General features: G+C 72.8%; 50 protein-coding genes and 1 riboswitch (1 of these 51 only partly in view). Of the genes, 33 read left to right on the top strand and 17 right to left on the bottom strand.

What is annotated here, in order from left to right:
• The first annotated feature begins 333 nt into the window (after window positions 1–333).
• The 6 genes from ACH4K1_RS07585 (at window position 334) to ACH4K1_RS07610 (ending at window position 6024) form a co-directional block, all read left to right on the top strand.
• Window positions 334–1578 carry an Ig-like domain-containing protein gene (locus ACH4K1_RS07585; RefSeq protein WP_398087547.1) on the top strand — a complete coding sequence of 415 codons (1245 nt, stop codon included), beginning with the start codon at window positions 334–336 and terminating at the stop codon, window positions 1576–1578.
• 91 nt (window positions 1579–1669) lie between these two features.
• Window positions 1670–2437, top strand: coding sequence for an enoyl-CoA hydratase/isomerase family protein (locus ACH4K1_RS07590; RefSeq protein ID WP_398087548.1), 768 nt, complete (start codon window positions 1670–1672; stop codon window positions 2435–2437).
• Window positions 2438–2711: 274 nt separating this feature from the next.
• Entirely contained in the window at window positions 2712–3227 is a 516-nt protein-coding gene (locus ACH4K1_RS07595) for an ATP-binding protein (RefSeq protein ID WP_228990081.1), read from the top strand.
• 466 nt (window positions 3228–3693) lie between these two features.
• A complete protein-coding gene (locus ACH4K1_RS07600) occupies window positions 3694–4596 on the top strand; it encodes a polysaccharide deacetylase family protein (protein WP_398087549.1) in 903 nt (300 codons plus the stop codon).
• A 39-nt stretch (window positions 4597–4635) separates the two neighbouring features.
• Entirely contained in the window at window positions 4636–4851 is a 216-nt protein-coding gene (locus ACH4K1_RS07605) for an EF-hand domain-containing protein (protein WP_398087550.1), read from the top strand.
• A gap of 117 nt (window positions 4852–4968) precedes the next feature.
• Window positions 4969–6024 (top strand): CopD family protein, encoded by a 1056-nt coding sequence (locus tag ACH4K1_RS07610; RefSeq protein WP_398087552.1) that lies wholly within the window; start codon window positions 4969–4971, stop codon window positions 6022–6024.
• A gap of 46 nt (window positions 6025–6070) precedes the next feature.
• Here ACH4K1_RS07610 and ACH4K1_RS07615 read toward each other — a convergent pair whose 3' ends face one another.
• From ACH4K1_RS07615 to ACH4K1_RS07630, 4 genes are all read right to left on the bottom strand, one after another.
• The gene (locus ACH4K1_RS07615) at window positions 6071–7609 is read right to left on the bottom strand and encodes a glycoside hydrolase family 6 protein (RefSeq protein WP_398087553.1); all 1539 of its coding nucleotides are present in this window, start codon (window positions 7607–7609) and stop codon (window positions 6071–6073) included.
• Between the two features lie 86 nt (window positions 7610–7695).
• The gene (locus ACH4K1_RS07620) at window positions 7696–8892 is read right to left on the bottom strand and encodes a glycosyl hydrolase family 28-related protein (protein WP_398087555.1); all 1197 of its coding nucleotides are present in this window, start codon (window positions 8890–8892) and stop codon (window positions 7696–7698) included.
• A gap of 211 nt (window positions 8893–9103) precedes the next feature.
• Window positions 9104–11401: a peptidoglycan recognition protein gene (locus tag ACH4K1_RS07625; RefSeq protein WP_398087557.1), complete on the bottom strand. Its 2298-nt coding sequence runs from the start codon at window positions 11399–11401 to the stop codon at window positions 9104–9106.
• Between the two features lie 224 nt (window positions 11402–11625).
• Window positions 11626–12603: a terpene synthase family protein gene (locus ACH4K1_RS07630; protein WP_398087559.1), complete on the bottom strand. Its 978-nt coding sequence runs from the start codon at window positions 12601–12603 to the stop codon at window positions 11626–11628.
• Between the two features lie 650 nt (window positions 12604–13253).
• Between ACH4K1_RS07630 and ACH4K1_RS07635 the strand changes: the two genes are divergently transcribed.
• A complete protein-coding gene (locus ACH4K1_RS07635; RefSeq protein ID WP_398087561.1) occupies window positions 13254–17066 on the top strand; it encodes a S8 family serine peptidase in 3813 nt (1270 codons plus the stop codon).
• Between the two features lie 51 nt (window positions 17067–17117).
• Here the strand turns inward: ACH4K1_RS07635 and ACH4K1_RS07640 are convergent, their stop codons facing one another.
• Window positions 17118–18128, bottom strand: a complete 1011-nt coding sequence (locus ACH4K1_RS07640) for a helix-turn-helix domain-containing protein (RefSeq protein WP_398087563.1) — start codon at window positions 18126–18128, stop codon at window positions 17118–17120.
• A gap of 611 nt (window positions 18129–18739) precedes the next feature.
• Here ACH4K1_RS07640 and ACH4K1_RS07645 point away from each other — a divergent pair.
• Window positions 18740–20398, top strand: a complete 1659-nt coding sequence (locus tag ACH4K1_RS07645) for a catalase (protein ID WP_398087565.1) — start codon at window positions 18740–18742, stop codon at window positions 20396–20398.
• Window positions 20399–20698: 300 nt separating this feature from the next.
• Here ACH4K1_RS07645 and ACH4K1_RS07650 read toward each other — a convergent pair whose 3' ends face one another.
• Together ACH4K1_RS07650 and ACH4K1_RS07655 are read right to left on the bottom strand one after the other, a co-directional pair.
• A complete protein-coding gene (locus ACH4K1_RS07650) occupies window positions 20699–21526 on the bottom strand; it encodes a cytochrome c oxidase assembly protein (protein WP_398087567.1) in 828 nt (275 codons plus the stop codon).
• Complete coding sequence (locus ACH4K1_RS07655; RefSeq protein ID WP_398087569.1) at window positions 21523–22014, bottom strand: DUF2243 domain-containing protein; 492 nt, start codon at window positions 22012–22014, stop codon at window positions 21523–21525. The genes ACH4K1_RS07650 and ACH4K1_RS07655 overlap by 4 nt, the downstream gene beginning before the upstream one ends.
• Before the next feature lie 164 nt (window positions 22015–22178).
• Here ACH4K1_RS07655 and ACH4K1_RS07660 point away from each other — a divergent pair, with 164 nt between their 5' ends.
• Entirely contained in the window at window positions 22179–22712 is a 534-nt protein-coding gene (locus tag ACH4K1_RS07660; protein ID WP_398087571.1) for a hypothetical protein, read from the top strand.
• A 311-nt stretch (window positions 22713–23023) separates the two neighbouring features.
• Here the strand turns inward: ACH4K1_RS07660 and ACH4K1_RS07665 are convergent, their stop codons facing one another.
• The 4 genes from ACH4K1_RS07665 to gcvT all read right to left on the bottom strand — a co-directional run bounded on the left by ACH4K1_RS07665 (window position 23024) and on the right by gcvT (window position 27473).
• Entirely contained in the window at window positions 23024–24409 is a 1386-nt protein-coding gene (locus ACH4K1_RS07665; protein WP_398087572.1) for an L-serine ammonia-lyase, read from the bottom strand.
• A gap of 161 nt (window positions 24410–24570) precedes the next feature.
• On the bottom strand, window positions 24571–25830 hold the full coding sequence (gene glyA / locus ACH4K1_RS07670; protein ID WP_398087573.1) for a serine hydroxymethyltransferase: 1260 nt from the start codon (window positions 25828–25830) through the stop codon (window positions 24571–24573).
• Window positions 25831–25848: 18 nt separating this feature from the next.
• On the bottom strand, window positions 25849–26226 hold the full coding sequence (gene gcvH, locus ACH4K1_RS07675) for a glycine cleavage system protein GcvH (protein WP_398087574.1): 378 nt from the start codon (window positions 26224–26226) through the stop codon (window positions 25849–25851).
• A gap of 122 nt (window positions 26227–26348) precedes the next feature.
• Window positions 26349–27473: a glycine cleavage system aminomethyltransferase GcvT gene (gcvT, locus tag ACH4K1_RS07680; protein ID WP_398087576.1), complete on the bottom strand. Its 1125-nt coding sequence runs from the start codon at window positions 27471–27473 to the stop codon at window positions 26349–26351.
• A 178-nt stretch (window positions 27474–27651) separates the two neighbouring features.
• A riboswitch (glycine riboswitch) is annotated at window positions 27652–27749 on the bottom strand.
• Window positions 27750–27911: 162 nt separating this feature from the next.
• Between gcvT and ACH4K1_RS07685 the strand changes: the two genes are divergently transcribed.
• From ACH4K1_RS07685 to ACH4K1_RS07735, 11 genes are all read left to right on the top strand, one after another.
• Window positions 27912–28619 (top strand): AAA family ATPase, encoded by a 708-nt coding sequence (locus ACH4K1_RS07685; RefSeq protein WP_398087577.1) that lies wholly within the window; start codon window positions 27912–27914, stop codon window positions 28617–28619.
• Window positions 28620–28689: 70 nt separating this feature from the next.
• Window positions 28690–29460, top strand: a complete 771-nt coding sequence (locus ACH4K1_RS07690; RefSeq protein WP_398087579.1) for an enhanced serine sensitivity protein SseB — start codon at window positions 28690–28692, stop codon at window positions 29458–29460.
• A gap of 169 nt (window positions 29461–29629) precedes the next feature.
• Entirely contained in the window at window positions 29630–30412 is a 783-nt protein-coding gene (locus ACH4K1_RS07695; protein ID WP_398087914.1) for an enhanced serine sensitivity protein SseB C-terminal domain-containing protein, read from the top strand.
• A gap of 331 nt (window positions 30413–30743) precedes the next feature.
• Window positions 30744–32414 (top strand): ABC transporter substrate-binding protein, encoded by a 1671-nt coding sequence (locus ACH4K1_RS07700; protein ID WP_398087580.1) that lies wholly within the window; start codon window positions 30744–30746, stop codon window positions 32412–32414.
• An 85-nt stretch (window positions 32415–32499) separates the two neighbouring features.
• Entirely contained in the window at window positions 32500–33504 is a 1005-nt protein-coding gene (locus ACH4K1_RS07705; RefSeq protein ID WP_398087581.1) for an ABC transporter permease, read from the top strand.
• Between the two features lies 1 nt (window position 33505).
• Window positions 33506–34468 carry an ABC transporter permease gene (locus tag ACH4K1_RS07710; RefSeq protein ID WP_398087583.1) on the top strand — a complete coding sequence of 321 codons (963 nt, stop codon included), beginning with the start codon at window positions 33506–33508 and terminating at the stop codon, window positions 34466–34468.
• Between the two features lie 6 nt (window positions 34469–34474).
• Complete coding sequence (locus ACH4K1_RS07715; RefSeq protein WP_398087585.1) at window positions 34475–35467, top strand: ABC transporter ATP-binding protein; 993 nt, start codon at window positions 34475–34477, stop codon at window positions 35465–35467.
• Window positions 35464–36714 (top strand): ABC transporter ATP-binding protein, encoded by a 1251-nt coding sequence (locus ACH4K1_RS07720; protein WP_398087587.1) that lies wholly within the window; start codon window positions 35464–35466, stop codon window positions 36712–36714. The genes ACH4K1_RS07715 and ACH4K1_RS07720 overlap by 4 nt, the downstream gene beginning before the upstream one ends.
• Before the next feature lie 29 nt (window positions 36715–36743).
• The gene (locus ACH4K1_RS07725) at window positions 36744–37415 is read left to right on the top strand and encodes a trimeric intracellular cation channel family protein (RefSeq protein ID WP_398087588.1); all 672 of its coding nucleotides are present in this window, start codon (window positions 36744–36746) and stop codon (window positions 37413–37415) included.
• A 341-nt stretch (window positions 37416–37756) separates the two neighbouring features.
• Complete coding sequence (locus ACH4K1_RS07730; RefSeq protein WP_398087590.1) at window positions 37757–38605, top strand: universal stress protein; 849 nt, start codon at window positions 37757–37759, stop codon at window positions 38603–38605.
• Window positions 38606–38633: 28 nt separating this feature from the next.
• The gene (locus ACH4K1_RS07735; protein WP_398087592.1) at window positions 38634–39968 is read left to right on the top strand and encodes a PP2C family protein-serine/threonine phosphatase; all 1335 of its coding nucleotides are present in this window, start codon (window positions 38634–38636) and stop codon (window positions 39966–39968) included.
• A gap of 47 nt (window positions 39969–40015) precedes the next feature.
• Here the strand turns inward: ACH4K1_RS07735 and ACH4K1_RS07740 are convergent, their stop codons facing one another.
• Window positions 40016–40864: a universal stress protein gene (locus ACH4K1_RS07740; protein WP_398087594.1), complete on the bottom strand. Its 849-nt coding sequence runs from the start codon at window positions 40862–40864 to the stop codon at window positions 40016–40018.
• A gap of 265 nt (window positions 40865–41129) precedes the next feature.
• On the opposite strand from ACH4K1_RS07740, the gene ACH4K1_RS07745 reads away from it, so the two are divergent.
• From ACH4K1_RS07745 to ACH4K1_RS07760, 4 genes are all read left to right on the top strand, one after another.
• Window positions 41130–42011, top strand: a complete 882-nt coding sequence (locus ACH4K1_RS07745; protein WP_398087595.1) for a thioesterase family protein — start codon at window positions 41130–41132, stop codon at window positions 42009–42011.
• A gap of 66 nt (window positions 42012–42077) precedes the next feature.
• Window positions 42078–43145 (top strand): helix-turn-helix transcriptional regulator, encoded by a 1068-nt coding sequence (locus ACH4K1_RS07750; protein ID WP_398087597.1) that lies wholly within the window; start codon window positions 42078–42080, stop codon window positions 43143–43145.
• Window positions 43146–43340: 195 nt separating this feature from the next.
• Window positions 43341–44423 carry a hypothetical protein gene (locus ACH4K1_RS07755; protein WP_398087599.1) on the top strand — a complete coding sequence of 361 codons (1083 nt, stop codon included), beginning with the start codon at window positions 43341–43343 and terminating at the stop codon, window positions 44421–44423.
• Window positions 44424–44434: 11 nt separating this feature from the next.
• Window positions 44435–46078 (top strand): MFS transporter, encoded by a 1644-nt coding sequence (locus ACH4K1_RS07760; protein ID WP_398087601.1) that lies wholly within the window; start codon window positions 44435–44437, stop codon window positions 46076–46078.
• A 129-nt stretch (window positions 46079–46207) separates the two neighbouring features.
• On the opposite strand, the gene ACH4K1_RS07765 is transcribed toward ACH4K1_RS07760, so the two are convergent.
• Window positions 46208–46486 carry a hypothetical protein gene (locus ACH4K1_RS07765; protein ID WP_398087602.1) on the bottom strand — a complete coding sequence of 93 codons (279 nt, stop codon included), beginning with the start codon at window positions 46484–46486 and terminating at the stop codon, window positions 46208–46210.
• 151 nt (window positions 46487–46637) lie between these two features.
• Entirely contained in the window at window positions 46638–47261 is a 624-nt protein-coding gene (locus tag ACH4K1_RS07770) for a TetR/AcrR family transcriptional regulator (RefSeq protein ID WP_398087915.1), read from the bottom strand.
• A 92-nt stretch (window positions 47262–47353) separates the two neighbouring features.
• On the opposite strand from ACH4K1_RS07770, the gene ACH4K1_RS07775 reads away from it, so the two are divergent.
• Entirely contained in the window at window positions 47354–47752 is a 399-nt protein-coding gene (locus ACH4K1_RS07775) for a hypothetical protein (RefSeq protein WP_398087917.1), read from the top strand.
• 161 nt (window positions 47753–47913) lie between these two features.
• On the opposite strand, the gene ACH4K1_RS07780 is transcribed toward ACH4K1_RS07775, so the two are convergent.
• The gene (locus tag ACH4K1_RS07780) at window positions 47914–48561 is read right to left on the bottom strand and encodes a TetR family transcriptional regulator (RefSeq protein ID WP_398087604.1); all 648 of its coding nucleotides are present in this window, start codon (window positions 48559–48561) and stop codon (window positions 47914–47916) included.
• A gap of 116 nt (window positions 48562–48677) precedes the next feature.
• Here ACH4K1_RS07780 and ACH4K1_RS07785 point away from each other — a divergent pair, with 116 nt between their 5' ends.
• The 3 genes from ACH4K1_RS07785 (at window position 48678) to ACH4K1_RS07795 (ending at window position 50615) form a co-directional block, all read left to right on the top strand.
• Window positions 48678–48833, top strand: coding sequence for a hypothetical protein (locus ACH4K1_RS07785; RefSeq protein ID WP_228990046.1), 156 nt, complete (start codon window positions 48678–48680; stop codon window positions 48831–48833).
• Window positions 48834–49048: 215 nt separating this feature from the next.
• On the top strand, window positions 49049–49360 hold the full coding sequence (locus tag ACH4K1_RS07790) for a hypothetical protein (RefSeq protein WP_398087918.1): 312 nt from the start codon (window positions 49049–49051) through the stop codon (window positions 49358–49360).
• 85 nt (window positions 49361–49445) lie between these two features.
• Entirely contained in the window at window positions 49446–50615 is a 1170-nt protein-coding gene (locus ACH4K1_RS07795; protein ID WP_398087606.1) for a cysteine desulfurase family protein, read from the top strand.
• A gap of 35 nt (window positions 50616–50650) precedes the next feature.
• Here the strand turns inward: ACH4K1_RS07795 and ACH4K1_RS07800 are convergent, their stop codons facing one another.
• Window positions 50651–51391 carry an N-acetylmuramoyl-L-alanine amidase gene (locus ACH4K1_RS07800; RefSeq protein ID WP_398087608.1) on the bottom strand — a complete coding sequence of 247 codons (741 nt, stop codon included), beginning with the start codon at window positions 51389–51391 and terminating at the stop codon, window positions 50651–50653.
• Window positions 51392–51452: 61 nt separating this feature from the next.
• Between ACH4K1_RS07800 and mnmA the strand changes: the two genes are divergently transcribed.
• Window positions 51453–52589, top strand: a complete 1137-nt coding sequence (gene mnmA, locus ACH4K1_RS07805; RefSeq protein WP_398087610.1) for a tRNA 2-thiouridine(34) synthase MnmA — start codon at window positions 51453–51455, stop codon at window positions 52587–52589.
• A gap of 185 nt (window positions 52590–52774) precedes the next feature.
• On the opposite strand, the gene ACH4K1_RS07810 is transcribed toward mnmA, so the two are convergent.
• Window positions 52775–53110, bottom strand: coding sequence for a DUF427 domain-containing protein (locus ACH4K1_RS07810; RefSeq protein ID WP_073771763.1), 336 nt, complete (start codon window positions 53108–53110; stop codon window positions 52775–52777).
• 103 nt (window positions 53111–53213) lie between these two features.
• On the opposite strand from ACH4K1_RS07810, the gene ACH4K1_RS07815 reads away from it, so the two are divergent.
• From ACH4K1_RS07815 to ligA, 4 genes are all read left to right on the top strand, one after another.
• Entirely contained in the window at window positions 53214–53753 is a 540-nt protein-coding gene (locus tag ACH4K1_RS07815; protein ID WP_398087613.1) for a TIGR00730 family Rossman fold protein, read from the top strand.
• A 24-nt stretch (window positions 53754–53777) separates the two neighbouring features.
• A complete protein-coding gene (locus ACH4K1_RS07820) occupies window positions 53778–54467 on the top strand; it encodes an SDR family oxidoreductase (protein ID WP_398087615.1) in 690 nt (229 codons plus the stop codon).
• 80 nt (window positions 54468–54547) lie between these two features.
• A complete protein-coding gene (locus tag ACH4K1_RS07825) occupies window positions 54548–55576 on the top strand; it encodes a methionine synthase (protein WP_398087617.1) in 1029 nt (342 codons plus the stop codon).
• Between the two features lie 32 nt (window positions 55577–55608).
• Window positions 55609–57671, top strand: partial view of an NAD-dependent DNA ligase LigA gene (gene ligA / locus ACH4K1_RS07830; protein ID WP_398087619.1) — the 5' portion only. Its footprint extends 157 nt past the window's final position; 2063 of the gene's 2220 nt are visible here — the first part of the coding sequence; it begins with the start codon at window positions 55609–55611; its stop codon lies off the right edge, out of view.

Consider the following 57671-nt stretch of genomic DNA (forward strand, 5'->3'; position numbering starts at 1 on the left):
CCGGGGACGAGAGGGGCGCCCCGGACACGGGGCGGGGCGGGTGTAACAGGGGCTGGACGATGTGTAGGGGGGGCCCCGCCCGGCGCGGCCCCCGCGGGGGCGGGGCCGGGGGCCCGGGGCCCCCGGGCCCGGCCCCGGAGCCCGTCCCCGGCGCCCCCGCGCCACCTGCACAGCTCCCCGGGAGCCTTCCGGACCAGTTGGGACGGAACGGTGACATCCCGGGGGGAGTTCACCCCGCTCGCGGTGTGATTATCTTGCGATGGGCGTGCAGGTGTAGCGCGCGGGGGTGCGGGCCACGGCGGGAGCCGGGCCGTGCGAGGGGAGACGACCACAGTGAACGGGCAGCCGATATCGGGGGCATCGGCCGGGGCGAGCGGGAAGCGGCGCGGCGGGACGGGGCTTCTGGCCCTGGTCCTGGGAGCGATGCTGTTGCTGGTGACGGCGTGCGGCGGCAGTGCCGACGCGGGGGACAAGAAGGGCGCCGCGGGCGGTGCGAAGAAGGGCGACACGGCCGCCTCGCAGGCGGTGGTGACCATCGCGCCCAAGGACGGGGCGGAGTCGGTGGCGACCAGCGGCGCCCTGAAGATCGGTGCCGAGCGGGGCAAGCTGACCACGGTGAAGGTCGCGGATCCCAAGGGCAACGAGGTGGAGGGCGAGATCTCGTCGGACGGCGCGAGCTGGACGCCCGAGCGGCACCTCGCCGCCGCCACCAAGTACACGGTCCACGCGGTCGCCAAGGACGCCGAGGGCCGTGAGTCGGCGAAGGACACCACCTTCACCACACTCGTCCCGGCCAACACCTTCATCGGGCAGTACACGCCGGAGGACGGCTCCACCGTCGGCGTCGGCATGCCGGTCTCCATCAACTTCACCCGGGGCATCACCGACCCGGACGCGGTGGAGCGGGCGATCAGGGTGACGGCCGAGCCGGCCGTCGAGATCGAGGGCCACTGGTTCGGCAACGACCGCCTCGACTTCCGGCCGGAGAAGTACTGGGCGGCGGGCACCAAGGTGACCGTCGAGCTCAATCTCGACGGCGTCGAGGGCCGGCCGGGCGTCTACGGCAAGCAGTCCAAGACGGTGAAGTTCACCATCGGCCGCAGCCAGGTCTCCACCGTGGACGCGAGCACGAAGCGGATGAAGGTGGTCCGCGACGGCAAGCAGATCAAGGACATTCCGATCTCGGCGGGCGCCCCGGCGACGACGACGTACAACGGTCAGATGGTCATCAGCGAGAAGCTCAAGGTGACCCGCATGAACGGCGACACCGTCGGCTTCGGCGGCGAGTACGACATCAAGGACGTCCCGCACGCCATGCGGCTCTCCACGTCGGGCACCTTCCTGCACGGCAACTACTGGGGCGCGTCCTCGATCTTCGGCAACACCAACACCAGCCACGGCTGCGTCGGCCTGCGCGATGTGCGCGGCGGCTACGACAACCAGACGCCGGCGGCGTGGTTCTACAACAAGTCGCTGATCGGCGACGTGGTCATCGTGAAGAACTCCCACGACAAGGTGATCCAGCCGGACAACGGCCTCAACGGCTGGAACATGGACTGGGAGGAGTGGAAGAAGTAGACCTCTTCCCCTCCTGAGGGATCCGGGCGGGCCCGGTGCTGTGACCAACGGCACCGGGCCCGCCGCCGTTAGCGGTGGTTAACCTTTCGGCATGACTGTGACTCTCGAAGTACGCGACGGCGTCGGCACCATCCGGCTCGACCGGCCGCCCATGAACGCCCTGGACGTCGCGATCCAGGACCGGCTGCGGGAGCTGGCCGAGGAGGCGACCCGGCGCGAGGACGTGCGGGCCGTGATCCTCTACGGCGGCGAGAAGGTGTTCGCGGCCGGCGCGGACATCAAGGAGATGCAGGCGATGGACCACACCGCGATGGTGCTCCGGTCCAAGGGTCTCCAGGACGCCTTCACCGCCGTCGCCCGCATTCCCAAGCCGGTCGTCGCCGCCGTCACCGGCTACGCGCTCGGCGGCGGCTGCGAACTGGCGCTCTGCGCCGACTTCCGGATCGCGGCGGAGAACGCCAAGCTCGGCCAGCCGGAGATCCTCCTCGGACTGATCCCGGGCGCGGGCGGCACGCAGCGGCTGGCCCGCCTCATCGGCCCCTCCCGGGCCAAGGACCTCATCTTCACCGGCCGCATGGTCGCGGCGGAGGAGGCCCTCGCGCTCGGCCTGGTCGACCGGGTGGTCCCGGCCGCCGAGGTCTACGAGCAGGCCCGCGCCTGGGCCGCCAAGCTGGCCAAGGGGCCCGCGCTGGCGCTGCGCGCGGCCAAGGAGTCGATCGACGCCGGGCTGGAGACGGACATCGACACCGGGCTCACGATCGAACGGAACTGGTTCTCCGGCCTGTTCGCCACTGAGGACCGTGAGCGGGGCATGCGCAGCTTCGTCGAGGAGGGCCCGGGCAAGGCCGTGTTCCGCTGACCCGTAGTCGTCACGGGTGCCCCGGTAGTCGGGTCGGACGGTCCCGCGCGGGGAGTTCATCCGTGAGAGCGGATTATCCGGGCCTTAAGGCAACCTTAAGGCCCGGAGCCGTCTCCCGCCGGGGGGTCCTCGGGGGCTGGGGCATCGCCGCAGCTCAGCGGGGCCGTCCAGGGTTGCGTCATGCCGGGGGTATATGCCAAAAGCCTTCCTCGGGGGGCCTGTTCCGGGGGCGCGGATTCCTGCGGATCCACCCCGGGGGGCGAAGCGTGCGGCCATGATGGTGGGCATGGCGGGCCTGGAGGGTGTGGATCAGCCGCGACCGCGCAGCAGCGCGACCGCGGCACGGTGGACGTCGACGATGGACGACGAACAGGCGTTCAAGGCGCTGGAGTTGTTCGGAAATCCGACCGAGGAGGAGGTCCGGCTGCCGTCGCGCCCGGAGTCGGCGGCGACGGCCCGGCGGCTCACCTCCTGCGTCGTGCTCCGCGAGTGGTCCCTCTCGCCGCAGACCGCCGAGTACGCGGTGCTCCTCGTCTCGGAGCTGGTCGGCAACGCCGTGCGCCACACCGGGGCCCGGGTCTTCGGTTTACGCATGGTGCGCCGCCGGGGCTGGATCCGCATCGAGGTGCGCGACCCCTCGCGCGGGCTGCCCTGTCTGATGCCGGTGCGCGAGATGGACGTCAGCGGCCGGGGCCTCTTCCTGGTGGACAAGCTCTCCGACCGCTGGGGGGTGGACCTGCTGCCGCGCGGCAAGACCACCTGGTTCGAGATGCGCATCGCCGACCGCTGACCCCCGCCGCCGGCCGTTGCCCGCCGGTCGCCGGTCGCCGGTCGCCGGTCCGCCGGGCCGGGCGGCCCGCGTCCGGCCCCCGGATGCGCAGAAGCCCCCGGTCGGCCGGGGTGCGGCGCTGCGGGGGCTTCTGACGGGGGCCGTGAAATGGGGGGTGTGTTCACGGCCGCTCATGACGACCTGGCCCGGGTCAATGGGGGTCGTGGCTCCGACTATGGCAGATGGGCGACCTCGGTGCCAAGGCGACTTGTCGGTATTTTCTAGGGCTAAACAGACATCGGCTGCGGGAATCGCAGGTGTGCTCCGTCACTTGCCTGGCATTTCATGCATCACTATGGCATCCCCTGAATGATTCATAGATCATTCGATGAACTGCTCAATCTCCGCATTTCGCCTGTCCCGCCTCTACCGTGTCTCCGGAACCGAGAGGAGCCGGTGGCAGCCGGGGAGCGCGAGGTGGTCGGGCATGGACGGGTGCGGGGCGCCGCTGGGCCGCCGGGAGGTGCTCGGCGCCGGGGCCGGAGCGCTGGCCGCCGCCCTGGCTGCGGGATGTGCCCGGGGCGGCGGGGCGGTCGGGCCCGCCCGCCCGGGCCCGACCGCCTCCGGGAGCTCGGGCGGGCCGCAACCCGGGACCTCCGCAGGGACCGGACCCGGCGCGGCGCCCCCACCCGCCGCCACCGGCCGGGCGGCGCCCCGCGCCGCTTCCCCGGCCCCCGCCCCGCGCCGCTTCCCCGGGCTGCCCGTCCGCATCGCGCACGGCCCCCGCGACCGGCCCCGGGTCGCCCTCACCTTCGACGGACGGGGCGACCCGGACCTCGCGCTCACCGCGCTCACCCGGTGCGAACAGGCCGGAGCGCGCGTCACCGTCCTGGCCGTGGGGACCTGGCTCGACCGCCACCCCGGCCTGGCGCGCCGCATCCTCGACGGCGGCCACGAGCTGGGCAACCACACCGAGCACCACCTCGACCTCGCGGCCCTCGACGAGCACGCGGCGTACGAGGAGATCCTTTCCTGCGCCCGGCGGCTGCACCGGCTCACCGGGTCCATCGGCGCCTGGTTCCGCCCCTCGCCCACCGCGTACGCCACCCCGCTCGTCGAGCGGCTCGCACGGCGGGCCGGCTACCCCCACGTCCTCGGCTGCGACGTGGAATCGCTCGACCACGCGGCCACCCGCGTCGCCGCCGTCACCCGCAAGGTGGCCGGGGAGCTGCGCAACGGATCGGTGGTGGAGCTGAGCCTCGGCCGTCCCGTCACCGTCGCCGCGCTGCCGCTGCTCCTCGCCGAGATCGGCCGGCGCGGGCTGCGCGCCGTGACGGCCACGGAGCTGCTGGCCCGACCGGCCGCCGGGGCCGCCCGTGCGGCCCGATAACCTGACCCCTGACATTCGGCATCACGAAGGGGCGGAACTGTGGCGGACATCGAGTCGGCACGGACGGTATTCGAGAAGTTCGACGCGAACGGCGACGGGCTCATCACGGCCAACGAGTACAAGAGCGCCATGGCCCAGCTGGGGGATCCCTTCGTCACCGAGACGGTGGCGCAGGCGGTCATCAACGCCCACGACGCCAACGGCGACGGCCGGCTCACCTTCGACGAGTTCTGGGCCGCGCAGAACAAGGCCTGATCCGGCCGGTACGCGGGCGGGCCGCAGGCGCCGCGGCCGTTCCGGGCGGCTTTCGCCTGGAACGCCCGCCGTGCGCGGCTTGCCGCGTCTTTGTCCAGGGGTGAGGATCGGGCCGTGATGTTCTCCGGACCCTCCTCGGACCCGGCCGCGCCGGCCGGGCCCGGCATGTCCCCGACGACGGTCGCCCCGAGACCGGCGGGCAGCGCGTCCCACGACGGCGCGCTGCCCGAAGGACCGGCCGCACGCCCGTGGGCCGGGCCGCTGCTGGTGTGCGCCGCGGGCGGCCTCGCGCTCCTCGTGGCCCTGCTCGGCCCCGGCGTCGCGGCCCGCGGCACCGGGGAGCTCCGGATACCCGGGGCGGGGCTCGCCGCCGTGCTCCGCACCGTCCTCTTCGCCGCCCTCGCCCTCCACCTGGGCGACCTCCTCGCCCCGCAGCTGATCCGGCCCGTGAGGGGCCGCCCCCGTACCGCCGTACGGAGCTGGGCGGTGACCGCCTCGCTCGCCGGGGCCGCCGCCGCTGCCGGGCAGATCGTCCTCCTCGCCGCCGTCAGCGGCCTCGGCATCACCGAGACGTACGGCACCCGCGAGGGCGGACTGCTCCTCCTCATCGCCAACGGCCTGGTCGTCGCCGCCCTCTGCGCCGCGAGCAGGCGCCCGGCCCTCGCGCTCGCCCCGCTCGCCGTCGTCATCGGCGCGGAGGCCCTGCGCGCCCACCCGGAGGCGTACAGCCCCGAGTTCGGCGCCGCCCTCACCGTCGTCCACCTGACCGCCGCCTCGCTGTGGACCGGCGGCCTGCTGTACGTCCTGCGCACCATGTGGCTCTGGCGCGGCTCGCCCGTCGCGGCCCGCGCGCTGCTCGGCCGGTACGCGCGGCTGGCGATCTGGCTGTACGTCGCCCTCGCCGCCACCGGTACGGTCTCGATGCTGCGCCGCCTGCCCCTGGACGTGGTATTCACCTCCGCCTACGGGCGCACCCTGCTGGTCAAACTGGCGCTCATGGCCGTGGTCAGCGTGCTGGCGGTGGCCGCCCGGCGACGGATGCTCCAGGACGCCGACCCCTCCGTCGCGCACCGGCTCGCCCGCCGCGAACAGGCCGTGCTGGTTCTGGTGGTGGTGGTCTCGGCGGTCCTCACCGCGGTCCCCGACCCGCACTGGATCTCGCTGCGGCCCTGACTCCCCCGGCGGGGCCCCACCGCGATGGGGCCCCGCCGGGCCTTCCTCACGCGCCGTCGATGAGCCGCAGCGCGAACTCCGGCGAGAAGTCACCGGCCTTGACCTGCGGCCCGGTGGCCGAGCAGCGGGAGTCGTCGGCGTGCCGGCCGTCGGAGTCGCCGGGGTTCTTGATCCACAGGTAGAACGCGGCGCCGCCCTCACCGATCCGGGAGGGCGATCCCAGCTTGCGCAGCGGCGGGTTGCAGAACCCGACCTGGCCGCTGGTCTCGTCGCCGGGGATCCGGTACGCGCCGTTGCCGTTGCGGGAGGTGTCCACGACCCAGGTCGTGTCCACGCCCAGCCGCTCCTTGACGCGGGCGGCGAGCCGGCGGCCGTAGTCGTTGGAGATGTCGGTGGAGTGGTAGTTGGCCACGTTCACCGCCACGCCGTCGGCCAGGTAGATGCCCGAGCGGCCCAGGAGGTCGGCCATGTCGCTCAGGCCGATCCCCTTGTCCGCCGGGTTGTCCTCGCGGCGCTCGCCCAGCGTCCAGGTCGCGTTGCCGGCGTCGATGTACGTCTTGACGTACGGTCCCTGCGCGTCGAGGTGCTGGTTGGCGTACCAGAGCATGTCGAAGCGGGCCTCGCGCTGCTCGGTCGTGAGGCAGTTCTGCTCCACGTCCGCCTGGGCCACCGCGTCGGGCTCCAGGATGACGATGGCCGGCCGCTTGCCGATGCCGGCGATGAAGGCGTCCATCCACTCCTTGTACAGCTTCGGGCCGTCAGCGCCGCCGCCGGAGGCGCCGCCGCAGTCGCGGCCGGGGATGTTGTAGGCGACGAGCGTGGGCAGCTGGCCGGCGGCCGTGGCCTGGGTGACGTACTTGTTGACGGCCAAGCGCACATCGGAGTCCCAGCCACCGAACCACTTGACGGTCATCCGGTCCGCCACTTCGGTGCGGATCCTGTCGCGGGTGAGCCTGTACGGGTCCTGCTCGGGGGCGGGGGCGGCGTCCACCCACTTCTTCGCGTTGGACTCGGGGTCGACGAAGAAGCCCTCGCGCGGCGTCGACGTCGTCAGCGAGACGTTGTCGAAGGTGAAGCTGCGGGCCTCGCTCTGCGCGCCGAGCTGGAAGGTGATCTGGCCGCCCACGCCGGCGGTCGTGTCGATCGTGGAGCGGAAGGTCCACTGGTACCGCTTGCTCACGGGATCCAGGGTGATGGGCTGCTGGAGGGGCGCGGTGAAGTCCCCGTCGGGCTCCTGGACGGTCGCCACGATGTTCGCCGGAGCCGAGGAGCTGGCGTCGAAGGAGAGGGTGTACAGCGCGCCCTCGCGCAGCCGGACGCCGTTGCGCCCCAGCATCGCGTCGTACAGCTTGGTCTTCTCGGGGCTCACGGAGGTCTTCATCGTGCCGCCGGTGTAGTCGGCGCCGGTGCCCGTGGAGGACCACCAGGTGGTGTTCGGCGGGGCGGTGCTGAAGTCGCCCTCGGGGGCGAGTTCGCCGTAGAGCAGCGGTTCGGGCGCGGCGTGGGCGGTGGAGGCCGGCAGCATCACGGAGGCGGCCAGCAGGGGTATCGCGGTGAGGGAGTACAGCAGGGATCTCGTGCGCACCGGTGTCGGTGTCCTTTGCTCGTGAGGATGGGGAAACGGGTGCGGGCGCTTCGGTGGAGCGCCCGCGGGGGACGACGGCGGGTTCCTCAGAGGAGGGGGCCCTTGCGGAGCACGGTGTTGCCGCCGCCGTCGTGCCAGTCGATCTCGACGCCGTCGATGTAGCCGGAGTTGACGACGGTGTAGGCGGAGCCGGACACGGAGACGCCGCGCGCGGGGGACGCCTTGTTGCGGCCGTCGTCGTTGCTTCCGGGCGTGACGATCAGACCGTCCGCGAGCACCTTGGCGGCCGAGTCCTGGACCTTCAGTCCGGCGTACCCGCCGCCGCCCAGGTCGTTGTTGCGCCCGTCCCGGTCCAACCGGCAGCCGGTGAGCTGGAGGATGGCGCGGGTGCTCTTCGCCACGACCTTGACGCCGTCGAACATGCTGCGGTCGGTGGAGCATCCGACGAACTGGATGACGCCCTCCCAGCCGTGCAGCAGGAAGCCGTCGCCGCCGGACCACTCCGCCCGGCAACTGGTGAACGTGGAGTTGCCCGTTCCGGCGATCCACCAGCCGGTCCCGTTGCAGCCGAGCGCGTACACGTCGTGGAAGACGGAGTCGGTGCAGTTGTTCAGCGCGATGCCGTAGCTGCCGGTCCACTGCACGGAGACCCGGTCGAAGTGGAGGCAGAAGGGCGCCTGCGGGCCCTTGGGGACGTCGGTGTTGTAGACGGTGTTGATCCCGATGCCGGTGACCTTGCGGATCTGCACGTCCCGGAGTTGGAGGTGCTGGATCTGGCCGACGGCGCGGATGCCGTCGATCTCCGCTCCGTCGCGCGGGAGGTCGCTGCCGTCGATCGTGAGGTCGAAGACGCGGGGCTCGACGGCCCGGCGCGCGTGGCCGCCCCGCAGTTGGTCGAGGATGAGCACGACGGCCTCGCCGGCGAAGTGCGGCAGCGGCTTCAGGCCGAACGGCGGGTCGGCCACGTCGTGTTCGTTCTCGCCGGAGCCGTGCGAGCCCCGCAGGGTGATGTAGGGGCCGATCCGCACGGGCGCGCTCGTACGGTACTGGCCGACCGGGAGGTACACGCTGTTGCCCGGCTCGCAGGCGTCCAGCGCCGCCTGGATCGCGGCCGTGTCGTCGGTCCGGCCGTCCCCCTCGGCCCCGTACGTCCTGACGTCGTGCCAGCCCGGCGCGGCCGCCGCCGCAACGGGCTCAGCCGCCGCGGCGTTCGGCGCCATGGTGGCCACCGACACGGCGCCCGCCGTCACGCCGCCGAGAAGAAGTCTTCGTGTGCGGTCCATACCGCCACCCCCGTTATTCGAACGCATGCTCGTGTATGAGCGGTGATCATCCAATCGGAGGAGCGCGGGCGTGTCCACCCCCCCCTGCGGCCCGTCCGACAGCACGAGGGGGGCGGACGACGGCGTTCCGGTCCGTGGACCGCCCTGTGCCGTCGTCCGCCCCCCTCCGGGGCCGCACGCAGACGGTGCGGCCCCCGGGTGGTGCGGCCCCCTACTTCAGGTAGACCAGCCCGTCCGTGGTCAGGGTCGGGCGGCCCGCCGTGCCGACGACCACGATCTTGACCGTGTGCTTGCCGGCGGAGGACCAGGACTTGGTCCAGATCGCCTGCCGGTACTTGGTGGCCGAGGACTTCAGGTCCACGGTGGCGGTCTTCTTGCCGTCGACGTAGACGTACGCCTGCCCCGAGGTGGCGGCCCGCGACACCGTCCAGGCGACGGAACGGCCGGTGAACGTCCAGGTCAGGGTGGAGCCCTTGGTGCTGCTGGAGTAGGACTTGCCGCCCAGGTAGCTGCTGGAGGACTTGGTGGTCCACTTCCCGCTCTTCTTGGCGGCGGACTCCTGGAGGATCACCGGGGCGCCGGAGACCGAGGCGGCTGCCGTGTTGCCCGCCCGGTCGTACGCCGTCATCTTCCAGGCGGTGGCCGTGCCGGGCTTCGCGGTGTGGGAGGCGCTGCCGGTGGTCGGGCCGTACGTCCTGGCGACGGGCGCGGTGAGCCGGACCTCCTTGAGGGAGGCGGCGTCGACGGCCTTCCACTTCAGGGTGACCGGGGCGGCGGTGGTGTTCACCGTGCCGGTGCGCAGGGCGAGGGACGGCTTGGCGGAGAAGACCGGCGCCGTGAGGTCGGCGACCACGGTCGCCGCCGGGGACAGGGAGGTCTTCCCCGACTGGTGGGTGGCCCGGACCTGGACGGCGTGCTTGCCCGCGGCGAGGGTGGCGGCCGCCGAGGTGACGTTGCCCGCGACGGTGGCCACGGGCTTCCCGTCGACGAGGAGTTCGTACCCCTTCACCAGGGCGGCGGGTGTGGTCGCCTTCCACCCGACGGTGATCTTCGACCGGGTGTAGTACGTCGAGCCGGAGGCGTTCGCCCCGGTCACCGAGGAGACGGCGAGCCCGGCGACGGGGCCGGCGGCCAGCGCCCGGACGGCCGGGAGCTGCTGGTAGAGCGAGAGGCCGGGGCACTCGGTGGCGAACCCGTCGCGGTGCCCGGAGATCCGCTGGAAGCTGTACTGCTGCCCGGCGACGAACTGCTTGTGGTCCATGTTGTTGCCGTTGGCCCCGGCGGTGAGCTGGACCGTACCGGCCGGGTCGGCCTTGTACTGCCCGAGCTTCCACGCGGCGACGCGGGCGACGGCGGTGGTCGCGGCGGTCGCGGCCTTGGTGTCGGTGTACATGCCGATCACGGCGATCCCGGTGGTGTCCCGGTTGAAGCCGTAGGTGTGCGCGCCCATCACGGGCCGGTCCACGCCGCCCTTGCGGCCCTCGAAGACCGTGCCGCACTTGTCGACGATGAAGTTGTAGCCGAGGTCCTTCCAGCCGTTCGACTTCACGTGGTAGGTGTGCAGGCCGCGCACGATGGCCGCCGAGTCGGCGCAGGAGTACGCGTTGGTCTGCGCCGTGTGGTGGACGAAGACGGCCTTGACCTGGTCCAGGTAGTCGGGCGCCTCGGTGCTGAGCGACTCGTCCGCCTTCCAGCCCGCGCGGGAGACGATCGGCGGCTGCGGAACGGTGGACGGCGGGCCGGGCGTCGTCGTCGGCGTCGGGGAGGCGGTCGGCGTCGTCGGCGACGCGGACGGGGTGGGGGACTCGGTGCTCGGCGTGGGGTCGGGGCTCGGCGGCGCGGGCGACTCGGTGGTCGGGGTCGGGGTCGGCGCCGGCTCGTCCGTGGGCGTCCCGCTCGGCTCCTCCGCGGGCGGAGTGGTCGGCGGCTCCTCGGGTATGGGCTCCTCGCCGGGGGTCTCGTCGACGGCGAACGCGGCCGGTTCGGCGGCGAGCGGGCCCGGGGCGCCGCCCGGGTCCACGGTGTCGAGCCGCAGCCCCGCCGGCAGCCCGGACCGGGCGCCCTCCGCGGTGGTCACGCGGACCTCGACGCCGTTGGAGGGGCCGACCCAGCGGGGTTCGGTGGTGCCGCGGACGCCGGACCGCCCGGCCTCGGTGCGCCCGTCGATCTCGGTGTCCAGCGGCAGCCAGCCGGTCCACTCGCCGGTGGCGGCGGAACGCGTACGGGCCTCGACCCGGCCGTCCACCTTGGCGGCCGGGTCGGTCCAGGTCACGCCGAGCAGGCTGAAGGGGGCGGTGTCGCGGCGCGTGAGGGAGGCGGAGCCGCCGTCCGCGGAGGTCTTCAGCGCGGCCCGGTGCACATCGGGCGTGACGGGGGCGGACTTGGCGTCGGCCTTCCGCTCGTCGCGTTCGCCGTCAAAGGCGCCGGTCGCGCCCTGGAACACCAGGACACCCGCCACGGCGGCCGTGGTGACGGCGGCCGTGGTCCAAACTCTTCGCTGCACTCTCATGTGTGTTTTCCCGGGGACGTCGCTGATGGGAAGGCAGACCGTTCCGACCGGCCAGGCGCTGACCGGGGGCACGACGTCGCCGTCGGCCCGGCCGGTGGGGCGACCCGGGACATGCTGCGGCCCACAGTCTTCCACGGGGCCCGGGGAGCGGTGCTCCGACCCCGGGCCCCGGGGCGGGTGGCGCGGCGTGCGCACGGGTCGGCGGTACGGGCGGGACGGGCGGTTCAGGCGGCGAAGTGGCGGGACAGGGACTCCCGCTCGTCGCGCTCCACCAGGTCCGGGCGCGTGTAGCGTTCGGCGCGCGCGTGGTAGTCGAAGTCGCCCCGCACGAGCCCCCGGTAGTCCTGGACGCAGCGCTCAAGGGCCTCTCGGGTCGGGCCCTCGATGCCCGCCGCCTCGATCTCCTCGATCAGTTCCTTTTCCGCCCTGTGCACCCGCTCGGCCACCCGGGCCAGTTGGATCCCGGCCTCGTCGACGGCTTCCTGGAGGGTGCACCCCCGGTCGCGTTGGATCAGCCGTACGGCGTTGTGCTCGTAACCGAGAGCCGCTTCCTTCTCGAAGGAGCAGATGTCGTTGCAGAGCCCCGAATGATCGGTGACCGCGTTCCGCAGGGCGATATAGGCGGGCAGGCTCCGGGCGGAATCCGGGAGGTCGATGCCGGCGGTGATCTCGTGCAGGCAGAGAAAAGGCTGCATGGCGACCGAATCGCGGCGGTGCTTGATGAAATCGGCCCTGCTCGGCACCTGTCCGGCGGCCCGCTCGACGGCCTCGGCGTAGTACGTCCACAGCCAGGCGGCGGTGTCCCGGCGGAACTGCCGGTTCCACTGCGGCGATCGGCCGGCGCAGGTCCGGTCCCGCAACCCGGCCAGGGCCCGCTCCATCGGTCCGTGGGGCGCCGCCCCGTCGAAGACGTCCACCAGCCGGGCGATCGCCGCCTCGCACACCAGGGGGTCGCGCCCGGCCGGACCGTCGTCGAACTCGTCGTCCACGAGGAAGGCCCAGAACAGCCATTGGCAGAACAGGTCGAGATGTTCCTGGGTGGCCTTCGGGAAGATGAGGGAGATCCACAGTTCCGGGCGGGTGCGAATCATTTTCCGGCGGGCCGGGACGGAAAGGTCCAGTCCTTCGGACTCGGCCCATTCCCAGGCGGCCTCACGCGTTTCGGCCAGGCCGGGATGGCATCCGGCACTTTCGAACGGCATGTGAAACGCGGGTAAGGTGATCTGGCTCATTGCTGCCCCTCGTCTGATGAATACAGGCGGATGATGATGTACGGCTCATTCGGGGTGACCGAGCCGGGGACGGGCCCGTCCGGAGCCGGCGGCCGGGAGCCCGGGGGCCGGCCGGCGGGGCGGCCGTGCGAGGTGGGAGGGCCATCGCGGTCCTCCTCCTTCCTCCGCCGGGGGCCGGGGACGCCGGGGCAGGGCAGGCGAGCCGGTGGGCGAGCGCGTCACCATGGGTGATGCCCAGTCAACCCCGAGTGGGGGCGCGGAGGGAAGCATGTGTGACCGAAAATGTCTGATCGCCCCTAATTCTCTGATCAGTACTGAGCCAACTGTGTACTGCTGGGGCCACGCCCCGGCGTGTTGTCGGGGCGGCGCCTCGTCGCGGGAGCGCCGGACGGGCGCGATCCCGCCGACGGCGATCGACCGCCCCTGAACCAGTGCCGCACGTACGGGCGTTGCGGCGGGGGCGCGCCTCGGCCGGGCGCGCGGCCGACGGGGGACACGCCGCGTGTCGTAGTAGCGACATGTCGTAAGCGCGACACCGAAAAAGCTGGTGCGGCCCCCGGGGGAGCCCGATTCTGGAGCCGCACCGCGTGTCCGTTTCCTTGCCCCCTGGAAAGGTTCCGATGCACATACGGCTTCGCCATGCCGCCGTTCTGACGGCAGGGGCCCTCATCGCCACCCTGGCTCCCACCAGCTCCGGTGCGAGCGCCGCCCCCGCGCCCGCTCCCCTCGGCACGAACTCCGCCGCCCGCCCCCAGGTCTCCACCGTCACGCTGGTGACCGGTGACCGGGTGCGGCTGGAGACCTTTTCCGACGGCCGGAAGACCGTGGCCGTCGAACCGGGTCCGGGAGTTCCGGAGTCCGGCTTCACCCAGACGGAGATCGACGAGCAGCTGTACGTGCTGCCCCACGCCGCGCTCCCGTACATCTCCTCCGGCAAGCTGGACCGGCAGCTGTTCAACATCACCTCCCTGATCGAGCAGGGTTACGACGACGCCCGCTCCTCCGCCATCCCGCTGATCGCCCGCTACACCGGCGGTACGGACCCCACGGCCAAGGCGGCGCCCACCGGTTCGCGCAAGGGCCCGGTCATCAAGAGCCTGCGCGGCTCGGCGCTGAAGGCGGACAAGAAGCAGGCCGGGCGCTTCTGGAAGGGCATCGACGACGACGCGCTCGCCGGAGGCGACGCGCAGAACGCCTCCAGGAAGCCCTCCTCCAAGAAGGCCGCTTTCGAGGGCGGCGTCGAGAAGCTGTGGCTGGACGCGAAGGTCCACGCCTCCCTCGACCGCAGCACCGCGCAGATCGGCGCCCCCGAGGCGTGGCGGGCCGGATACGACGGGAAGGGCACGACCGTCGCCGTCCTGGACACCGGCGTCGACGCCACCCACCCCGACCTGGCCGGGAAGCTCGGCGAGGTACGCAACTTCACCCCCGACCCCACCGCGAAGGACGGCAACGGCCACGGCACCCACGTCGCCTCCACCATCGCCGGCAGCGGCGCCGCCTCGGACGGCTCGCGCAAGGGCGTGGCGCCGGGGGCGAACCTGCTGGTCGGCAAGGTGCTCAACGACAGCGGCTCCGGCGCGTACTCCACCATCATCGCCGGCATGGAGTGGGCCGCCCGCGCGGGCGCCGACATCGTCAACATGAGCCTGGGCGGCCCGGCCACCGACGGCACGGACGTCCTCAGCCTCGCCCTCAACGACCTCAGCGAGGAGACCGGCGCCCTCTTCGTCGTCGCGGCGGGCAACACGGGCGCCGACTACACCGTGGGCTCCCCGGGCACCGCGGAGAAAGCCCTGACCGTGGGGGCCGTCGACCGCGACGACACGCTGGCCGGCTTCTCCAGCCGCGGCCCGCGCGTCGGGGACAGCGGCGCCAAGCCCGACCTCACCGCTCCCGGCGTCGGCATCGTCGCCGCCCGCGCCGCCGGTACGTCCCTGGGCCGCCCGGTGGACGCGAACTACACCGCCTTGTCGGGTACGTCCATGGCGACCCCGCACGTGGCGGGCGCGGCGGCGATCCTGGCCGGACAGCACCCCGACTGGAGCGCCCGGCAGCTCAAGGACGCGTTGATGAGCACGACGCGTACCGCACCCGACCGGACGGTCTACGAGCAGGGCACCGGCCGGGTGGACGTGGCCCGCTCGGTGCGCCAGCGGGTGCGCGCCACCGGCACCGCCGCCTTCGGCTCCCTGGAGCCGGACGCGGGCCCGCGGAAGGTGAGCGTCACCTACACCAACGACGGCGACGTGCCCGTCACGCTCACCCTGAACGCCACCTTCGACAAGCTCTACGGCTCCCCGGCCCCGGCAGGCACCCTGGAGCTTCCCGCGCAGGTCACCGTGGACGCCCACGGCACCGCCGAGGTGGCCGTGACCCTCGACACGCCCGCGCTCGCGGAAGGTGTCTACGGCGGCCGCCTCACCGCCGTCTCGGCCGACGGGCAGACCGTCGCGCACACCGTTCTCTCCGCGGCGAAGACCCCGGTCACGCACAAGGTCACGCTGCGCGGCATCGACCGCGCCGGGAAACCGGCCGCGGTCTCGCCGCTGATCATGGAGAGTCTGACGGGCACCTCCGGCGTCTACGAAGAGGTTCCGGCCGGGCGGAGCCTGACGGTGAACCTGCCGGAAGGCACGTACTCCCTGCAGGGCCTCATCTCGCAGTACACGGAGGAGAACGCCGCCTACAGCCTGGTGGTCGACCCCCGGGTGCAGGTGAGCGCGGACATGGAGCTGGTGCTCGACGCGCGCAAGGCGGTCCCCGTGGAGATCCGGACCCCCAAGCCGGCCGTGCAGCAGGGCGCGCTGCACTTCTTCACCCGCTGGAAGACCGGCGACCACGAAGTCGTCAACTCCTTCACGCACGGATTCAGCGGCGGGCAGTCCCTCTACGTCACGCCCACCGAGAAGGCCCTCGAGGGAACGACCTTCGAGTTCACCTCCCGCTGGCAGCTGACCGCGCCCACGTTCGGCGCACGCGCGGTCTCCGGCTCCGCCGCGGCCGGGGTCCCCGTCCGCCTGCTCCACAACTCTCCCGCCGTGCAGGGCGTGCGGCGCCTGCGGGTGGTCGACGCGGGCTCGGGGCGCCCCGAGGACTACGCGGCGCTGCGCGCACGGGGGACGGACGTCCGCGGAGCCGCGGTCCTCGTGGGAGTGGAGGGGCCGTTCTATGACGAGGCGGTGACCGAGGCCGCCCGCGCGGGAGCGGCGGCCGCCGTCATCAGCGGCGCCACCGGTGACCTGTACCAGCCCGCGTTCTGGCAGCCGGTGAGCGCACGGCTGCCGGCGATCGCCCTGTTCGCCCCCCGCGCCACCGCCCAGCGGCTGCGCGCGCCGGGCACCGTCCTGGAGCTGAAGGGAACCCCCGACAGCCCCTACCTCTACGACGTCCTGCAGGTCTCCGAACAGCGCATCCCCGACCGCGTGGTCCACCGGGTGGGGCCGGAGAACACGGCCACCGTGGTCTCGCGCTACCCGGACACGAGCGGAACGGACTACGTCACGGAGAACCGTCAGGCCTACCGCCCGTGGCAGGGCGTCAACGTCGCCATGACGTCCCGGTACCTCCGCACCGGGCAGGCACGGACGGAGTACCTGAGCGGTCCCGCCGACACCCGGTGGCTGCACTGGGTCAACCCCCGCAACACCTGGGCGATCCACGCGATGGGGACCGGCATGTTCGGCCCCCTGCGCACCTACCGCCCCGGTGAGCGCACCGCGGAGAGCTGGTACGCCCCCGTGGTGCGCCCGGCGATCCCCCGGGGCGTCGAAGAGCTCGCCCACCGCGAGGACGACCGGCTGACCATCGGGATCCCCGAGTTCGCCGACAGCGCCTCCGGCCACTACGGCTACGCCCTGCCCCGCGGGAACGCCGCCGCCCCCCACCCCGACGAGACCCGCGCCGTACTGCGCCATGAGGGCAAGGTCCTCGCCGAAGGCCCGCGGGCGTGGGGCGTCTTCCCGGCGGGCGGTAACGCCGGCCGCTACACGTTGGACCTGGACGTGAAGCGCACCGGTTCCGAGGGCGTCCTCTCGCGGGCCACCAGCACCCGCTGGTCGTTCACGGCCCCCCGCCCCGCCGAGGGCGAGAAGTCGCTGCTCCCCCTTCTCCAGCTCGACTACGACGTGGCCACCGACCTCCGGGGCTCCGCCCCCGGCTCCCGGTCCTTCGCCTTCGACGTGAGCGCCCGCCACCAGGACGGTCTGACGGGCCGTTCCGTGAAGGGCGTGCAGGTGTCCGTCTCGTACGACGACGGCGAGCACTGGCGGACGGCGACGGCCTCCGCCCGGGGCGACGGCGCCTACCGCGTCCGGGTCGCCCACCCCCGGGCGGACCGCACCGGCGGGTACGTCACGCTGCGGGTCCGCGCCTGGGACGACGCGGGCAACGAGGTGACGCAGGAGATCGAACGGGCTTACGCACTGAGGTAGTAAGCGGGACCAGGAAGCCGCGACCGGCCCCGGTCGCGGCTTCCGCACGTCCTATGACAACCAGCCGCGCCGCGCGGCCTGCCACACCAGCTGCGTACGCGTCGTCGCGCCCGCCCGCTGCATCAGCGCGGTGATCCTGCGCTGCACCGTGCGGTGGCTGACGCCGAGCTGGGTGGCGATCGCCTTGTCCGCCACCCCCGCGACGACCAGGGAGAGCAGATAGCGTTCGTCGCCGGCGAGACTGCCGCCCGGCCCCATCCCCCCGGCGAAGTCGGCCAGCTCGCCCTCCTCCGTGACGTGCAGCGGGGTTCCCGCCGCCCACTGGATGTCGAACAGGGCGATGAGGGCGTCCAGGAGAGTGCTGCTGCGGATGATCGCGGCGGTCGGCTCGCCGCGGGCTCCGGACGCCTTGCCCGGCATCAGCGGGCAGACGGCGACGGAGCTGTCGATGATGACCATGCGCACGGGGAGCGTGCTGGTGGCGCGCGCCGTCTCACCGGCGCGGATGCCCTGGGCGACGTTGTCGACCATGCCGGGCTCCTCCAGACAGGCCCGTTCGTAGATCGCCTCGTAGCGGATGCCCTGGGCGAGCAGCTCGAACTCCTCGGTGTTGTCCTGGGCGCGCAGCGCCACGGGATCGGCCTTGCAGAACCACCGCAGGTCGCTGCGGGCCCCGTAGGCGAGCGTGCGCAGACGCCGGCGGATGGCGCCGCCGCCGGTGATCACCTCCACCAGCTGCCCGGCGTCGTGGCAGCGGCCCCCCGCCCGGTACTCCTCGGTCAACTGCTCCACTCCGCGCCGGGCCCCCTCCAGCGCTTCCTGGCCGCGTGCCAGCAGCGGTTGCAGCGCCACGTCCGGCGGGACGGGCACGTACCGGGTGCCGCCGTCGCCCGGCGGACGCTCGACCAGGCCCTTGTCGTGCAGGGAGGACAGCAGCAGCGCCGCCTCGTTCTCCCGGAGGTGGAGCCGTTGGACGATCTCGTCCACATCCGCGTTCCGCACCTCCACCAGGAGGCGGTAGATCCGTTCCTCCGCAGCCCCGATGCCCGCTATCTCCAGCACGCGCCCTCCCTCGCCCCAGCCCGCCCCGGACGGACGCCCACGGTGGCATCCATGATCGAACAGGATGCGAGCGGCCCTGTCGAGCGCCCGGAAGGCAACGCGGTGCGGACGCAGTCGCCCCGGTCAGCCCCGTAGGAGGGGCCCGCGTCCCGCCGGTGCGGGCGGAGGCGCTCCCCGCCCCTGCGCTGACGAGCGTCAGCAGTTCCTGCCGCGACGTCGCCGTCTCCTCGCGCCGCACGGCTGGTCCGCAGGAACAGCGCCACCCCGAGCCGCCGCTCCAGCCGCTTGACCGTCTGGCTCACCCGTGCGCCATCGCCGCCCGCGCCCTCGGACACGACGCGACGGCGTGGCGGCGAAGCCCCGGGGCGAGGCGATGACAAAGGCGGCGCGGCTCCCGGGTTTGAGGGCACGGCGCCGGGATACTCGGTCGCCCTCCCTCTTCTGCCGTCGAGGGAGACACCGCATGGTCCTCCATCCGCTGGAGCAGCGTGGTATCCCGCTGGACCGTCGACCGGGGAAGTCGACACCCGGCCCCGCGCTCCCGTCCCGGGGCCGTCGTCGACCGCGGCCCCGCACCCCACTACGAAGACGAAGAGAAGGAGCAGGTGGCTGTGACAGACGTAGCGAGCGCCGGATCGGGCGCGGACGACGACCGGCCGGAGCTCACGAACCGGCAGGGTCATCCTGTTTTCGACAACCAGAACCAACGCACCGTGGGGGCCCGGGGGCCGGCCACCCTGGAGAACTACCAGTTCCTGGAGAAGATCAGCCATTTCGACCGGGAACGCATCCCCGAGCGTGTGGTGCACGCGCGGGGCGTGACGACGTACGGCTACTTCGAGGCGTACGGGAAGTGGGGCGAGGAGCCCATCGCTCGCTACACCCGGGCCAAGCTGTTCCAGGAGGCGGGCAAGCGCACCGACGTCGCGGTCCGTTTCTCCACGGTGATCGGCGGCCGCGACTCCTCCGAGGCGGCGCGTGACCCCCGTGGGTTCGCCGTCAAGTTCTACACCGAGGACGGCAACTGGGACCTGGTGGGCAACAACCTGGGTGTGTTCTTCATCCGGGACGCGATCAAGTTCCCCGACGTCATCCACGCTCTCAAGCCCGACCCGGTCTCCCACGAGCAGAAGCCGGGCCGCATCTTCGACTTCATGTCGCAGACTCCGGAGAGCATGCACATGCTGGTGAACCTGTTCAGCCCCCGGGGCATCCCCTCCGACTACCGCCACATGCAGGGCTTCGGCGTCAACACGTACAAATGGGTCAACGCCGAAGGCGAGTCGGTACTGGTCAAGTACCACTGGCTGCCCAAGCAGGGCGTCCGCAGCATGACCGCCGAAGACGCGGCGAACGTCCAGGCGAATGAGCTGGGGCACGCCACCAAGGATCTCTACGACGCGATCCGGCGGGGGGAGCACCCCGAGTGGGAACTGGTCGTGCAGATGATGTCCGACGACGACCACCCCGAGCTGGACTTCGACCCCCTGGACGACACGAAGACCTGGCCGGAACAGGACTTTCCGCCGAAGGCGGTGGGCCGAATGGTCCTCGACCGGGTGCCGGAGAACTACTTCGCGGAGAACGAGCAGGTCTCCTTCGGCACCGGTGTCCTGGTCGACGGACTGGACTTCTCCGACGACAAGATGCTGGTCGGGCGAACCTTCTCCTACAGCGACACCCAGCGCTACCGCGTGGGCCCGAACTACCTGCAACTCCCCGTCAACCAGGCGAAGAACGCCCACGTGGCCACCAACCAGCGCGACGGGCTGATGGCGTACGACAACGGTCCCCACGGTGAGAACCCCGAGGTGAACTACGAGCCGTCGATCACCGGAGGACTGCGTGAGGCGCAGTATCCGACCCACGACGAGCAGGGCCCGGAGATCCGCGGCCGCCTGACCCGTAAGCGCATCCCCCGGACCAACGACTACCTGCAGGCCGGCCAGCGCTACCTCCTCATGGAGGACTGGGAACGGGACGATCTCGTGACGAACCTCGTCGGCATGCTCTCCGCATGCGACCGAGCGGTGCAGGAGAGGATGGTCTGGCACTTCCTCCTCGTCGAGAACGACCTCGGCCGCCGGGTCGGCGACGGGCTGGGCATCGCCCCGCAGGACGTCAAGGGGCTGAAGCCCCTGGCAAGCCAGGACCTGTCGGACGAAGACCGTGAGCGCCTTGCGCGGCTCGGCGAGAACCCGCCGCGTGACGTCGCGGGCCTGACGATGACGCACTGCGTGCCCAACGAGCGGCACGTCGTCCTGCGCTGACCGGGCCGCCGGGCCGCGCCCGCTCTGGAGCAGAGGGGGAGAGCGAGGGGCCGCCCCGCGGTGGCGGCCCCCACCGCCGCCGGATCGGTGGGAACCCGCAGGGCCCCGGGGGGCCGGGAACACGGCCGGCCCCCCGCCCCGCCTGCCGTCGGCGGTACGGGCGGCCCCCGCCCCACGGCAGCGGTACGGGCGGGCCCCCGCTCTCACCGGCCCGGACTTCCCGCACCGCGGGCAGCACGGCCGCCCGGGAGACGGACTGCTGACGGAACGGCTGAAGGGACCGGCTCCCACGGCTTTGCCTCAGGACCGTACGCCGGTCGCCGCCGGCAGTCCGCGCCCCGTGCCCGACCGGCGTCGACGGTGCGCCCGGGCGCGGCCGCCCGCCCGGTACCAGGAGGCGGCGAGCACCGCTCCGAGAGCGGCTTCCACCAGATCGCCGCCGTAGTACATGGCTTGGGCTCCGGCCCGCAGGTCGGCCGGGGCGAAGGCGGTGCCGGGCGGCGGCACCGCGTACAGGGCCTTGGCGAGGACGGCGTGTGCGGCACCGGCGACCAGCAGGGCCGCCCCCCGTAGGGCCAGGTGCCATCGCCGGCGTACGGGATCCAGCTGGCAGACGGAGAATGTGAAGAGCAGTCCGGCGGCCAGGACGTGCACGTGCATGACGGCGTGTCCCGCGGGGTCGTGCTGTGCGGCCGCGAACAGTTCTGTGCGGTACAGCAGCCATAGCCCTCCCCCGTCGATGAGGGCCGCGAGCGGGGGGAAGAGCAGCCAACCGGCAGGGCGTGAGTGCGCGAGGGCCAGAAAGCCCCGGCGCGGGGCGCCGGGAGGCAGGACGCGCAGGGCCAGGGTGAGGGGACGGCTCAGGACGAACAGCAGGGGGGCCGCCATACCCAGGACCAGGTGGCCGACCATGTGGGCGGTGAACGGCGTGCCCGGGGGGAGGCCCAGAGCGGCCCCTGCCACACCCGTACTCCCGGCGGTGGCGGACACGGTGCGCCACCGGGACCAGGTGTCCCCTCGCCGCCGCAGACGGCCTGCGGCCCACCAGTAGGCGACGGCAGCCGCCGACGCGGCGACCGCCAGCGCCTGCTCGAACAGGCCGGGGCCCGCCCCGTGCGCGAGGATCACGAGGCCGACCCGGCCCGGTCGGACCGGCGAGCGCGGACACCCAGCACGAGACCGGTCAGAAGAAGCGCCAGGCCGCCGGTGTTCCATGCCCAGTCGTACGGGGTGATGTCGACGCCGTAGCGGATCTGGTGCAGGCGCAGCAGCTTGTGGTCGACGATCCCGTCGAAGAGTTGAAAGGCGCCGAGTCCCAGGAAGAAGCCCGCCCAGCCGTACGCCGGTGCCAGAGTGCGGGAGCGACGGAGATCCGCATAGAGGAAGAGCCCCGCGATCAGCCCCAGCAGCTCTGCGGTGTGCAGCAGCCCGTCCGACAGGAGACCCACACTGCTGGTGGAGCGGTCGTAGAAGTGGTGCCATCCCAGGATCTGGTGGAAGACGATCTCGTCGACCGCCGCCATCACCGCCGCCCCGATCATTCCGCACACCAGCAGCGACCTGCGGGCGGCGGGCGGCGCCGGGCGCCCTGGACGTCGGTGGACCGATGCGTTCATGAAGGCCGCCTCCTGGTACGAGCGGCGTCTGCCGCCCGGTACGCCTACCCGTTCACGTGGCGGCGAGCCGCCGCCCGCGGCATCCGGGTGAACAGGCCGGGGCCCGGACGGCGCTTCGCGTGAAGGGACGAGTCAGGGGGACGGGTGCGGGTACTCGGCGGCGCATGATCAAGAGAGCAGTGCGACAGGGGTTGATCGCGGGCCTCGCCGGAGGTGTGGCCATGACCCTCGGCGAGAAACTTGAGCAAGCCGTCACGGGACGGCCCGATTCGTACGTTCCGGCGCGGGTCCTCCAGCGGCTGACGGGCATGCCCGAGCACCCTGGGAAGCAGCCTTTGCCGGTGAACTGGGCCATGCACTTCGGCCAGGCCGCCCTCCTCGGCGTGCTGCGGTCGGTCATGGCCCACGCCGGGCTGCGGGGACCGGCCGCCTCGGCGAAGTTCGCCGTCGTACGCCTGACCAACGACCAGATCCTGGAGAACGCCACGGGCGTCGGGGCTCCGCCCTCCACCTGGCCCCGCGGAGAGCTCGTCGTCGATGTGCTGCACAAGAGCGTCTACGCGTTGGTCACCGGCGCCGTCGCCGACGCCCTCGCGGCCCGACAGGGCCCCGGCCCCGGACAGAGCCACGCGGCCGTCCGTCCGGGCCGGCACTCCGACGTGGGCCCACCGCCCCGTAAGGATGCTTCAGACCGGTGACCCGCCGGAGCCTCACCCGCTGAACCGCTGCCGGTGCGCCGGTCGCCGGCTTCACCGCTCCTTCGCTCCAGGGGCTCGTCGTCGGCTCATCCGCTGCTCTTCCGCGTCAGGCAGCCGTGTCCGAGCCGCAGGGTGTCGGCCATCCGCCACCCTCCACCGTCACGCCCTGACCGCATGAGCCACCCGGCCCCGGGACCAGGCCCTGCCTGCCCGGCGCCGGCCTTCTGCGACATCCTGTGGCCCGGTCCGGCGCCGAGGAAGGCCCTGACAGCGCCGAAAGATACGAACGCGCCGGTCAGGGCCGGCCGCCCTCAGCACTCGATGATGTTCACCGCGAGACCGCCCCGCGCCGTCTCCTTGTACTTGACGCTCATGTCCGCGCCCGTCTCCTTCATGGTCTTGATGACCTTGTCGAGGGAGACCTTGTGGCTGCCGTCGCCCCGCAGCGCCATCCGCGCCGCCGTGACCGCCTTCACCGCCGCCATGCCGTTGCGCTCGATGCAGGGGATCTGGACGAGGCCGCCGACCGGGTCGCAGGTCAGGCCGAGGTTGTGCTCCATGCCGATCTCGGCGGCGTTCTCCACCTGCTCGGGGGAGCCGCCGAGGACCTCGGCCAGGGCGCCGGCCGCCATGGAGCAGGCGGAGCCGACCTCGCCCTGGCAGCCGACCTCGGCGCCGGAGATGGAGGCGTTCTCCTTGAACAGCATGCCGATCGCGCCCGCCGCGAGGAGGAAGCGCACGACGCTGTCCTCCTTCTCCGCCTCGGTGCAGCCGCCCGCCGCGAAGTTCATGTAGTAGTGCAGTACGGCCGGGATGATGCCCGCCGCGCCGTTGGTGGGGGCGGTGACGACGCGGCCGCCCGCCGCGTTCTCCTCGTTGACGGCCATCGCGTAGAGGGTGATCCACTCCATCGCGTGGGCCTGCGGGTCGCCCTCGGCGCGGAGCTGGCGGGCCGAGTTCGCGGCGCGGCGGCGGACCTTCAGGCCGCCGGGCAGGATGCCCTCGCGGGACATGCCGCGCGAGACGCACGCCTGCATGACGCGCCAGATGTCCAGGAGCCCGGAACGGATCTCCGCCTCGGTGCGCCAGGCCAGCTCGTTCTCCAGCATCATCGAGGAGATGGACAGGCCGGTCTCCCGGGAGAGCCGCAGCAGCTCGTCGCCGGTGCGGAACGGGTGCTTGAGGACCGTGTCGTCCGGGACGATCGGGTTCTCCCCGGCCACCGCGTCCTCGTCGACGACGAAGCCGCCGCCGACCGAGTAGTACGTCTTCTCCAGGAGCGGCGCGCCCTCGGCGTCGTGCGCGAGGATCGTCATGCCGTTGGCGTGGTACGGGAGCGCCTTGCGGCGGTGCAGGACCAGGTCGTCGTCGAAGGCGAACGGGATCTCGTGCATGCCCAGCAGGTTGATCCGGCCGGTGGAGCGGATCTCCTCGATCCGGCCGTCGGCGGACTCCACGTCCACGGTCTGGGGCGACTCGCCCTCCAGGCCGAGCAGGACCGCCTTGGGCGTGCCGTGCCCGTGGCCGGTCGCGCCGAGGGAACCGTACAGCTCGGCCCGTATCGAGGCGGTGTGCGCGAGCAGCCCCTCGTTCTTCAGGCGGCGCGCGAACATCCTGGCGGCGCGCATCGGCCCCACCGTGTGGGAGCTGGACGGGCCGATGCCGATCGAGAACAGGTCGAAGACCGAGATGGCCACGGGATGACTCCTTGGGGGTGGGAAGACGCCGTTGTCTGCCGGGGTGGTGCGGGGACAAGCGGGGGCAAGTGGGGTGGCGGAGGACAAGGGTCGGGGCACCGCGCTCACTCGTCCAGTGTGCGCGGTGCCCCGTCGAGATGCGCGGAACCGCAGGCCAGGTGCTACTTCAGGCCGGGGTACAGCGGGAACTTCTCGGCCAGCGCGACCACGCGGGCCTTGAGGTCGTCCGCGTCGTACGACGGCTTGAGGGCGGCGGCGATGATCTCCGCCACCTCCGTGAACTCCTCGGCGCCGAAGCCGCGGGTGGCCAGCGCCGGGGTGCCGATCCGCAGGCCCGAGGTGACCATCGGGGGGCGCGGGTCGTTCGGAATGGCGTTCCGGTTGACCGTGATGCCCAGCTCGTGGAGCCGGTCCTCGGCCTGCTGGCCGTCCAGCTCGGAGTTGCGCAGGTCGACCAGGACCAGGTGGACGTCGGTGCCGCCGGAGAGGACGGAGACGCCGACCTCGGTGACGTCCGGCTGGACCAGGCGCTCGGCCAGGATGCGCGCGCCGTCCAGGGTGCGCTGCTGGCGCTCCTTGAACTCCTCGCCCGCCGCGATCTTGAACGAGACCGCCTTGGCCGCGATCACGTGCTCCAGCGGGCCGCCCTGCTGACCGGGGAAGACCGCGGAGTTGATCTTCTTGGCCAGCTCCTGGGTGGAGAGGATCACGCCGCCGCGCGGACCGCCGAGGGTCTTGTGCGTGGTGGTGGTGACGACGTGGGCGTGCGGCACCGGGTTGGGGTGCAGCCCGGCCGCCACCAGACCCGCGAAGTGCGCCATGTCGACCATCAGGTAGGCGCCGACCTCGTCCGCGATGCGGCGGAAGGCGGCGAAGTCCAGCTGCCGCGGGTAGGCGGACCAGCCGGCCACGATCAGCTTCGGCTGGGACTCCTTGGCGAGGCGCTCGACCTCCTCCATGTCCACGACGCCGCTCTCGTCGACGTGGTAGGGGACCACGTTGTAGAGCTTGCCGGAGAAGTTGATCTTCATGCCGTGGGTCAGGTGACCGCCGTGGGCCAGGTTCAGGCCCATGATCGTGTCGCCCGGCTTCAGCAGCGCGAACATCGCGGCGGCGTTCGCCTGGGCGCCGGAGTGCGGCTGCACGTTGGCGGCCTCGGCGCCGAACAGGGCCTTGATCCGGTCGATCGCGATCTGCTCGACGACGTCGACGTGCTCACAGCCGCCGTAGTAGCGACGCCCCGGGTAGCCCTCGGCGTACTTGTTGGTGAGGACGGAGCCCTGGGCCTCCATGACGGCGACCGGAGCGAAGTTCTCCGAGGCGATCATCTCGAGGGTGGACTGCTGGCGGTGGAGCTCGGCGTCGACGGCGGCGGCGACGTCCGGGTCCAGCTCGTGGAGGGAGGAGTTCAGAAGCGACATCAGGGGATCCCTTGGGTCTCAGTTGCCGGAGAACGCGGTGTACTCGTCGGCGGAGAGCAGATCGGCCGGCTCCTCCGCGACGCGCACCTTGAACAGCCAGCCGCCCTCGAAGGGAGCGGAGTTCACCAGCGAGGGGTCGTCCACGACGTCCTGGTTGGTCGCCGTCACCTCACCGGTCACCGGCGAGTACAGGTCGCTGACGGACTTGGTCGACTCCAGCTCCCCGCAGGTCTCGCCCGCGGTCACCGTGTCACCGACCTCCGGGAGCTGGGCGTAGACGACGTCGCCGAGCGCGTTGGCCGCGTACTCCGTGATGCCGATGGTGGCCACGCCGTCCTCGAGGGCCGACAGCCACTCGTGCTCCTTGCTGTACCGCAGCTGCTGGGGGTTGCTCATGACCTGAATTCTCCTGTACGCGGGGGAGTGCTGATGAACGGTGGTCTTACGGGGTGAGACGGAGGTACGTCACTTCCGTGACGGGCGCGGGCGGCCGGAAACGCTCCGGCCCCTCCGGGATATCACTTCTGGCGCTTGTAGAACGGCAGCGCGACGACCTCGTACGGCTCGTGCGTGCCGCGGATGTCCACGCCCACGCCCTCGGTGCCGGGAGTGGCGAAGGCGGCGTCCACGTAGGCCATGGCGATCGGCTTGCCCAGGGTCGGGGACGGGGCGCCGGAGGTGACCTCGCCGATCACCTTGCCGTCGGCGACCACGGAGAACCCGGCGCGCGGGACGCGGCGGCCCTCGGCGACCAGGCCGACCAGCTTGCGCGGCGGGGCGCTCTCGGCGCGCTCGGCGGCGGCCTCCAGCGCCTCGCGGCCGACGAAGTCGCCCTCCTTCTCGAACTTCACGACCCGGCCCAGACCCGCGTCGAACGGGGTGAGCGCCGTCGTCAGCTCGTGCCCGTACAGCGGCATGCCCGCCTCCAGGCGCAGCGTGTCCCGGCAGGAGAGGCCGCAGGGGATCAGGCCGTGCGGGGCGCCGGCCTCGGTCAGCGCCCGCCACAGCTGTTCGGCGTGGTCGGGGGCGACGAACAGCTCGAAGCCGTCCTCGCCGGTGTAGCCGGTACGGGCGATGAGCGCCGGAACCCCGGCGACCGTGCCCGGCAGGCCGGCGTAGTACTTCAGCCCGTCCAGGTCGGCGTCGGTGACGGCCTTCATGATGGCGGGCGACTCGGGGCCCTGGACCGCGAGCAGCGCGTACGCGTCCCGGTCGTCGCGCACCTCGGCGTCGAAGCCCTCGGCGCGGGCGGTCAGCGCGTCCAGCACGATCTGCGCGTTGCCCGCGTTGGCGACGACCATGTACTCGGGGGCCCCGGTGTCGCCCAGGCGGTAGACGATCAGGTCGTCCACGATCCCGCCGTCCTCCTGGACGATCATCGTGTAGCGGGCCCGGCCCGCGCCGACGGTGGCGATGTTGCCGACCAGCGCGTAGCTCAGGAAGGCGGCGGCCTCGGGGCCGGTGACGGTGATCTCGCCCATGTGCGACAGGTCGAAGAGGCCGGCGCGGGTGCGGACGGCGTTGTGCTCGTCGCGCTCGCTCGCGTACCGCAGCGGCATGTCCCAGCCCGCGAAGTCGGTCATGGTGGCGCCGAGCGAGCGGTGCAGCGCGTCGAGGGCGGTGAGACGGGGGGCGGTGCTCATGGGCATGGCTCCAGGGCATGACGACGTCGGGACGGAGATCCTCCCCATCTGTCATCGGAACCTGAGAGGTTCGCCGACAGCCCCTGACGGGGTGGGCCCCGGAGGGCGCGCCCTTGTTCGGAGGGCTCGGCTTGCACCTTGGGTGGGGCCACCGGGGCGGCCCGCTTTTCAGATCTGCCTCATCCGCGCGGTACGGGGCCTGAGAGATTCAAGGGAGGGTCTTGCTCCTTCGGCGCCCGGCCCACACTGTGGCCGGAACTCTCCCGCGCGGATTCGAACGGCCGGTATGCAGTTGGCGCGGCCATCATCGCACGCCTTGCGGCGGAGCGGGAGGCCGGTCCTCGGCGCCCGCCCGGACGGCGAGGACGGTTGTGCCGCCTTGCCAGTTCTTTACACTTCAGGAACAGGTGTGGGCGGCCCGACGGCAAGGGGATGGGCATGACGTTGCAGCGGTCGGCACCGATCACGGGGGAGGCGTACCGGGCGATGCCCGCACAGCCTGGCGCGCCGGCGCGGGAGGCGCTCAGCGGGTGCGCCCCGGTGGTGCGGGATCTGCGCGGACGCGCCGGAGCGGGCCCCGAGGGCCTCGATTTCGCCGCCGGGGACATCGCGGTGGTCTCCGGTCTCCCCGGCGGGGGCAAGTCCACTCTGATCCGGCGCGCCGTGACCGGCCACGCCATCGACTCCCAGGACACCCGCGACCGCTGGACGGCCGCCCTGCCCTCCTTACTCCCGTACGCCCTCTACCGCCCCCTGGCCCGCGCCGCCCACTACCTCGGGCTCCGGACCGTCCTCCGTTCCGGCGCCTCCGTCGTCGTCCACGACTGCGGTACCCAGACCTGGGTACGCAGGTGGCTCGCCCGGCACGCCGCGCGCCGGGGCCGCGCCCTGCACCTGATCCTCCTCGACGTGGACCCCGAGACGGCCCGCCGAGGACAGCGCGAGCGCGGCCGGGGCGTCTCCGGCTACGCCTTCGCCCGCCACCGCCGCGCGGTCGGCCGGCTGATCCGCGACATCGAGCGGGGCCGCCCGCCCGCCGGCTGCGCCTCGGCGGTGCTGCTGGACCGCGAGGCCGCGGACGCGCTGCGCCGGATCTCCTTCGGCGACTTCACCGACGAAGAGCCCCCGCCCGTCCGCGCCGGATAGGGTTCTGGCCGAGCGAAGAGCGAGGGGCCGCCGCGCGCGGCCGACGCGGTGGAGAGAGGGCACAGAGGCAGTGGACATTCCGGCACCCGCACCGGCGCACCCCCAGCAGGGGTGGCCCGCCAACGAGCTCGAAGAGGTGCTCAGCGCCTCGCTCGGCGTCCCGGACGCGGGCGGCCGTCTCGTCGAAGTGCTCGGCCGCAGTTCCGTCTGGGTACCGCTGCCGAACGGCGGCAGCCCCGCCAGCGCCGACCTCGACCTGCCGATGATGGAGATCGACGGCGCGGCCTTCGTCCCCGTCTTCAGCTCCGAGGCCCAGTTCCTCGGCTGCGTCGGCAGCCACATGTCCTTCGCCGTCGCGCCCGCCCGCGACTTCGCCCGGGGCCTGCCCCCCCAGGTCGGCATCGCCGTCAACCCCGGCGGCGCCGTCGGCCTCCCGCTTCCGCCGCCCGCCGTCGCCGAACTGTGCCGGGCCGGCCGCACCCCCCTGGACGGCCCCGCCGCGGGCGGCCGCGTCCGCCTGTTCGAGCCGGACTGGCAGCAGGACCCGGTCGACTTCCTCTCCGTCGTCTCCGAGGAGTTCGAGGCCACCGGGGTGGTCGGCACCGCCCGCCGGACGCTGGCCAGCATCGAGGGCGGCGACCCGGTCCTCTTCGTCGGCGTCGAGTTCGCCGTCTGGGAGGGAGCGGACCAGAGCGTCCCCATGGACGCCGTCGGCCGGGCGCTCGGCCGGGTCCAGCCGCCCTGGCCGGTCAACCTGGTCCTGCTCGACGTCGCCCAGGACCTCGTCGGCGACTGGATGCGGGAGAAGGTGCGCCCCTTCTACCGGCGCGCGGGCCACTGAGGCGCGCACCCGCACCACGGCGTCGCACGAGGTTCCGGCGCCGGACGCCGCCGGACCGCGGCGTCAAGCCGATGTCCGGGGCGGCGCATAAGCTGGTTTGATGGCGAAGCCGCTCCCGTGGGCCCGGAGCGGCGTGAAACCGATGGAACGACGAGGGGCGGAACCCAGAGTGAGCGCGTCGGGCACTGCGGCGGCAGGGCAGGTCGAGCACATGCTGCGCCAGGTGACCCCCGGCCGGTACGACCGTTACGAGGCGCTGCTCGCCGCCCTCGCGGACGGCCGGGTCTGGATGCTGCTCTGGAACGGCACCGCCGGCTCGCCGGACGCCCAGTACGGCAACATGGAAGTCGACGGCCTGGGGTACGCCCCCTGCGTCACCTCCGCCCAGGAGCTCTCCGCCAGCGGCTGGAACCGCGCCCACGAACTGGTCACCGGACGCGACATCGCCCGTGCCCTCTTCCCCGACCGCTGGGGCGTCTGGCTCAACCCCCACGCTCCCGGCGGTGGCGTCGGCATCCCCTGGCTCGACCTGCGGCGGATCGCCACCGGCCTGGACCGGCTGCCCGCCGGGCCGCTCCGGATCTCCGACCCCGCGATCGAACTCCCGCAGTTCTACGCCCTGCTCACCCAGAACGCCCACCGCACCCCCGCCGTCCGCTCCCTGCGCCGGGCCTGGGTGCACCCCGCGGTCGGCGTGCCGTACCTCGCGATCGGCCTCGACCTCTACGACACCGGCCGCGCCTCGGTGGAGTCGGTGCGCGCGATGATGCGCCAGTCGGTCGCCGGAGTCCCCGACGGGCTGCCGGTCTCCACCGTCGCCCTGTCCGACGAGTACGACCCGGTCGGCATGTGGCTGCGCGCCAACGCCCGCCCGTTCTACGACCGCGAGGCCCACGGCCCGGCGGTCGCGCCCCCCGCCCCCGGCTACGGCTACCCGCCCCAGGCCCGCTGAGCTCCACCGGACCCGTGCCCCGGGGGCCTGAGCCCCACCGGGCCGGACCCCCGCCGGGCCGCGCATCGGACCGCGCGCACGGAGGCGTCCCGTCGCGTCGCCCGCCCCCGCTGAGCTGCGGCGGGCGACGGATCCGCCCGTCGGGCGCCGAACGCCCGCTGATGTCGGGCTTGTTAACTTCCCTCGGGAGGATGTCCCGGAACTGGACGGTTTGTTAACTGTCCGGGTCTCGACTAGGTATCACCGCTATCCGGACTGTTCTCTTGCGATGTACCCCGTCTGTAGTGTGCGGCCATCGAAGCTCACCACATGGCGAACCAGGGGTGGACCCATGCGCATATTCAAGTCCCGGGCCGTCCGGGCGATCACGACAGCGGTCGCTGTCGGACTGGTCGCCACGGGCTGTTCCAGCGAGCGGGACGAGGGCGGCTCCAAGGGAGGCGACAAGGACACCTTCGTCTTCGCCGGAGCCGGTGACCCCGGTTCCCTCGACCCGGCCCTCGCGAGCGACGGCGAGACGTTCCGCGTCACCCGCCAGGCCTTCGAGGCGCTCCTGGAGCACGAGCCCGGCGGCAGCAAGCTCGTCGGCGGTCTCGCCGAGAAGTGGTCGAGCGACGAGGCCGGCAAGGTCTGGACGTTCAACCTCCGCCAGAACGTCAAGTTCCACGACGGCGAGGCGTTCAACGCCGCCGCGGTCTGCGCGAACTACGACCACTGGTTCAACTGGAAGGGCACGTACCAGTCCAGCGCGGTCTCCTACTACTGGCAGTCCATCATGGGCGGGTTCGCGAAGAACGAGGACGCCGAGGCGCCCAAGGCGAACTACAAGTCCTGCACCGCCAAGGACGAGAACACCGCCGTCATCGAGGTGAACGAGCCCTCGGCCAACCTGCCGGGCGGATTCTCCCTCCAGGCGCTGGCGATCCACTCGCCGAAGGCCATCAAGGAGTACGAGAAGCAGGACGCGAGCGCCAAGGGCGACGCGATCACGTACCCCAAGTACAGCCAGGAGGCCGGCACGGTCGCCGGCACCGGCCCGTACAAGATCACGAAGTGGAACAAGGGGACGAAGGAAGTCTCCCTCACCCGCTTCGACGGCTACTGGGGCGACAAGGCCAAGGTGAAGAACCTGGTCTTCCGCACCATCTCCACCGAGGAGACCCGCCGCCAGGCGCTCCAGGCGGGTGACATCGACGGCTACGACCTGGTCGCGCCGGCCGATGTGACGACGCTGGAGAAGCAGGGTTACGAGGTTCCGACCCGTGACGTCTTCAACATCTTCTACATCGGCATGAGCCAGGCGTCGAACCCGGCGCTGAAGAAGCCCGAGGTCCGCCAGGCGATCACGCACGCCATCGACCGCGAGAACCTCGTCAACACCCAGCTGCCCGAGGGCGGCAAGGTCGCGACCCAGTTCATGCCCGACACGGTCGCCGGCTTCTCGGACAAGGTGAAGACGTACCCGTTCGACACCGCCAAGGCGAAGAGCCTCCTCAAGCAGGCCGGCGAGGAGAAGCTGAGCATCGACTTCTGCTACCCGACCGAGGTCACCCGCCCGTACATGCCCGCTCCGCAGGACATGTTCGAGCTGATGAAGGCCGACCTGGAGAAGGCCGGCATCACCGTCAAGCCGAAGGCCATGAAGTGGGCCCCGGACTACCTGGACGCCACCGAGGCGGGCTCCTGCGCCCTGCACATGCTCGGCTGGACCGGTGACTTCAACGACGGCTACAACTTCATCGGCACCTGGTTCGCCGGCCCGGACAAGCAGTGGGGCTTCAAGGACCAGAAGGTCTTCGACGCCGTGAACGCCGCTTCCAAGGTCACCGACCCGACCGCCCGCACCGAGGCCTACAAGAAGGCCAACGAGGCGATCATGGAGTACGTCCCGGGCGTGCCGATCTCCTCGTCGCCCCCGGCCATCGCGTTCGCCAAGAACGTCAACCCGCCGAAGGTCTCCCCGCTGACGCAGGAGAACTTCGCCGAGGTCTCCTTCAAGTAATCGCACACCAGCGGGTCCGCCCGGCCACAGCAACCAGGTGGCCGGGCGGACCCGCATCGACGCACGTGAGAAAGGGGCATGCGGGGTGCTGCGACTCGTCGTCAGAAGACTTCTCCAGCTCATTCCCACCCTGCTCGGCCTGTCGGTCCTGCTGTTCCTCTGGCTGAACCGACTGCCCGGCGGACCCGCCACAGCGATCCTGGGCGAGCGGGCCACCGAAGCCGAAGTGGCGAGAATCAACCGTGCACTCGGGCTCGACGAGCCGGTGCACGTCCAGTACTGGCGCTTCCTCAAGCGCATCTTCGAGCTCGACCTCGGGACCTCCACCCAGACCGGGCAGCCGGTGTGGGACGAGTTCACCCGCGCCTTCCCCGCCACCGTGGAGCTGAGCCTCGCGGCGATCCTGATCGCCGTCGTCGTGGGCATCCCGATGGGCTACCTCGCGGCCAGGCACCGCGGCGGCTGGCTGGACGTCGCCTCGGTCTCCGGATCGCTGCTCGGCATCTGCATCCCGGTCTTCTTCCTGGCCGTGCTGCTGCGCGGGATCTTCTCCGTCCAGCTGCAGTGGTTCCCGAGCCAGGGACGGCTCAGCCCCAAGATCGACGCCACCGACGTCACCGGATTCGCCGTCCTGGACGGCCTGCTGACCGGTGAGTTCGACGCGAGCGTGAACGCGATCTGGCACTTGACCCTGCCCGCCGTCGCGCTGGCCTCGATCCCGCTCGCCGTCATCGTCCGGATGACCCGCGCCAGCGTCCTGGAGGTGCTCGGCGAGGACTACATCCGTACCGCCGAGTCCAAGGGCCTCGACAAGAGGACCGTGCGTGGACGCCACGTCCTGCGCAACGCCCTGCTGCCCGTGATCACCGCAGTCGGCCTGCTGACCGGCAGCCTGCTCTCCGGTGCGGTGCTCACCGAGTCCGTCTTCGACTTCGGCGGCATCGGCTCCTTCATCCGTACCGCGATCGACGGCCGTGACTACCCGGTCCTCGTCGGGTTCATCCTCTTCATCGCGATGGTGTACGTGCTGATCAACCTGCTGGTCGACCTCGCGTACAGCATCATCGACCCCAGAGTGCGGGTGCACTGACGTGACGATCCTGACCAACAAAGCGGACAAGATCGACCGCCTCGCCGAGCTGACGCAGAGCTCCGAGACCGTCACGGGCTCCAGCCTGTGGCGCGAGGCGTTCCGCCGGATGCGCTCCAGCAAGATGGCGATCATCGGCGCGGTCATCATCGGCGCGTTCATCGTCCTCGCCGTCGTCGGGCCGCTGGTGGCCCCGCACGGTGCCACCGCGCAGAACTGGCGCAGCGAGGTCTTCCCCAACCAGGGCAAGTTCATCGGCATGCGCGGCGAGAACTGGTTCGGCCTGGACCACCTGGGCCGCGACATGTTCTCCCGCTGGCTCGTCGGGGCCCGGCAGACGCTGCTCGTCGGCGTCGTCTCCATGCTCATCGGCCTGATCGTCGGCGCCCTGGTCGGTGTGCTCTCCGGAGCCGCCGCCACCCTCGGCGGGAAGGCCGGGCAGCGCGTCGACACCGTGATCATGCGCTGCACCGACATCGTGCTGTCGCTGCCCTCGCTGCTGCTCGCCGTCTCCATCGCCGCCGTGCTCGGCCAGTCGCTGACCACCGTGATGATCGCCGTGGGCATCGTCCAGATCCCCGTCTTCGCCCGCCTGCTGCGCGGCTCGATGCTGGTCCAGGGCGGCGCCGACTACGTGCTCGCCGCGAAGGCGGTCGGCATCCGGCGCAAGCGGATCGTGCTCACGCAGATCCTGCCGAACTCGCTGAGCCCCGTGATCGTCCAGGCCACCCTGAGCCTGGCGACCGCGATCATCGAGGCCGCGGCCCTGTCGTACCTGGGCCTCGGCAACCCCGACCCGGCCGTTCCCGAGTGGGGCGTGATGCTCGCCCAGGCGCAGCGCTTCTTCGACAACGACCCGATGATGGCGGCCTACCCGGCCATCGGCGTCATCATCACCGCCCTCGGCTTCACCCTGCTCGGCGAGGCCATGCGCGAAGCCCTCGACCCGAAGTTGCGAGGCTGAAGTCCCATGTCACTGCTCTCCGTTGAGGAACTCAGCGTCACCTTCACCGCCCGCGGCCGCAAGGACGCCACGGCCGTGGACGGCGTCTCCTTCACCGTCGACCAGGGCCAGGTCGTGGGCCTGGTCGGCGAGTCGGGCTGCGGCAAGTCCGTCACCTCGCTCGCCCTGATGGGGCTGCTGCCCCGCAAGGGTGTGCGCGTGGGCGGCCGTGCCGAGTTCGACGGCCGGGACCTGCTGACGCTGAACGAGCGCAAGCTGCGCGACCTGCGCGGCAGCCAGCTCGCGATGATCTTCCAGGACCCGCTCTCCTCGCTGAACCCGGTCGTTCCGATCGGCGTCCAGGTCACCGAGATCCTCCAGCGCCACCGCGGGCTGAAGGGCGAGAAGGCCCGCAAGGAAGCGGCCTCGCTGCTCGACCGGGTCGGCATCCCCGACCCGGACCGGCGGCTCAAGGAGTACCCGCACCAGCTCTCCGGCGGTATGCGCCAGCGTGCGCTGATCGCCATGGCGGTCGCCTGCGCGCCCCGGCTGCTGATCGCCGACGAGCCGACGACCGCCCTGGACGTCACCATCCAGGCGCAGATCCTGGAGCTCCTGAAGGAGCTGGTCGACCACCAGGGCACCGCCCTGCTGATGATCACGCACGACCTCGGGGTCGTCGCCGGCCTCTGCGACGAGGTCAACGTCCTGTACGCCGGGCGGGCGGTGGAGTCGGCGGGCCGCCGCGAGCTGTTCGCGCACCCCACCCACCCGTACGCGCACGGACTGCTCGGCTCCATCCCGCGCCTGGACGCACCGCGCGGCGAGCCGCTCCACCCGATCCGCGGGTCCATCAACGACAAGATCGCCTGGGCCGACGGCTGCGCGTTCGCCCCCCGGTGCGACCACTACACGATGGAGTGCCTGACCGGCACCCCCGAACTGACCGAACCACGCACGGCCGGACACCAGGTGCGCTGCGTCAACCCGGTCCTGCCCAAGGCGGAGGTCCCGGCATGAGCCTTCTCGAACTGGACGACGTCAAAGTCCACTTCCCGGTCAAGAAGGGCCTCTTCTTCGACCGTACGGTGGGCCACGTCTACGCGGTCGACGGCGTCTCGCTGACCATCGAGGCCGGCCAGACGTACGGCCTGGTGGGCGAGTCGGGCTGCGGCAAGACGACCCTCGGCCGGGCGGTCCTGCGGCTGAACGACATCACCGACGGCGGGGTCGTCTTCGACGGCACCGACCTGGCGAAGCTGCCCTCCGAGGAGATGCGGGCCTTCCGCCGCCGCCTCCAGATGGTTTTCCAGGACCCGCTGGGCAGTCTCAACCCCCGGCAGAACATCGAGTCGATCCTCTCCGAGGGCATGGCCGCCCACGGGATCGGCAAGGACCGGGCGGAGCGCCGGGAGAAGATCAAGGACATCCTCGCCAAGGTCGGGCTGCCGTCCAACGCGATGTCCCGCTACCCGCACGAGTTCTCCGGCGGCCAGCGCCAGCGCATCGGGATCGCCCGCGCGCTGGTCCTGGAGCCGGACGTGATCATCTGCGACGAACCGGTCTCCGCCCTGGACGTCTCCGTCCAGGCGCAGGTGATCAACCTGCTGGAGGAGCTCCAGGAGTCCCTCGGCCTCACCTACCTGGTCATCGCGCACGACCTCGCGGTGGTCCGGCACATCTCGGACGTCATCGGCGTGATGTACCTCGGCGGCCTCGTCGAGGAGGCCCCGAGCGACGCGCTGTACGCGAAGCCCCGGCACCCGTACACCAAGGCCCTGATGTCGGCCGTCCCGGTGCCGGACCCCGAGGTCGAGGACCGCCGCGAGCGCATCCTGCTCCACGGCGACCTGCCCTCCCCGGCCAACCCGCCGGCCGGCTGCCGCTTCCACACCCGCTGCCCGTGGGTGCAGGAGACCAAGTGCGCCACGGAGCGCCCGCCGCTGCTGGACACCGGCGACGGGCACAAGGTCGCCTGCCACTTCACGGCCGAGATCGAGGCCGGGACGGTGAAGCAGACCCTGGCCACCGGGATCGAGGCGGTCACCGCCACGGAGGAGGTGGCGGCCGAGGCGGTGGAGACCTCCGAGGGCGAGGCGTCCGAGGCCGGGTCCGGAGCCCCGGAGCCCGCGGCCGCCGAGTCCGCCGGCGCCGGGGGCGGGGCGCCGGAGCAGGAGCCCGCGACCGTACCGGCCCAGGCCGGAGCGGGCCCCTCCGAGAAGGCGGCCGATGCCGAGGAGAAGGCGGAGGAGAGCCCCCAGGCCTAGGGAGCGCCCCGGCCCGGCACAATTGGCCGGTGCTCACCGAACTGTTCACCCCCTCCGTCCAGCATGCGCTCGACCTCGTCGGGATCTTCGTCTTCGCGATCTCGGGCGCCCTGCTCGCCGTCCGCAAGAACTTCGACGTCTTCGGCATCGCGGTTCTCGCGGAGGTGACGGCGCTGGGCGGAGGGCTGTTCCGTGACGTGATGATCGGTGCGATCCCGCCCGCCGCCTTCACCGACCTCGGCTACTTCACCACCCCGCTGGTCGCCGCCGGCCTGGTCTTCTTCCTCCATCCGCACGTGGAGCGCATCCAGGTCGGCGTCAACGTCTTCGACGCGGCGGGGCTCGGCCTGTTCTGCGTGACCGGCACGGTCAAGGCGTACGAGTACGGACTCGGCCTCACCTCGTCGGCGGCGCTGGGCCTGGCCACGGCGGTCGGCGGCGGTGTGCTGCGCGACGTGCTGGCCAACGAGGTGCCCTCGCTGCTGCGCTGGGACCGCGACCTGTACGCGGTGCCCGCCATCGTCGGCGCGACCATGGTCGTCCTGTGCATCCGCTTCGACACCCTGAACGCCCTGACCAGCGGGCTCGCGGTGATCGCCGCCTTCGCCCTGCGGCTGCTGGCGCTGCGCTTCCACTGGCGGGCGCCGCGCGCCTACAACCGCTCGTCGGCGCGGGCCGAGGAGGGTTCGGCGGCGACCTAGGGCGTGTCCGGCGGGCCACGGCCTCCGCTGCGGGCCGCCCCGCGTCGGGCCCCCGCCTCCCGTTCCGCCCCGTGGGTCCGGTCGCCGGTGCGGGCGGCCGATTCACCCCGATGCGCCCATGACGTGCGAACGGCGGTGGGAGCCCTAGCCTGCTGTTGACCCCGTCTGTCCGGGGAGGGCGGCCCCGGCCCGTCCCGGCGCCGGGGCCCGACGACGCCCGCCGCACCGGTGGGACCGCCGGGGTTCCGGGCCCCGGCGGCCGGCCCGGTCGTTCCGGGCCGGGCCCGCGCGGGGCCGACCCGGTCGGGCGCCGCCCGCCGACCCTCTTCGAAGGAGACACCGTGCCCCAGCCCGTCATCGTCGGAGTCGACGGAACGTCCGACAGCCTGCTCGCGGCCGACTGGGGGGCCCGCGAAGCGCGACGGCAGGAGACCCCCCTGGTCCTGCTGCACGGCTACGAGAGGTTCGGCTTCGGCGGGGAGGGCTACGAGGACGACGAGGCCAGGGACCTCCTCGACACCTCCGTGACGTGGGTGCGCGAACACCACGAGGACGTCGAGGTGACGGGTGAACTGGCGGTGGGGCCGGAGAGCGAGCTGCTCGTGGAGCGCGGCGAGGACGCGCGGATGATCGTCCTGGGCTCCCGCAGGCCGGGGCCGGTCACCGGGTTCATCGTCGGGTCGGTCGGACTGCGCGTGCTGAGCCGGGCGGCCTGCCCCGTGGTCCTCATCCGCGGCGGCACCGTCAGCCACCGGCCGCGGAACGGCGAGATCGTGGTGGGCGTCCCCGAGGACGAGGAGGAGGCCGACGCGGTTCTGGAGTTCGCCTTCCGGGCCGCCGCCACCCGCGGTGCTCCGCTGCGGGCCGCACGCGCCTGGCACCTTCCCCCCATCGCCACCCGCCACCCCGCCGCGCTGGCCCTGGCGGAGACGCGCGGGAGCCTGGAGGCGGCCCACCGGAGCGGCCTGCTCGAACGGCTGGGACCGTGGCGCCGGGCCCACCCCGAGGTCACGGTGGTCGAGCACGTCGAGCTCGGACCGACCGTGGAGATGCTGGTCTCCCTCGCCGCTTCGGCGCAGCTCCTGGTCCTCGGCCGGCGCAGCAGGCTCGGCACCCGCTACGTGGGACACGTCGCCCACTCCGTACTCCACTTCGCCGACGCCCCCATCGCCCTCGTCCCCACCCGGTGAGCACCGGCGGCCGGCGCGAAGCGGGGCAGTGGTGACGGACCGGCGGCCGCACGGCGACGCGGCGCCCTTCGCCGACCGGCGCAGACGCCTGGATACCGAGAGGGAGCAGATCGCCCGGAAGCTGCGGGCGCTCGCCGCCACCGAGAACCGGCTGGAGGGCCTTCTCGACGCGGTGCTCGCGATCACCGGCGAACTGGAACTGGACGAGGTGCTGCGCCGGATCGTCACCACCGCCATGCACCTGTGCGGTGCCCGCTACGGAGCGCTCGGCGTGCTGGACGAGGAGGGCGAGCGCCTGGAGCAGTTCATCACCGTGGGGTTGGACGAGGCGGAGTACGAGGCGCTGGCCGGCATCGACTTCCCCCACGGTGACGGCGTCCTGGGCCTCCTCATCCAGAACCCGGAACCGCTGCTGCTGGAGGACATCTCCGCCCATCCGGCCTCGGTCGGCTTCCCGCCCGGCCACCCCCGCATGCGGTCGCTCCTCGGTGTCGCCATCAGCGTCCGGGGCCGCGTCTACGGCGATCTCTACGTGTCGGAACAGCACGACGGGCAGCCCTTCGAGCACGGCGACAAGGAAGTCCTGGCGGCCCTGGCCGGCGCCGCCGGCATCGCCATCGAGAGCGCCAACCTCTTCGAGCAGGTCCGCGGCAGCGCCGAGAACTTCCAGCGCCTGCTGCTGCCGGTCCTCCCCGATCTCCGCCCCTACGCCGCGGCCACCGTCTACCGTCCCGCCGCCGTGCCCAACCGGCTGGGAGGCGACTGGTACGACGCGCTGTGGCTGCCGGACGACGCGCTGGGCGTCGTCATCGGCGACGTCTGCGGCCACGACCTGTCGGCGGCCGCCGACATGGCGCAGATCCGCAACATGCTGCGTGCGCTGTTCTTCGACCGCCGCACGCCGCCCAGCGACGTCCTGCGGCAGCTCGATGCCACGCTCGACGCCGGGTCCGCCGCGCCGACGGCCACCGTGCTGCTGGCGCGCGTCGAGCCGTGCGGGCAGGAGTGGGAGCTGCACTGGTGCTCCGCGGGCCACCTGCCGCCCCTGGTGATCACGCCCGGCGGGCGGGCCGCGTACCTGTCGGGGGAGCCCGGGGTGCCGCTGGCCGTCGATCCGGCGCTCCCGCGGCCGGACCACCGGGTGACGCTGCCGCCGGGGGCCACGGTCGTCTTCTTCACCGACGGACTGGTCGAGCACCCCGCCCGTTCGATCGACGAGGGGTTGGCCGCCCTCGCCGAGCAGGCGGCCCTGCACTCCGCGCTGCCGGTGGAGGAGCTGGCGGGCGCGCTCGCGGACCACCGCCCCGGCGACGGCCGGGACGACGTGGCCCTCCTCGCCCTGCGGCTTCCGGCGCGGGGCTGACGGTCCGGTGCGACGCCGCGCGCCCCGGCGGGGGCCCGCAGCGACGTCTACCGCGTGGGGACGACGGCGACGGGGGCGTTGGCGAAGTGGAGCGTCGCGTGGACGACGTGCCCCACATAGCGGCTGCCCGGGGTACTGCTGCGTCCGACGACCAGAAGGTGGGCGCCGGCGGCGAGATTCACCAGCATGTCGGCGGCGAATCCCCGTTCGACGTGTTCGGTCACCGCGATGTCGGGGTAGCGGCGGCGCCACGGCTTCAGGAGGCGGACCAGTTTCTGCCGGTGCTCCGTGCCGAGTTCACCCGGCCGGTCGGAGAGGCCCAGGACGCCGGTCCGGTTCGGGAACAGGGCGGGGAGCGCCCAGGCCCGCGCCGCCCGCAGGGGGACGCCGTTCGCCGCCGCGGTCCGGAACGCGAAGTCCAGGACCGCCGTGGCCTCGTCCTCCTCCGGGGGGACGCCCGCGACCACCGCGCCCGTCGGCGGCCGGTGCACGGCTTCGCCGCCCCGGATCATCACCACGGGGCACAGGGTCCTGCTCACCACGCGGAGCCCCACCGACCCGAGGAGGAAGCCGGCGACCGGTCCCGGTCTGCGGGATCCGAGCACGATCATCTCGGCCTCGCGGCCCCGCTCGGTCAGGAGCTCGGCCTCGGGCCGGGCGACCATCTCGGCACGGGCCTCCACGTCGGGATGCTGTTCGCGGACATGGGTCAGGGCGTCGTGCAGTACGTGCTCGGCCGACTGCCGCTCACGGTCGGCATCGCCGAGGAGGGTGGGCTCGTGGCCGTGCAGCAGCAGGAGAGGCGCCCCCCTGCGGCGGGCTTCGTCGGCCGCCCAGCCGGCCGCGTGCAGACTGTCCGGCGTACCGTCGACCCCGACGATGACGGGTTGCTTCACGATGTCTCCTCTCCTGGCGACGGACGGCGGGGCGCCGCCCGTCGAACGAAGGGGGTGCGGGACGGGCGGTCGACCGGCCGACGGCAGCCCTCTCTCGAAGAGTAGGCATTTCAGTCGTTTTCACACCTTTGTTCCCCGGTCGGTTCTCCGCGGCGGGGCTCGCGTCCGGGGGGCCGGCCGGGAGCGCGGATGCCGCCCCGGCCGATGCGGAGGGCGAACCCAAAAAGCTACCGCTCAGTAGGGCAGTCGATGTACCGTGCATGCCATGGCACAGGCAGCGACTGAGACAGTGGTCGGAGCGGCGCGGACCGCCCGGGCGACCATCGGCGACAGCGAGTTCGACCGGGACACCGCGGTCACCCTGCGCGAGGAGGGCGTCTACGACGCCGAGCTCTCCGCGGGCTGGACCATCATCCACGCCGTCAACGGCGGCTATCTGCTGGCCCTGATCGGCCGGGCCCTGGGCGAGGCGCTGCCGCACCCCGACCCGTTCTCGGTCTCGGCGCACTACCTCACCGCCTCCGTGCCCGGCCCCGCCGTGATCCGCACCGAGGTCGTCCGCACCGGCCGCACGCTCTCCACCGGGCAGGCCTCGCTCCTCCAGTACGACGAGGAGGGCAACGAGGTCGAGCGCATCCGCGTCCTGGCCACCTACGGCGACCTGGACGCGCTCCCCGACGACGTCCGCACGACGGCCCTGCCGCCCGCCATGCCCGGCCGGGACCACTGCCTCGGCCCGAGCGACGGCGACGCCCCGATCCCGGGCAGCTCCGCCATCACCGAGCGCCTGGACATCAAGCTCGACCCGGCCACCGTGGGGTGGGCGGTCGGCGCGCCGTCCGGCAAGGGGGAGATGCGCGGCTGGTTCGGCCTGGCCGACGGCCGCGACCCGGACGCCCTGTCGCTGCTGCTCACCGTGGACGCCCTGCCGCCGACCTCGTTCGAGCTGGGCCTGACCGGCTGGACCCCCACCGTCGAGCTGACCACCCACATCCGCTGCCGCCCCGCCCCGGGCCCGCTGCGCGTCGCGATCACCACCCGCAACCTGGCGGGCGGCTTCCTGGAGGAGGACGCCGAGGTCTGGGACAGCGCCGACCGCCTCGTCGCGCAGTCCCGCCAGCTCGCCAAGGCCCCGCGCACGGCGTAGCCGCACGGGGTGCCGGGGCCGGACCGTCAGGGGCGCGGGCGTCGCCGGCCCCGTCATCATGGACCGGTGAAAGCCGACCGGCTGCTCGCCGTCCTCCTGCTGCTCCAGACCCGGGGCACCGTGTCCGCCCGTGAGCTGGCCGAGCGCCTCGACGTCTCCGTACGCACCGTCTACCGGGACGTCGAGGCGCTTTCCGCCGCCGGTGTGCCCGTCTACGCCGAACGCGGCCGGTACGGCGGTATCGCCCTGCTCCCCGGCTTCCGCACCGACGTCACCGGCCTCACCGCCGACGAGGCGCGCGCCCTGTTCGTGTTCACCGCCGACGACGCGCACGCCGCCCTCGGCCTGGACACCGCGCTCGGCTCCGCCCTGCGCAAGCTCATGGCGGCCCTGCCCGCCCCGCACCGCCCGGCCGCCGAGCGGACCAGCCGCCGCGTCCTGGTGGACCCGGTCCGCTGGATGAGCGGCCCCCGGGCCGCCGTCGACGTCGCCGAACTCCACGACGCCGTCCTCGCCGACGTGAGGCTGCGCCTGCGCTACCGGCACGGCGGTCAGGAGGTCCCGCGCGACTACACCGTCGATCCGTACGGCCTCGTCGTGAAGGCCGGCGTCTGGTACCTGGTCGCGGACCTCGACGAGTGCCCCCGCCTCTTCCGCGCCGACCGGATCCACTCCGCCGAAGCCACCGACGACCCCGTGCGGCGGCGTGCGGGCGTGGAGTTGGCGGAGGTGTGGGAGGCGCTGCGCGCCGGGGTGGAGCAGCGCCCGGCGGCGGTACGGCTGCGGGTCCGGGTGCGCCGCGACCGCCTGGAGCTGTTCCGGCGGCTGAACGCGGGCGCGCTGACCGGGGAGCCGCGGCCGGACGGACCCCGGCCGGGGGAGGAGCCGGGGGAGTGGCTGCTGGCGGAGCTGGCGGTGGCGGAGCTCGGCCGGGCGCGACCCCTCCTGGCGTTCGGGGCGGCCGTGGAGGTCCTCGACCCGCCCGAGGCCCGGGCGTTCCTGGCCGGGGCCGCCGCCGAGGTCGTCGCCCTGTACGGGGACGGGGGAGTCCCCGGTCCGCTGCCGCGCCCGGCGCGGGGCGGAAGGGGCGGAAGGGGCGACGGGGGCGACGGGCCCCCTGGCCGGCAGCCGTAGGGCCCGGTCGCGGGAGGGCCGGGGCGCCCCGCCGGGCAGGGCCGGGGCGCCCCGCCGGACAGGGCCGGCGAAGGGTCTGGCGTCCGGGGCCCGGAAACCGGTGCCCGCCGTGTCGTGCAGTGCGGTTGACGGGAGGGTGAGTGTTCACTCACCCTGGGGTGAGTGAACACTCACCCCAGACCGGGAAGGTGCACCATGACCCCACACGCCACGCAGGTCCCCCAGGGCGCTGACGAGGGCTCGGCCCTGGCCATCCCTCCGTCCCTGGTGGGCCTGTGGCAGGCCCGAGCCGTCGAGGAGGCCACGGGCGAGGCGGAGGCCGTGGACGTGGAGATCGAGTTCGGCGCGGACCGGACCGTACGGCTGACCGGGCCCCGCGACGAGCACGGTGAACCGTTCTTCACCGGGCGCGGGGAGTGGAGCCAGGACCCCGCCGCCGAGGGCCTGTTCCGCTTCACCCTGCGGCACCCGCTGCCGGGCCCCGTGCCGGGCGAGGCGCGGGCGGAGCTCGACGGCGCGTTCCTGCGCGGCCGCGGCTTCCTGGCGAAGGGGCGCACCTCCCGCCACTACGAGGACGGCACGGTGACGGGCCCCGGCGCCGTCACCGTCGAAGGGGCGGAGGGCTCCACCCCCGTCACCGTGCTGCACCGCTGGACGACCACCCCGGACCGGCAGGGCGCCGTCGCCGACACCCTCCTCGACGCCTGGCGGCGCACCTCCGCGCCGGTCTCCCCGCGCACGCTCGCCGTCTTCGTCAGCACCAACGGCGACACGGTCTTCGGGTACGAACAGTGGGCCTCCGGCGCCGAGTTGAGGGCCTTCGAGAAGGCCGGCCGCCAGGCGGTGGAGGGCGACGGCGTGATCGAGGGCGCCGAACGGTCCCCGGCGCTCGTGACCGTCCCCTACCGCAGCAGGACGGCGGCGACCGGCCCGGCGGGCGCCCCCGCCGCACCCGGCTGCGTGGTGATCACCACCTTCGGCTTCGCGAGCGCGGAGCGCGCGCGGGCCTGGGCCGACGCGATCACCCTCGCCGAGGAGACCCAGCCCGAGCCCACCCCCGGCCTGCTCGCCCGGCACTTCCTGATCAGCGGCGCCGCGGCCGACGGCGGGGTGCAGGTGCTGAACCACTCGGAGTGGAGCGGCGAGGACGCCCACCGGGCCTTCCTGGAGAACCCGGTCGTCACGCCCGAGTGGCAGCGCGTCGAGGAGTTCACCTCCGGCATCACCCACGGGCCCGGCCGCCGCTGCGTCCTCGGCGGCGCACTCCCCACGGTCTGAGGAATCCCGCCATGACGACCGCAAGCGGCACCGGCGAGGACGCGAAAGGCGCCCTCGGCGCCCCCGACCCCGGAACGGCCACCGCGGAAGCGGCGGCCGGCGGGGCCCCGCCCCCCAGGGCGGGACGGCGCGAATGGATCGGACTCGCCGTCCTCGCGCTGCCCACCCTTCTGCTCTCCATGGACCTGAGCGTCCTCTACCTCGCCGTCCCGCACCTGAGCGCGGACCTGGCGCCCAGCGGGGCCCAACTCCTGTGGATCATGGACGTCTACGGGTTCCTGATGGCCGGTTTCCTGGTCATGATGGGCACCCTCGGCGACCGGATCGGGCGCAGGCGGCTCCTGCTGGCGGGCGCCTGCGCCTTCGGCGCGGCCTCGGCGCTCGCCGCGTTCTCCACCAGCCCCGAGATGCTCATCGCGACCCGCGCCCTGCTGGGCGTCGCCGGGGCGACCCTCGCGCCCAGCACCCTCGCCCTGCTGCGCACCATGTTCCACGATCCGAAGCAGCGCACGGCGGCGATCGGGGTGTGGACCGTCTGCTTCTCCGCGGGCAGCGTGCTCGGCCCGCTCGCCGGAGGCGCGCTCCTGGCCCACTTCTGGTGGGGATCGGTCTTCCTGCTCGGCATCCCGGTCATGCTGCTCCTGCTCGTCGCGGGCCCGATGCTGCTGCCCGAGCACCGCAACCCGGGCGCGGGACGCGTCGACTTCGTCAGCGCCGCGATGTCGGTCGTCGCGGTCCTCGCGGTGATCCACGGGATGAAGGACATCGCCACGCACGGCCTCGGCGCGGCCGGCGCCCTGTCGATCGTCGGCGGACTCGCGGTCGGCGCGGCGTTCGTGGTGCGCCAACGCCGGCTGGAGGACCCCCTGCTGGACCTCGGCCTCTTCTCCACGCCCCGCTTCGGTCCGGCGCTCGGCATCATGGGCCTGGCCGTCCTGGTGATGTCGGGCACGCTCTTCTTCGTCGCCCAGTACCTCCAACTGGTCCGCGGGCTGAGCCCGTTGCGGGCCGGGCTGTGGATGGTGCCGATGGCGCTCGGCGTGGTCGCCGGCGCCATCACCACCGGCAACCTCATCAAGAAGGTCCGGCCGCCGGTCATCATGGGCTCCGGCCTGCTGGTGTCCTGCGGGGCCTTCGCCCTCCTCTCCCGGATGGGCGCCGACTCGCCGATCGCCCTGTTCGTCGGCGGCGTCTTCTGCATGGCCTTCGGGGTCTCCCCGGTGATGATCCTCGGCCTGGAACTGGCCGTCGGCTCCGCGCCGCCGGAGCGGGCCGGCGCCGCCTCCAGCGTCGCCGAGACGGTCCAGGAGTTCGCACTCGGGCTCGGCGTCGCCGTCATCGGCAGCATCGGCACCGCCGTCTACCGGAGCGAACTGAAGGGCGAACTCCCCTCCGGCCTGCCCCCCGACGCGGCCCGCACCGCCGAGGACACCCTGGGCGGGGCCGTCCACAGCGCGGCCGGCCTCGCGGGGGGCGCCGGCGACACCCTGCTCTCGGTGGCCCGTTCCGCCTTCACCGAAGGGCTCCGGACCGCCGCGACCCTGTGCGCGGTGCTGGTGGTGGTCGGCTCCCTCCTCGCCTTCACGGTGCTGCGCGGCATGGGCGGTCCTGGCGGCCACCGGGACGGGGCGGAGAAGGCGGAGGCGGCCCCGTAGGCCGGAGCCGCCCGGACGGCGGTGAGGGCCGTACGCCGAGGAACGGGGCCCGGCCGGTCAGGTACTCCAGCGGTTCGCACTCCGCCCGGCGGCCCACCGGAGCCCAGAACTTCCCGGCCTGTTCCTCGGTCATGGCGGCGTCCGGAGCCGCGGCCCCGGCGGACGGTTCCTCCAGGACGTACGCGGCCGCGTGGCGATCTCGGGCTCGGTGCGGGCCGCGGCGAGCACGTCGGGCTGCGGGGTGGAGTCCGGGGCCGGCTCGCCCGCCCACTGCGCCCGCACGGGGTTGAGGCCGACGTCGAAGTGCTCCTGCCGGCCGGTGGGCGCCGTCCAGCCCTGCTGGTGCCCCGTCGCCAGGGTGTGCTCCGTCGTCGCCCCGACCACGGCGTCGCGCGACAGACCCGGCAAGGGGGCGCGCTCGGCGGGGTGAAGGCGTCGAGCTCCAGCTCGCCCTTGCCCTCCGGCGTCCGGGAGGCGAACTCCTCGGCCGGCAGCGGCGACAGGAACAGGCCGTCCCGGTAGGCCCCCGTCATCAGCCACCGCCCGTCCAGCGGGCTCGTCACCGAGAGGCCGCGTCCGGTTCGGCGACGACCATCCCCGCTGCCAGCGCTCGGGCGGCGTCGGCGAAGTAGTCCTCGTCGGCCCCGGGCGCCAGGCCGAGGAGGACCCCCTGGCTGAGGCCGACGAACAGCCCGTTGAGGGCGATGGTCAGCCGATGGGACTGCTGGGAGGTCACCGTCCCCTGCCCGTGCGGCCTTCCGGTGAACAGGGCGATCACCTGGTTCTCCTGGGAGCGGAGGGAGGCCGCGAGCCGGCCGCCCAGCTCCGGGTCGTGCAGAGCCCTGCCGAGGAAGCCGATCTGGAGGGACAGTCGCGACAGCGCCTCCGGGGCGTCACAGCTGCGCCGGTAGTACCGGGCGAAGGCGTCGACCGCCTCCAGCAGGTCGGCCCCGGCGGGGACCGCCTGCTCGATCTCCTCGTAATAGGGCCGCAGATGCTCGGTCATCAAGGCGACCATCAGGCCGTTCTTGCTCCCGAACAGGGAGTAGACGGCGCCGGTGGTCAGATTGGCGCGTTCGGCGATCTCGTCGAGCCTGGCCGTGTACCCGTCCCGGGACACGATCTGGAGCGCGGAATCCAGCAGGGCGCTGCGATTGCGCTCCTTGGCCTGGGCTCTCGTCATTCTCATAACTTCGATATTGCCGTAATCTCGTTATGGAAACAACGGAACGAGTCCCCAGGAGGAGGCTCATGGTCCAGGCCGTGACAGCGCGAGTGCCCCGCGAGATGGCGGGCGCCGCAGCCGATGGCGCCTTCAAGGCGGTGCTCGCCGTGGTCTTCGTCGCCGGGGCCGCCCCGCTCGGCGAGCTGCTCGGTGTGCCGGTCTGGCTGATGGCCGTGTCCGGCGTCGCCCTGCTGGTCGGAGGCGCCGTCGGAATCGGGTACCTCCGCAGCCGGCCGATGAGCACCTATCTGAAGCTCATGATCGGCTACGACGCGTGCTGGGCGCTGGCTGCCGCCATCGGCCTCCTGATGGCGTGGCGGGGCAGCGCTGCCGGTGGTGAGGTCTGGATGGGGTACCAGGTGATCGCCCCCCTCGTCTTCGCCGCCGTGCTGATGGCGGCGAAGCCCGCGCGGCTTCCCTCGCAGGCGCGGCGCGACACTCCTGCCTGACCGCGTCACCGCCCGGGCCCGGCCGGCCCCGATCCGGGCGGACCCGATCCGGTCGGCCCCGCTCCGGGCGGTGGCGCGGTGAACCCGGCGGGCCGGTGGCTTCGGCGGCCCGCTCCGGGTGGGCACGCATGCCCGCAGGGCCACCGTCCCCCGGCCGCGGGTCAGGTGCGGGCGGTGCCGCCCGCCGCCCCCTCGTCGAGCCAGTGGGCGCGGCCGATGGAGACCAGCCGCAGCCGCCGCCGGGCCTGCCGCACCGCCTCCTCCTCGCCCTCGGGCCCGGCCGCCAGCAGCGCCGACGCGGTCATCACCATGTGGTCCACGTAGAACCGGCCCAGCATCAGCAGGTCCTCCTCACTCCAGCCCTCCGCGTCCGGCTCCTGCCCGAGCGTGCACGCCACCTCCTCGGTGAACCGCCGAAGCCGGTCCGCGATCGCCTCGCGGACAGGGCCGACCCCGCCGTGCTGCTCCCGGGCGATGAACCGGAAGTGGGCGGGCTGCGCGCCGACGTGGCGGGCTATCACCGCCACGCTGCGGTCCAGCCGCTCCTCGCTGTCGCCCGTCTCCGCGAGGACCGCGGCGATCAGCCCGTGCAGGCTGCCCAGGGTCTCCTCGACCAGGGCGACCCCGAGCGCGGCGACGTGCTCGAAGTGCCGGTAGAAGGCGGTCGGGGCGACCCCGGCGGCCCGGGTGACCTCCCGCAGCCCCAGGCTGCTCAGGCTCTGGTGCTCCAGCAGGACGAGCGCGGCGTCCAGGAGGGCCCGGCGCGTCCTCAGCTTCTGGGTGTGGCGGGCCCCGGCGGTGTGACTCATGCCATTCAGTAAACAGCTGTACTCCGAGTCGAGGAAGAGGACCCAGGTTTAGTCTTGGCGGTCAGTGAACACTCGTACTCCGAACGGCTTCCGTCGTCGCACAGAGAGGTTCCGCCGTGCTCGTCCTCGTCGCCGCGCTGCTCCTGCTGGGCATTCTCCTCGGGGCGGTCGCCCACCTTCCGCTTCCGCTGTCCCTGGCCGCCGCGGCCGTCATCGGCTGCTGGCTGCTGGTCTTCGCCGTGCGTGAGCGCACCTCGCGCCGCCTGCGCTGACCCGCCGGGCCCGCCCCGCCGAGCCTGGCGTTTCCCCCCGATCCGAAGGAGCTCGCACCATGGCCCCCACCGGCTTCGCCCGCCGCGCGACCCCGGCCCCCGCCGACGCCTCCGCCCCCGCCGACGCCTCCGCCCCCGGGGAGCACCCCGCCCCCGCGGAGCACCCCGCCCCCGGGGAGCACCCCGCCCCCGCGGAGCACCCCGCAGAGGGGGTAGTGGCCCGCACCCCGGACCCCGCCCCGGCCGGGGGAGCGGACGCCTCTGCGGAGACCGCCGCCTCCCGGCCCGCCGGGCGCGAGGCGGACGGTCTCGCCGTCGCCTCCTTCGTCCTCGGCCTCGTCGGACTGCTGGTCTTCAACCTCGTGCTCGGGCCCACCGCGATCGTGATGGCGCTGCTCTCCCTGGCCCGCCGCACTCGCCGCCCGGGGCGCGCCCGCCTCGGTCTCGCGCTGGGGGTCGCCGACCTCGCCGTGCTCGCCGTCCTGGTCGCCTCCGACGGCGCGGTCGCCTGGAACATCGGCGGCTGACCTCCCTCGCGCGGGCGTGCGCCGTGCCCCGGCCGTGACGCGCCCGACGTGCGCCCCGCTCCGGGCTCGTAGAATCGGCCCCACCATGGCATACCTCGACCACGCCGCGACCACGCCGATGCTTCCCGAAGCGATCGAGGCGATGACCGCCCAGCTCTCCGCCACCGGCAACGCCTCCTCGCTGCACGCCGCCGGACGCCGGGCCCGCCGTGTCGTCGAGGAGTCCAGAGAAGCGCTGGCCGAAGCCCTCGGCGCCCGCCCCAGCGAGGTGGTGTTCACCTCCGGCGGCACCGAGGCCGACAACCTCGCCGTGAAGGGTCTCTACTGGTCCCGCCGCGACGCCGACCCCCGCCGCACCCGGGTCCTCGCCGGACCCGTCGAACACCACGCCGTCCTCGACGCCGTCGACTGGCTCGCCGAGCACGAGGGCGCGAACGTCGACCACCTCCCCGTCGACCGTCATGGCCGGGTCCACCCCGAAGACCTGCGCGAGGCGATCCTCCAGAACCCCGACGACATCGCGATGATCACCGTGATGTGGGCCAACAACGAGATCGGCACGATCATGCCGGTACGCGAACTGGCAGCGGTCGCGGCCGAGTTCGAGATCCCCATGCATGCCGACGCGGTCCAGGCCTTCGGCCAGCTGGAGGTCGACTTCGCCCGCTCCGGACTGGCCGCGATGACGGTCAGCGGACACAAGATCGGCGGCCCGTTCGGCATCGGCGCGCTGCTGCTGGGCCGCGACCACACCCCCGTACCCGTGCTGCACGGCGGCGGCCAGGAGCGGCACGTGCGCTCCGGCACCCTGGACGTGCCCGCCGTCGCCTCGTTCGCGGTCGCCGGGCGGCTGGCGGCCGAACGGCGCGAGGGGTTCGCCCGACGCGTGGGCGCCCTGCGCGACGAACTGGTGACCGCCGTGCGTCTGGCCGTGCCGGACGCCGTGCTCGGCGGCGACCCGGACCCGGCCGGACGCCTGCCCGCCAACGCCCACTTCAGCTTCCCCGGCTGCGAGGGCGACTCCCTGCTCCTGCTGCTGGACGCGCAGGGCATCGCATGCTCCACCGGCTCCGCCTGCACCGCCGGGATCGCCCAGCCCAGCCATGTGCTCCTCGCCACCGGGACCGATCCGGACCTGGCCCGGGGCACCCTGCGCTTCTCGCTCGGCCACACCTCGACCGAGGAGGACGTGAAGGCGCTCGCCGGGGCGATCGGCCCGGCGGTCGAACGGGCGAGGACGGCCGGGCTCAGCTGACGGCCGGCCCTGACCGGGACGGTCCCGCTACGGCTTCACGGCTTCACGGCGGCCGACGCGGTGGGCGCCGGGCTCGGCGGCGCCGCCGCGGCGCGCCGCACCAGCTCCATGTACCGGTCCCAGTCCCAGTGCGGGCCGGGATCGGTGTGGTCGGTGCCCGGCACCTCCACGTGCCCGATGATGTGCTCCCGGTCGACGGGTATCCCGTGCCGGGCGCAGATGGAGGCGGTGAGCCGCGCCGACGACGCGTACATCTCCTTCGTGAGGTCCTTCGGCCGGTCCACGAACCCCTCGTGCTCGATGCCGACCGCCCGCTCGTTGTAGGAGCGGTTGCCCGCCTGGTACGCCACGTCCAGCTCGCGGATCATCTGCACCACCCGCCCGTCCTGCCCCACGATGTAGTGCGTCGCGGCCTGGTGGGACGGGTCCTGGAACACCCGCACCGCGCTGGCGAAGCTGCCCTGGGTGACATGGATGATCACCCGGTCGATGGGGAAGTCGTCGGGCCGGTCCGCGCGCCGCCAGTTCGCGTCGGACGCCGCCACCCAGGTCGCCCCCGGGTAGTCCAGCTCGCCCGGCTTGCGGGGCTTCCCCACGCCGGGCACCTGCCACCACAGCCGCTGCACCTCGTCGCGCGCGAGCACGGCGGCGCCCACGGCCGTCACCGCGCCGCCGCCGATCAGCAGTGCGCGCCGGCTCACGCCGCCGCCGGGCTTCTTCCGCGACGACGAACCGGACGGCTGGGGGGACGCGCCGGTGCTCCCGTTGTTGCTCATGTGATCGTCAACGCATATCCGCGAGCGTTCGGTTCCCGGCGACCCGTACCCTGGAGGGGCTATGACTCAGACTTCCCAGCGCCCCCTGCGTGTCCTCGCCGCGATGTCGGGCGGCGTGGACTCCGCCGTCGCCGCCGCCCGCGCCGTCGAGGCGGGCCACGACGTGACCGGTGTCCACCTCGCCCTCTCCGCCAACCCCCAGTCCTTCCGGACCGGGGCGCGCGGCTGCTGCACCATCGAGGACTCCCGGGACGCCCGCCGCGCGGCCGACGTCATCGGCATCCCGTTCTACGTCTGGGACCTGGCGGAACGCTTCCGCGAGGACGTCGTCGAGGACTTCGTCGCGGAGTACGAGGCCGGGCGCACGCCCAACCCCTGCCTCCGCTGCAACGAGAAGATCAAGTTCGCCGCGCTGCTCGACAAGGCGCTCGCCCTCGGCTTCGACGCCGTGTGCACCGGCCACTACGCCACCGTCGTCCTCACCGAGGACGGCGGCCGCGAGCTGCACCGCGCCTCCGACATGGCCAAGGACCAGAGCTACGTCCTCGGCGTCCTGGACGAGAAGCAGCTCGCCCACGCCATGTTCCCGCTCGGCGACACCCTCACCACCAAGGACGAGATCCGCGCCGAGGCCGAGCGCCGGGGCCTCGCCGTCGCCAAGAAGCCCGACAGCCACGACATCTGCTTCATCGCGGACGGCGACACCCAGGGCTTCCTGGCGAACCGCCTGGGCGGCCCGGCCGAGGGCGACATCGTCGACGAGTCCGGTACGAAGCTGGGCACCCACGAGGGCGCCTTCGGGTTCACCATCGGCCAGCGCAAGGGCCTCAAGATCGGCCACCCCGCCCCCGACGGAAAGCCGCGCTACGTCCTCGACATCTCCCCGGTGAACAACACCGTCACCGTCGGCCCCGTCGAGGCCCTGGACGTGACCGCGCTGATCGCCATCAAGCCCCGCTGGTGCGGAACGCCCCCCTCCGGCCCGGGGACGTACACCGCCCAGCTCCGCGCCCACGGCGGCGAGACCGAGGTCACCGCCGAGCTGGTGGACGGCTCCGAGCTCCACGTCGCCTTCACCGAGCCGGTCCGGGGTGTGGCCCCCGGCCAGGCGGTCGTCCTGTACGACGGCACGCGCGTGGTCGGCTCGGCCACCATCGCCACGACCGTCCGCCGCGAGCGGGTGGCGACGGGGGGCTGACGCCCCGGCCCCGGACGGACGCGTGACGCCTGCGCACGGCTCACGCCGTCCGCACGCGCCCGCGCCCTCGACGGAGAACTCCGCCGCCCCGGGGCGAGAACCGGCGCCGCCGCCTTCCGTGTCCGGCGCCCCGGAGCACGGCGCGAGCACGGCGGCGCGCCGGTCGCGGAACGGGCGGACGCGGATCAGTCGGCCACCGTCTCCGTGGCGTAGAAGCAGAAGTGGTCCTTGATCGCGGCGACCGCGGGCTTCGGGTCCGGGTAGGCCCAGACGAGATCGGCGGCCCCCGGCCGCGACCAGTAGGAGGCGTCCCCCTTGAACGGGCAGTGGGTGGAGGTGTCGGAGGGGGAGAGCAGGTCGGTGCGGACGTCCTCGGGCGGCAGGTAGTAGCGGACCGGACAGCCGGTCTCGCGGAGCACGAGCGGTCGGCGGCTCTCGGCCAGCACCTGCCCGTCGTGCACCGCCCGGACGTGCTCGGAGCCCTGCTCGACGGTGATGCGGTGTCCTCGGGTGGAAGTCATACCCGGTGCAGCGGCGCACGGGCCCGCGTTCTTCCCCGTACGCCGGAATTGCCCCTCGACGGGTGGGCGCGGAGGCGCCCGGGCCGGGTCGTACGGTGGCTCCATGAACATCTGCGTCTTCCTCTCCGCCGCCGACCTCGACGACCGCTACACCGTGCCCGCCCGCGAGTTCGCCGAGCTGCTCGGCCGGGGCGGCCACACTCTGGTCTGGGGCGGGTCGGAGAGCGGGCTGATGAAGGTCGTCGCGGACGGCGTCCAGGCGGCCGGCGGGCGGCTGGTGGGCGTATCGGTCGACTTCCTCGCCGCGAAGGCCCGGACCGACGCCGACGAGATGGTGATCGCCCGCGACCTCGCCGAGCGCAAGGCGCTGCTCCTGGAGAAGGCCGACGCGATCGTGATCATGGTCGGCGGGACCGGCACGCTCGACGAGGCCACCGAGATCCTGGAGCTGAAGAAGCACGGCAAACACACCAAGCCGGTCGTCCTGCTGAACACGGCCGGTTTCTACGACGGGCTGCGCCTGCAGTTCCAGCGCATGGAGGACGAGGGCTTCCTCCCCGTGCCCCTGACCGACCTGGTCTTCTTCGCCGAGGACGCCGTCGGCGCACTGGCCTACCTGGAGGAGTCCGCCGGTCTGCAGTAGGGGACACGGCCCTAGGATCGCCCCATGGCTACCCACCTCATCACCGGCGCCGGCTCCGGCATCGGCGCCGCCGTCGCCCGCCGTCTCCTGGAGCGCGGCGACGACCTCGTCCTGCTCGCCCGCGACGCCGGCCGCGCCAAGGAGTTCGCCGACCGCTACCCGGGCGCGCGCACCCTCGTCGGCGACCTCGGCAACCCCGACCGGCTCTCCTGGGCGTTCGGCCAGCAGACCGTGCCCGAGCGGATCGACACCCTGCTGCACATCGCCGGCGTCGTCGAACTGGGCGAGGTCGGGGAGCTGACCCCCAAGGCATGGCACTTCCAGCTCGCCGCCAACCTGGTTGCCCCCGCCGAGATCACCCGCCTGCTGCTCCCGCAGCTCCGCGTCGCCCGGGGCCACGTCCTCTTCGTGAACTCCGGGGCGGGGCTTAACGCCCACGCCGGGTGGAGCGCGTACGCCGCGAGCAAGCACGGGCTCAAGGCGCTCGCCGACTCGCTGCGCCACGAGGAGCACGGCAACGGCGTACGCGTCACCAGCGTCTACCCGGGCCGCACGGCCAGCCCCATGCAGGCCAAGGTGCACCAGCAGGAGGGCAAGGAGTACGACGCGGAGCGCTGGATCGACCCCGAGTCGGTGGCCACCACCATCCTGATGGCGCTCGACCTGCCGCGCGACGCCGAGGTCAACGACCTGACCGTCCGGCCCGGCCGCTGAGCCCGGGGCCCGGCCGTCGGCGGGCGGCCGCCCGCGCCCCGCGTACACGGGCGGCGGCCACAGGCCCGTAGGCTTCCCGCGTGAGCGAGAAGAGCGAGTTCAGCGGGTGTCCGGCGACCGGCATCGGGTCGATGCCCGGGGAAGACGCGAGGGAGGCGGCGAAGACCGTCACCGGCTCCTTCGCCGACGGCCGGGGCATGCCGCACCTGGCGGAGCTGCCCGCGCGCGGGCCCGGCGCCGACATGACCGGCCGGACCATCGGCATGCTCGTCGAGATGTACGGGCACGTCGAGCCGAGCGGCTGGCGGATCAGCGACCGGCCCGGCCGCGACACCCGGCGGGCCCGGGCGTGGCTGGGAGAGGACCTGGACGCCCTGGAGGAGTTCACCCAGGGGTACGAGGGCCTGCTCAAGGTCCAGGCGGTCGGGCCCTGGACCCTCGCCGCCGGCCTCGAACTGCGCGGCGGCGAAGCCATGCTGGCCGACCCCGGGGCCTGCCGGGACCTCGCCGGCTCCCTGGCCGAGGGGCTCCGCGCCCACCTCGCGGAGGTCCGCCGCCGGGTGCCCGGCGCCCAGGTCGTCCTCCAGCTCGACGAACCCTCCCTGACCGCCGTCCTGCTGGGCCGGGTCCGCTCCGCCAGCGGCTACCGCACCTACCGGGCCGTCGACCGCCAGATCGTCGAGGGGACGCTGCGCGACGTCCTCGCGGCGGCGGGGGAGGACGGGACGACGCTCGTCCACTCCTGCGCCCCCGAGGTGCCGTTCGCGCTGCTGCGCCGGGCCGGGGCGGACGGGATCTCGTTCGACTTCTCCCTGCTGACGGAGCGTGAGGAGGAGGCGATCGGGGAAGCCGTCGAGAGCGGTACGCACCTCTTCCTGGGCGTGGTGCCCTCCACCGACGCGGCAGCGGCGGCATTGTCGGACCCGGGCGGTAGCGTCATGGGGGTCAGGACGCTGTGGAGCAGGCTGGGGCTGAATCCGGGGACTCTCGCCGAGTCCGTCGCGATCACCCCGTCGTGCGGTCTCGCGGGCGCGTCGCCCGCGTACGCCCGCACCGCGCTCGCCCACAGCGCCAGAGCGGCGAGGTCGCTCGCGGACAACCCTGAGTGACGGGGACGACGGGAAAACGGGAGGACGGGACGATGGCGGGCGAACAGCGGGTGGAGCAGGAAAGCTCGGTGCCGGCGGCCGTGCGGGAGGAGCACGCGCTGCTGGCCGAGCAGATCGAGGAGCACCGGTTCCGCTACTACGTGAAGGACCAGCCGGTCGTCAGCGACGGCGAATTCGACCGGCTGCTGCGCTCGCTGGAGGCCCTGGAGGAGGAGCACCCGGCGCTGCGCACCCCGGACTCCCCGACCCAGAAGGTCGCCGGCCCCTACCGCACGGAGTTCACCTCCGTGGAGCACCGGGAGCGGATGCTCTCCCTGGACAACGCCTTCGACGACGAGGAGCTGGCCGCCTGGGCGGACCGGGTCGCCAAGGACGTCGGCACCCCCGACCACCACTTCCTGTGCGAGCTGAAGATCGACGGGCTCGCGGTCAACCTCACCTACGAGAACGGCCGCCTCACCCGGGCGGCGACCCGCGGCGACGGCCGTACCGGCGAGGACATCACCCCCAACGTCCGCACGATCGCCGAGATCCCGCACCGCCTCACGGGTGAGGACGTCCCCGCGCTCGTCGAGATCCGCGGCGAGGTCTTCTTCCCCATGGAGGACTTCGAGGCGCTGAACGCCCGGCTGGTCGCCGCCGACGACAAGCCCTTCGCCAACCCGCGCAACGCGGCGGCCGGATCGCTGCGCCAGAAGGACCCCAAGGTCACCGCCGGCCGCCCGCTGCACATGGTGGTGCACGGCATCGGCGCCCACGAGGGCCTGAGCATCGACCGGCTCTCGCAGGCGTACGAGCTGCTGCACGGCTGGGGCCTGCCCACCGCCCGGCACAACAGGGTCGTCGACTCCCTCGCAGGGGTGCGGGAGTTCATCACCTACTACGGCGAGCACCGGCACTCCGTGGAGCACGAGATCGACGGTGTCGTCGTCAAGCTCGACGAGATCCCGCTCCAGGGGCGGCTGGGCTCCACCTCGCGCGCCCCGCGCTGGGCCATCGCCTGGAAGTACGCCCCCGAAGAGGTCAACACCAAGCTGGTCAACATCCGCGTCGGCGTCGGCCGCACCGGCCGCGTCACCCCCTACGCCCAGGTAGAACCGGTCGAAGTGGCCGGTTCCGAGGTCGAGTTCGCCACCCTGCACAACCAGAACGTGGTCAAGGCCAAGGGCGTCCTCATCGGCGACACCGTCGTCATCCGCAAGGCGGGCGACGTCATCCCCGAGATCCTCGGACCCGTCGTCGACCTGCGTGACGGCACCGAGAAGGCGTTCGAGATGCCGACGCACTGCCCCGAGTGCGGGACGGAGCTGCGCCCGATGAAGGAGGGCGACATCGACCTCCGCTGCCCCAACGCCCGCACCTGCCCCGCCCAGTTGCGCGAGCGGGTCTTCTACCTCGCCGGGCGCAAGAGCCTCGACATCGACCACTTCGGCTATGTGGCCGCCGCCGCCCTGACCCGGCCGCTGGAGCCCGCCGAGCCGGTCCTCCGGGACGAGAGCGACCTGTTCTCCCTCACCATCGAGCAACTGCTGCCGATCCGGGCGTACGTGCTGGACCAGGACAGCGGGCTGCCCAAGCGCGACCCGAAGACCGGCGAGGAGAAGATCGCCACGGTCTTCGCCAACCAGCAGGGTGAGCCGAAGAAGAACGCCCTGGCCATGCTGGAGGGCATCGCCGCCGCCAAGGAGGCCCCGCTCGCCCGCATCCTCACCGGGCTCTCCATCCGCCACGTCGGACCGGTCGCCGCCCAGGAGCTGGCCCGGCAGTTCCGTTCCATCGACCGGATCGACGAGGCGAGCGAGCAGGAGCTGGCCGACGCCGACGGCGTGGGCCCGATCATCGCCGCCTCCGTCAAGCAGTGGTTCGCCGAGGACTGGCACCGCGAGATCCTGCGCAAGTGGCGCGAGGCCGGAGTGCGCATGGCCGACGAGGGGGCCGATGAGGACGAGGGCCCCCGCCCCCTCCAGGGGCTCACCGTCGTCGTCACCGGCACCCTGGCGGGCCACACCCGCGACGGCGCCAAGGCGGCGCTCCAGGCCCTCGGCGCGAAGGTCACCGGATCGGTGTCGAAGAAGACCGCCTTCGTGGTCGTCGG

Origin of the sequence: Streptomyces sp. NPDC017448 (assembly GCF_044330565.1) — a bacterium.
In the GTDB taxonomy this organism is placed as follows: Bacteria; Actinomycetota; Actinomycetes; order Streptomycetales; family Streptomycetaceae; genus Streptomyces.

Coding starts and splice junctions, on each gene's coding strand:
- ACH4K1_RS07590 (WP_398087548.1), top strand. CDS start 1,670: ATGACTGTGACTCTCGAAGTACGCGACGGCGTCGGCACCATCCGGCTC.
- ACH4K1_RS07595 (WP_228990081.1), top strand. CDS start 2,712: ATGATGGTGGGCATGGCGGGCCTGGAGGGTGTGGATCAGCCGCGACCG.
- ACH4K1_RS07600 (WP_398087549.1), top strand. CDS start 3,694: ATGGACGGGTGCGGGGCGCCGCTGGGCCGCCGGGAGGTGCTCGGCGCC.
- ACH4K1_RS07610 (WP_398087552.1), top strand. CDS start 4,969: ATGTTCTCCGGACCCTCCTCGGACCCGGCCGCGCCGGCCGGGCCCGGC.
- ACH4K1_RS07620 (WP_398087555.1), bottom strand. CDS start 8,892: ATGGACCGCACACGAAGACTTCTTCTCGGCGGCGTGACGGCGGGCGCC.
- ACH4K1_RS07625 (WP_398087557.1), bottom strand. CDS start 11,401: ATGAGAGTGCAGCGAAGAGTTTGGACCACGGCCGCCGTCACCACGGCC.
- ACH4K1_RS07630 (WP_398087559.1), bottom strand. CDS start 12,603: ATGCCGTTCGAAAGTGCCGGATGCCATCCCGGCCTGGCCGAAACGCGT.
- ACH4K1_RS07635 (WP_398087561.1), top strand. CDS start 13,254: ATGCACATACGGCTTCGCCATGCCGCCGTTCTGACGGCAGGGGCCCTC.
- ACH4K1_RS07655 (WP_398087569.1), bottom strand. CDS start 22,014: ATGAACGCATCGGTCCACCGACGTCCAGGGCGCCCGGCGCCGCCCGCC.
- ACH4K1_RS07660 (WP_398087571.1), top strand. CDS start 22,179: ATGATCAAGAGAGCAGTGCGACAGGGGTTGATCGCGGGCCTCGCCGGA.
- glyA (WP_398087573.1), bottom strand. CDS start 25,830: ATGTCGCTTCTGAACTCCTCCCTCCACGAGCTGGACCCGGACGTCGCC.
- gcvH (WP_398087574.1), bottom strand. CDS start 26,226: ATGAGCAACCCCCAGCAGCTGCGGTACAGCAAGGAGCACGAGTGGCTG.
- gcvT (WP_398087576.1), bottom strand. CDS start 27,473: ATGAGCACCGCCCCCCGTCTCACCGCCCTCGACGCGCTGCACCGCTCG.
- ACH4K1_RS07685 (WP_398087577.1), top strand. CDS start 27,912: ATGACGTTGCAGCGGTCGGCACCGATCACGGGGGAGGCGTACCGGGCG.
- ACH4K1_RS07700 (WP_398087580.1), top strand. CDS start 30,744: ATGCGCATATTCAAGTCCCGGGCCGTCCGGGCGATCACGACAGCGGTC.
- ACH4K1_RS07715 (WP_398087585.1), top strand. CDS start 34,475: ATGTCACTGCTCTCCGTTGAGGAACTCAGCGTCACCTTCACCGCCCGC.
- ACH4K1_RS07720 (WP_398087587.1), top strand. CDS start 35,464: ATGAGCCTTCTCGAACTGGACGACGTCAAAGTCCACTTCCCGGTCAAG.
- ACH4K1_RS07745 (WP_398087595.1), top strand. CDS start 41,130: ATGGCACAGGCAGCGACTGAGACAGTGGTCGGAGCGGCGCGGACCGCC.
- ACH4K1_RS07755 (WP_398087599.1), top strand. CDS start 43,341: ATGACCCCACACGCCACGCAGGTCCCCCAGGGCGCTGACGAGGGCTCG.
- ACH4K1_RS07760 (WP_398087601.1), top strand. CDS start 44,435: ATGACGACCGCAAGCGGCACCGGCGAGGACGCGAAAGGCGCCCTCGGC.
- ACH4K1_RS07770 (WP_398087915.1), bottom strand. CDS start 47,261: ATGACGAGAGCCCAGGCCAAGGAGCGCAATCGCAGCGCCCTGCTGGAT.
- ACH4K1_RS07780 (WP_398087604.1), bottom strand. CDS start 48,561: ATGAGTCACACCGCCGGGGCCCGCCACACCCAGAAGCTGAGGACGCGC.
- ACH4K1_RS07795 (WP_398087606.1), top strand. CDS start 49,446: ATGGCATACCTCGACCACGCCGCGACCACGCCGATGCTTCCCGAAGCG.
- ACH4K1_RS07800 (WP_398087608.1), bottom strand. CDS start 51,391: ATGAGCAACAACGGGAGCACCGGCGCGTCCCCCCAGCCGTCCGGTTCG.
- mnmA (WP_398087610.1), top strand. CDS start 51,453: ATGACTCAGACTTCCCAGCGCCCCCTGCGTGTCCTCGCCGCGATGTCG.
- ACH4K1_RS07810 (WP_073771763.1), bottom strand. CDS start 53,110: ATGACTTCCACCCGAGGACACCGCATCACCGTCGAGCAGGGCTCCGAG.
- ACH4K1_RS07815 (WP_398087613.1), top strand. CDS start 53,214: ATGAACATCTGCGTCTTCCTCTCCGCCGCCGACCTCGACGACCGCTAC.
- ACH4K1_RS07820 (WP_398087615.1), top strand. CDS start 53,778: ATGGCTACCCACCTCATCACCGGCGCCGGCTCCGGCATCGGCGCCGCC.